The sequence below is a fragment of the Stenotrophomonas sp. STEN009 genome (assembly GCF_056760395.1).
In genome coordinates this window covers 1-55,826 of record NZ_JBRRES010000019.1, presented here as the reverse complement: position 1 = coordinate 55,826, position 55,826 = coordinate 1, and the positions used below count along the sequence as shown (strand labels likewise).

General features: G+C 66.0%; 52 protein-coding genes and 1 tRNA gene (1 of these 53 running past the window's edge). 28 read left to right on the top strand and 25 right to left on the bottom strand.

The features are described from left to right. The 6 genes from ACVOMM_RS10770 to ACVOMM_RS10745 form a co-directional block, all read left to right on the top strand. Nucleotides 1–828 carry the 3' portion of a retropepsin-like aspartic protease gene (locus ACVOMM_RS10770; RefSeq protein WP_081279812.1) on the top strand. It extends 492 nt beyond the left edge of the window, so only the last 828 of its 1,320 coding nucleotides appear in the window; its start codon lies beyond the left edge, outside the window; the stop codon is at nucleotides 826–828. Between the two features lie 638 nt (nucleotides 829–1,466). Next, nucleotides 1,467–2,021 carry a hypothetical protein gene (locus ACVOMM_RS10765; protein WP_164972387.1) on the top strand — a complete coding sequence of 185 codons (555 nt, stop codon included), beginning with the start codon at nucleotides 1,467–1,469 and terminating at the stop codon, nucleotides 2,019–2,021. Between the two features lie 68 nt (nucleotides 2,022–2,089). Further along, nucleotides 2,090–3,379 (top strand): retropepsin-like aspartic protease, encoded by a 1,290-nt coding sequence (locus ACVOMM_RS10760; RefSeq protein WP_481526223.1) that lies wholly within the window; start codon nucleotides 2,090–2,092, stop codon nucleotides 3,377–3,379. Between the two features lie 48 nt (nucleotides 3,380–3,427). Beyond that, the gene (locus ACVOMM_RS10755; protein ID WP_481526222.1) at nucleotides 3,428–4,705 is read left to right on the top strand and encodes an HlyD family secretion protein; all 1,278 of its coding nucleotides are present in this window, start codon (nucleotides 3,428–3,430) and stop codon (nucleotides 4,703–4,705) included. A 220-nt stretch (nucleotides 4,706–4,925) separates the two neighbouring features. After that, nucleotides 4,926–5,798: a hypothetical protein gene (locus ACVOMM_RS10750; RefSeq protein ID WP_481526221.1), complete on the top strand. Its 873-nt coding sequence runs from the start codon at nucleotides 4,926–4,928 to the stop codon at nucleotides 5,796–5,798. Continuing rightward, nucleotides 5,795–6,352, top strand: a complete 558-nt coding sequence (locus tag ACVOMM_RS10745) for a hypothetical protein (protein ID WP_445394334.1) — start codon at nucleotides 5,795–5,797, stop codon at nucleotides 6,350–6,352. Before ACVOMM_RS10750 ends, ACVOMM_RS10745 begins: the two co-directional genes overlap by 4 nt. Before the next feature lie 111 nt (nucleotides 6,353–6,463). On the opposite strand, the gene ACVOMM_RS10740 is transcribed toward ACVOMM_RS10745, so the two are convergent. Genes ACVOMM_RS10740 through ACVOMM_RS10730 form a run of 3 tightly spaced genes read right to left on the bottom strand, consistent with a single transcriptional unit; the run spans nucleotide 6,464 to nucleotide 10,544 of the window. Next, a complete protein-coding gene (locus ACVOMM_RS10740) occupies nucleotides 6,464–8,668 on the bottom strand; it encodes a peptidase domain-containing ABC transporter (protein ID WP_065176244.1) in 2,205 nt (734 codons plus the stop codon). Next, nucleotides 8,668–9,492: a Fic family protein gene (locus tag ACVOMM_RS10735; protein ID WP_481526220.1), complete on the bottom strand. Its 825-nt coding sequence runs from the start codon at nucleotides 9,490–9,492 to the stop codon at nucleotides 8,668–8,670. The genes ACVOMM_RS10740 and ACVOMM_RS10735 overlap by 1 nt, the downstream gene beginning before the upstream one ends. Next, on the bottom strand, nucleotides 9,492–10,544 hold the full coding sequence (locus ACVOMM_RS10730) for a DUF6932 family protein (protein ID WP_197601017.1): 1,053 nt from the start codon (nucleotides 10,542–10,544) through the stop codon (nucleotides 9,492–9,494). Before ACVOMM_RS10730 ends, ACVOMM_RS10735 begins: the two co-directional genes overlap by 1 nt. A 169-nt stretch (nucleotides 10,545–10,713) precedes the next feature. On the opposite strand from ACVOMM_RS10730, the gene ACVOMM_RS10725 reads away from it, so the two are divergent. Then, complete coding sequence (locus ACVOMM_RS10725; RefSeq protein WP_481526219.1) at nucleotides 10,714–11,358, top strand: hypothetical protein; 645 nt, start codon at nucleotides 10,714–10,716, stop codon at nucleotides 11,356–11,358. Here the strand turns inward: ACVOMM_RS10725 and ACVOMM_RS10720 are convergent. Next, entirely contained in the window at nucleotides 11,355–11,786 is a 432-nt protein-coding gene (locus tag ACVOMM_RS10720; protein WP_193396701.1) for a hypothetical protein, read from the bottom strand. The genes ACVOMM_RS10725 and ACVOMM_RS10720 overlap by 4 nt on opposite strands. A 109-nt stretch (nucleotides 11,787–11,895) precedes the next feature. Beyond that, nucleotides 11,896–12,303: a hypothetical protein gene (locus ACVOMM_RS10715; RefSeq protein WP_053517843.1), complete on the bottom strand. Its 408-nt coding sequence runs from the start codon at nucleotides 12,301–12,303 to the stop codon at nucleotides 11,896–11,898. 515 nt (nucleotides 12,304–12,818) lie between these two features. Between ACVOMM_RS10715 and ACVOMM_RS10710 the strand changes: the two genes are divergently transcribed. The 3 genes from ACVOMM_RS10710 to ACVOMM_RS10700 all read left to right on the top strand — a co-directional run bounded on the left by ACVOMM_RS10710 (nucleotide 12,819) and on the right by ACVOMM_RS10700 (nucleotide 15,999). Further along, nucleotides 12,819–14,009: a PAAR domain-containing protein gene (locus ACVOMM_RS10710; protein ID WP_481526218.1), complete on the top strand. Its 1,191-nt coding sequence runs from the start codon at nucleotides 12,819–12,821 to the stop codon at nucleotides 14,007–14,009. Continuing rightward, nucleotides 14,006–14,521, top strand: a complete 516-nt coding sequence (locus ACVOMM_RS10705) for a hypothetical protein (protein ID WP_180877061.1) — start codon at nucleotides 14,006–14,008, stop codon at nucleotides 14,519–14,521. The genes ACVOMM_RS10710 and ACVOMM_RS10705 overlap by 4 nt, the downstream gene beginning before the upstream one ends. A 617-nt stretch (nucleotides 14,522–15,138) precedes the next feature. Continuing rightward, on the top strand, nucleotides 15,139–15,999 hold the full coding sequence (locus ACVOMM_RS10700; RefSeq protein ID WP_263174944.1) for a DUF3800 domain-containing protein: 861 nt from the start codon (nucleotides 15,139–15,141) through the stop codon (nucleotides 15,997–15,999). A gap of 151 nt (nucleotides 16,000–16,150) precedes the next feature. Here the strand turns inward: ACVOMM_RS10700 and ACVOMM_RS10695 are convergent. After that, nucleotides 16,151–16,240: transfer RNA gene (locus tag ACVOMM_RS10695), tRNA-Ser, on the bottom strand. 158 nt (nucleotides 16,241–16,398) lie between these two features. On the opposite strand from ACVOMM_RS10695, the gene ACVOMM_RS10690 reads away from it, so the two are divergent. After that, nucleotides 16,399–17,745 (top strand): DUF7256 domain-containing protein, encoded by a 1,347-nt coding sequence (locus tag ACVOMM_RS10690; RefSeq protein WP_283219161.1) that lies wholly within the window; start codon nucleotides 16,399–16,401, stop codon nucleotides 17,743–17,745. A gap of 67 nt (nucleotides 17,746–17,812) precedes the next feature. On the opposite strand, the gene ACVOMM_RS10685 is transcribed toward ACVOMM_RS10690, so the two are convergent. Next, nucleotides 17,813–18,805: a LysR family transcriptional regulator gene (locus ACVOMM_RS10685; protein WP_053520355.1), complete on the bottom strand. Its 993-nt coding sequence runs from the start codon at nucleotides 18,803–18,805 to the stop codon at nucleotides 17,813–17,815. Between the two features lie 125 nt (nucleotides 18,806–18,930). Here ACVOMM_RS10685 and ACVOMM_RS10680 point away from each other — a divergent pair, with 125 nt between their 5' ends. Both ACVOMM_RS10680 and ACVOMM_RS10675 read left to right on the top strand, forming a co-directional pair. Further along, entirely contained in the window at nucleotides 18,931–19,518 is a 588-nt protein-coding gene (locus ACVOMM_RS10680; RefSeq protein WP_065176020.1) for an FMN-dependent NADH-azoreductase, read from the top strand. Between the two features lie 151 nt (nucleotides 19,519–19,669). Then, nucleotides 19,670–20,020, top strand: a complete 351-nt coding sequence (locus ACVOMM_RS10675; protein ID WP_481526217.1) for an SH3 domain-containing protein — start codon at nucleotides 19,670–19,672, stop codon at nucleotides 20,018–20,020. Between the two features lie 103 nt (nucleotides 20,021–20,123). On the opposite strand, the gene serS is transcribed toward ACVOMM_RS10675, so the two are convergent. After that, complete coding sequence (gene serS / locus ACVOMM_RS10670; protein ID WP_283219158.1) at nucleotides 20,124–21,404, bottom strand: serine--tRNA ligase; 1,281 nt, start codon at nucleotides 21,402–21,404, stop codon at nucleotides 20,124–20,126. A gap of 113 nt (nucleotides 21,405–21,517) precedes the next feature. On the opposite strand from serS, the gene ACVOMM_RS10665 reads away from it, so the two are divergent. Together ACVOMM_RS10665 and ACVOMM_RS10660 are read left to right on the top strand one after the other, a co-directional pair. Then, nucleotides 21,518–22,156 carry an energy transducer TonB gene (locus ACVOMM_RS10665; RefSeq protein WP_481526216.1) on the top strand — a complete coding sequence of 213 codons (639 nt, stop codon included), beginning with the start codon at nucleotides 21,518–21,520 and terminating at the stop codon, nucleotides 22,154–22,156. Between the two features lie 119 nt (nucleotides 22,157–22,275). Further along, entirely contained in the window at nucleotides 22,276–22,845 is a 570-nt protein-coding gene (locus tag ACVOMM_RS10660; protein WP_053515518.1) for an energy transducer TonB, read from the top strand. A gap of 173 nt (nucleotides 22,846–23,018) precedes the next feature. Here the strand turns inward: ACVOMM_RS10660 and aroA are convergent, their stop codons facing one another. From aroA to ACVOMM_RS10640, 4 genes are all read right to left on the bottom strand, one after another. Then, a complete protein-coding gene (gene aroA / locus ACVOMM_RS10655) occupies nucleotides 23,019–24,326 on the bottom strand; it encodes a 3-phosphoshikimate 1-carboxyvinyltransferase (protein WP_128987791.1) in 1,308 nt (435 codons plus the stop codon). 75 nt (nucleotides 24,327–24,401) lie between these two features. After that, on the bottom strand, nucleotides 24,402–25,598 hold the full coding sequence (gene pheA, locus ACVOMM_RS10650; RefSeq protein ID WP_180876859.1) for a prephenate dehydratase: 1,197 nt from the start codon (nucleotides 25,596–25,598) through the stop codon (nucleotides 24,402–24,404). A 52-nt stretch (nucleotides 25,599–25,650) separates the two neighbouring features. Next, nucleotides 25,651–26,736 carry a 3-phosphoserine/phosphohydroxythreonine transaminase gene (serC, locus tag ACVOMM_RS10645; protein ID WP_460255840.1) on the bottom strand — a complete coding sequence of 362 codons (1,086 nt, stop codon included), beginning with the start codon at nucleotides 26,734–26,736 and terminating at the stop codon, nucleotides 25,651–25,653. A 162-nt stretch (nucleotides 26,737–26,898) separates the two neighbouring features. Then, a complete protein-coding gene (locus tag ACVOMM_RS10640) occupies nucleotides 26,899–27,702 on the bottom strand; it encodes an FHA domain-containing protein (protein ID WP_065176024.1) in 804 nt (267 codons plus the stop codon). A 124-nt stretch (nucleotides 27,703–27,826) separates the two neighbouring features. On the opposite strand from ACVOMM_RS10640, the gene ACVOMM_RS10635 reads away from it, so the two are divergent. The 3 genes from ACVOMM_RS10635 to ACVOMM_RS10625 all read left to right on the top strand — a co-directional run bounded on the left by ACVOMM_RS10635 (nucleotide 27,827) and on the right by ACVOMM_RS10625 (nucleotide 29,916). Further along, the gene (locus tag ACVOMM_RS10635; RefSeq protein WP_053515509.1) at nucleotides 27,827–28,102 is read left to right on the top strand and encodes a polyhydroxyalkanoic acid system family protein; all 276 of its coding nucleotides are present in this window, start codon (nucleotides 27,827–27,829) and stop codon (nucleotides 28,100–28,102) included. Nucleotides 28,103–28,182: 80 nt separating this feature from the next. After that, the gene (locus tag ACVOMM_RS10630; protein WP_481526215.1) at nucleotides 28,183–28,674 is read left to right on the top strand and encodes a phasin family protein; all 492 of its coding nucleotides are present in this window, start codon (nucleotides 28,183–28,185) and stop codon (nucleotides 28,672–28,674) included. A 237-nt stretch (nucleotides 28,675–28,911) separates the two neighbouring features. After that, nucleotides 28,912–29,916, top strand: a complete 1,005-nt coding sequence (locus ACVOMM_RS10625) for a restriction endonuclease (RefSeq protein WP_053515506.1) — start codon at nucleotides 28,912–28,914, stop codon at nucleotides 29,914–29,916. Nucleotides 29,917–29,940: 24 nt separating this feature from the next. On the opposite strand, the gene hutC is transcribed toward ACVOMM_RS10625, so the two are convergent. Continuing rightward, a complete protein-coding gene (gene hutC, locus ACVOMM_RS10620; RefSeq protein WP_053515504.1) occupies nucleotides 29,941–30,669 on the bottom strand; it encodes a histidine utilization repressor in 729 nt (242 codons plus the stop codon). Nucleotides 30,670–30,696: 27 nt separating this feature from the next. Beyond that, complete coding sequence (locus ACVOMM_RS10615) at nucleotides 30,697–32,067, bottom strand: formimidoylglutamate deiminase (protein WP_481526214.1); 1,371 nt, start codon at nucleotides 32,065–32,067, stop codon at nucleotides 30,697–30,699. Between the two features lie 67 nt (nucleotides 32,068–32,134). On the opposite strand from ACVOMM_RS10615, the gene hutI reads away from it, so the two are divergent. The 6 genes from hutI to ACVOMM_RS10585 all read left to right on the top strand — a co-directional run bounded on the left by hutI (nucleotide 32,135) and on the right by ACVOMM_RS10585 (nucleotide 41,243). Beyond that, a complete protein-coding gene (gene hutI, locus ACVOMM_RS10610; protein ID WP_481526213.1) occupies nucleotides 32,135–33,358 on the top strand; it encodes an imidazolonepropionase in 1,224 nt (407 codons plus the stop codon). Then, nucleotides 33,355–34,896 (top strand): histidine ammonia-lyase, encoded by a 1,542-nt coding sequence (gene hutH, locus ACVOMM_RS10605; RefSeq protein ID WP_180876871.1) that lies wholly within the window; start codon nucleotides 33,355–33,357, stop codon nucleotides 34,894–34,896. The genes hutI and hutH overlap by 4 nt, the downstream gene beginning before the upstream one ends. Beyond that, a complete protein-coding gene (gene hutG / locus ACVOMM_RS10600) occupies nucleotides 34,893–35,747 on the top strand; it encodes an N-formylglutamate deformylase (protein WP_277380847.1) in 855 nt (284 codons plus the stop codon). The genes hutH and hutG overlap by 4 nt, the downstream gene beginning before the upstream one ends. Beyond that, a complete protein-coding gene (gene hutU / locus ACVOMM_RS10595) occupies nucleotides 35,744–37,411 on the top strand; it encodes a urocanate hydratase (protein ID WP_481526212.1) in 1,668 nt (555 codons plus the stop codon). Before hutG ends, hutU begins: the two co-directional genes overlap by 4 nt. 140 nt (nucleotides 37,412–37,551) lie before the next feature. Continuing rightward, the gene (locus ACVOMM_RS10590; RefSeq protein ID WP_481526211.1) at nucleotides 37,552–38,985 is read left to right on the top strand and encodes a serine hydrolase domain-containing protein; all 1,434 of its coding nucleotides are present in this window, start codon (nucleotides 37,552–37,554) and stop codon (nucleotides 38,983–38,985) included. 149 nt (nucleotides 38,986–39,134) lie between these two features. After that, nucleotides 39,135–41,243 carry a TonB-dependent receptor family protein gene (locus tag ACVOMM_RS10585; protein ID WP_481526210.1) on the top strand — a complete coding sequence of 703 codons (2,109 nt, stop codon included), beginning with the start codon at nucleotides 39,135–39,137 and terminating at the stop codon, nucleotides 41,241–41,243. 154 nt (nucleotides 41,244–41,397) lie between these two features. Here ACVOMM_RS10585 and ACVOMM_RS10580 read toward each other — a convergent pair whose 3' ends face one another. Beyond that, nucleotides 41,398–41,778, bottom strand: coding sequence for a VOC family protein (locus tag ACVOMM_RS10580; RefSeq protein ID WP_197601029.1), 381 nt, complete (start codon nucleotides 41,776–41,778; stop codon nucleotides 41,398–41,400). A gap of 44 nt (nucleotides 41,779–41,822) precedes the next feature. Beyond that, on the bottom strand, nucleotides 41,823–42,404 hold the full coding sequence (locus tag ACVOMM_RS10575; protein ID WP_481526209.1) for a TetR/AcrR family transcriptional regulator: 582 nt from the start codon (nucleotides 42,402–42,404) through the stop codon (nucleotides 41,823–41,825). 68 nt (nucleotides 42,405–42,472) lie between these two features. Here ACVOMM_RS10575 and ACVOMM_RS10570 point away from each other — a divergent pair, with 68 nt between their 5' ends. Next, nucleotides 42,473–43,018 (top strand): thioesterase family protein, encoded by a 546-nt coding sequence (locus ACVOMM_RS10570; RefSeq protein WP_065176034.1) that lies wholly within the window; start codon nucleotides 42,473–42,475, stop codon nucleotides 43,016–43,018. 45 nt (nucleotides 43,019–43,063) lie between these two features. Here ACVOMM_RS10570 and ACVOMM_RS10565 read toward each other — a convergent pair whose 3' ends face one another. The 4 genes from ACVOMM_RS10565 to ACVOMM_RS10550 form a co-directional block, all read right to left on the bottom strand. Next, the gene (locus ACVOMM_RS10565; protein WP_481526208.1) at nucleotides 43,064–43,855 is read right to left on the bottom strand and encodes an SGNH/GDSL hydrolase family protein; all 792 of its coding nucleotides are present in this window, start codon (nucleotides 43,853–43,855) and stop codon (nucleotides 43,064–43,066) included. A 98-nt stretch (nucleotides 43,856–43,953) separates the two neighbouring features. Next, nucleotides 43,954–44,538, bottom strand: a complete 585-nt coding sequence (locus ACVOMM_RS10560; protein ID WP_283219149.1) for a hypothetical protein — start codon at nucleotides 44,536–44,538, stop codon at nucleotides 43,954–43,956. Beyond that, entirely contained in the window at nucleotides 44,519–45,064 is a 546-nt protein-coding gene (locus ACVOMM_RS10555) for a hypothetical protein (RefSeq protein ID WP_277380853.1), read from the bottom strand. Before ACVOMM_RS10555 ends, ACVOMM_RS10560 begins: the two co-directional genes overlap by 20 nt. Before the next feature lie 90 nt (nucleotides 45,065–45,154). Further along, the gene (locus ACVOMM_RS10550; protein ID WP_481526207.1) at nucleotides 45,155–46,105 is read right to left on the bottom strand and encodes a DUF2268 domain-containing putative Zn-dependent protease; all 951 of its coding nucleotides are present in this window, start codon (nucleotides 46,103–46,105) and stop codon (nucleotides 45,155–45,157) included. A 138-nt stretch (nucleotides 46,106–46,243) separates the two neighbouring features. Here ACVOMM_RS10550 and ACVOMM_RS10545 point away from each other — a divergent pair, with 138 nt between their 5' ends. Then, entirely contained in the window at nucleotides 46,244–47,227 is a 984-nt protein-coding gene (locus tag ACVOMM_RS10545) for a hypothetical protein (protein ID WP_065182916.1), read from the top strand. Between the two features lie 122 nt (nucleotides 47,228–47,349). Here ACVOMM_RS10545 and ACVOMM_RS10540 read toward each other — a convergent pair whose 3' ends face one another. From ACVOMM_RS10540 to ACVOMM_RS10530, 3 genes are all read right to left on the bottom strand, one after another. Further along, entirely contained in the window at nucleotides 47,350–48,105 is a 756-nt protein-coding gene (locus ACVOMM_RS10540) for a hypothetical protein (protein ID WP_481526206.1), read from the bottom strand. Nucleotides 48,106–48,207: 102 nt separating this feature from the next. Next, the gene (locus ACVOMM_RS10535; RefSeq protein WP_180876884.1) at nucleotides 48,208–50,670 is read right to left on the bottom strand and encodes a S9 family peptidase; all 2,463 of its coding nucleotides are present in this window, start codon (nucleotides 50,668–50,670) and stop codon (nucleotides 48,208–48,210) included. A gap of 125 nt (nucleotides 50,671–50,795) precedes the next feature. Then, nucleotides 50,796–51,125: a hypothetical protein gene (locus ACVOMM_RS10530; protein ID WP_065176039.1), complete on the bottom strand. Its 330-nt coding sequence runs from the start codon at nucleotides 51,123–51,125 to the stop codon at nucleotides 50,796–50,798. A gap of 221 nt (nucleotides 51,126–51,346) precedes the next feature. Here ACVOMM_RS10530 and ACVOMM_RS10525 point away from each other — a divergent pair, with 221 nt between their 5' ends. After that, nucleotides 51,347–52,123 (top strand): HipA family kinase, encoded by a 777-nt coding sequence (locus ACVOMM_RS10525; RefSeq protein WP_180876885.1) that lies wholly within the window; start codon nucleotides 51,347–51,349, stop codon nucleotides 52,121–52,123. Further along, nucleotides 52,101–52,493, top strand: coding sequence for a DUF3037 domain-containing protein (locus tag ACVOMM_RS10520; RefSeq protein ID WP_053515475.1), 393 nt, complete (start codon nucleotides 52,101–52,103; stop codon nucleotides 52,491–52,493). Before ACVOMM_RS10525 ends, ACVOMM_RS10520 begins: the two co-directional genes overlap by 23 nt. A 15-nt stretch (nucleotides 52,494–52,508) precedes the next feature. Here the strand turns inward: ACVOMM_RS10520 and ACVOMM_RS10515 are convergent, their stop codons facing one another. Then, complete coding sequence (locus ACVOMM_RS10515) at nucleotides 52,509–52,979, bottom strand: REP-associated tyrosine transposase (protein ID WP_258012862.1); 471 nt, start codon at nucleotides 52,977–52,979, stop codon at nucleotides 52,509–52,511. 112 nt (nucleotides 52,980–53,091) lie between these two features. Then, the gene (locus tag ACVOMM_RS10510) at nucleotides 53,092–55,617 is read right to left on the bottom strand and encodes a membrane-bound PQQ-dependent dehydrogenase, glucose/quinate/shikimate family (protein ID WP_481526205.1); all 2,526 of its coding nucleotides are present in this window, start codon (nucleotides 55,615–55,617) and stop codon (nucleotides 53,092–53,094) included. Nucleotides 55,618–55,826 lie beyond the last annotated feature (209 nt).

Sequence of the window (55,826 nt, the reverse complement as noted above, 5' to 3'; positions counted from 1 at the left end):
CAAGGACGTATCGCCCTGCACACAGGAACGGTTACGGTAGCGTCCAGCCAGGATCACGACGGCGGCCGTGTCGCTTATCCCAACATGGCGCAACTGCAGATTGACGGAAAGACTGTTGAGGTTCTGGTCGACACCGGCTCGGCACTGACCATAGTGCATCCCGCGGCGATAACTGCGCCCCCGCTCATGGAGGGATTCACGCTGTCCGGCGTGCTGGGCGACTCACAACAGCGCAGCAGGATGGCCCAGCCGCAGACCCTCCAGTTTGGTCCCTTGATCATCTCGCAGCCATTGGTATCCGTCAGCGAACGCATTCCTGCGAACCTTCTTGGCCTCGATGTTCTATCTCGTCTCGGCCGAGTCCTGATCGGCAAGGATGGCCTGCAGGTGCTCGCGGAGGGATCTGCCGCTCCGGCCTGCGACGCCCCGATGTTCTCGGCGGCAGACCTGAGCGGTACGCAGACCGTCCCAAGGTTGTTCATTACTGTTGACGGCAAGCGCCAGGAAGCAATGCTGGATACTGGTAACAGTGGCGAGTTGATGGAAGCCCTGCCAATCGGTGTGGCTCTGCCACCAGGTTCAGTTCAACACAGTGTTGTTCAAGGCGTACAAGGACAGCAGCGAAGAGCATCGGTCGTGCGCGAGGCCGTTGTGCAGACCTTGGACGGCTCTGCAGAATTGCAGATGAGCACATCCACTGGAAACCATCCAAGCAAGACGCGCTATGTGCTGGGCGGCGGCAGCCTGCGCAAGGTCTCCATCTATCTGGATTTCATCACAAACAAGGCCTGCCTGATGTCTTTGGGGGCTACCCAGTCGGCACACTGATATCGCATCTTGATTGAAATCTCCGCATCAGCACAGCCACTCAGGCCAGAATGGAATCAGCCGGCTGATGATGAAGAGCCTGATACGATCAATTGAAAGGGTCTGCTGCAGTGCAGAGCAAACTACTCGTATTCGTGGCTGTCGTTGCGATGGCATCCTGCAGCAGCCATGGCGACCCCTATCTGGCGCAGGGCGTTCGTGAAACCACGGCTGCACGCCAATGCATGGACCAGTGTCGGGACCACTATGCCAGCTGTCATTCCGCCGGAAGCAGTAGCGGCTGCCTGGGATCGGCATCCCAATGGGGTGGCAACTGCGAAGAAATCCAGGACAGGGATCTTCGTCGATCATGCCAGGCGAGCGTGGATTTCTGCCGGAATCGCCTTCCGGACATCAAGTGCGGGGAAATACGCGACCGCTGCCTGAGTGCCTGCGGTGGGGGCTAGCGTGTCGCAGCAAGCGGCCGCTTAACGAAAGCAAGCGCAGGGCGCGTTCATTTTTGTCGTTTATCACCCTTCTGTCCGAATCAGATTTTTCTGACAGAGCACTGTCCACTTCGTGTGATAAATGTCGGAGCGCCGCATGAAGGCGGCAACGACGCATCCGTACTCAGCATCGGACAAACAAGGAGTTGTGAGATGTCTGCAAGTGGAATTCGTGATCTCTCCCCCGAAGAACGTGCACTGGTCTCCGGTGGCGCACAGGTGGACACCACCGATCTGCCGCCGGTCGATGTGACCCCGCCGGACGACTGGGGTCCCAACCCGGATCCGCCGGACTGGACCGATCCGTGGGATCCGGGCGATGGCGGCGGTGGCGGTGGTGGTGGCGGCGGTGGTGGTGGCGACGGCGGTGGCGAGACCACCTTCAGTTCCAACGCCAGCATTGATGGCAACGGTGTAGCCAGCGCGACCCAGACATGGGTCTTGCAGGACTACAACCTGACCTTCAACCTGACCGAGAACCTGAATCTGACCAATGGCAACTGGGGCCTGGCCGGTAACGGCAGCTTCCAGTATGCAGGCCAGACCTACACCCTGGGCCTGACCACCGATCACTTCAATGTGAGCAACTACAACGCCAGCTTCAACCAGGACTTCGGTAACGGTGTGTCGTTCAACATCGGCCTGACGTTCGATCCGAACACCAACTCGTTCACCGGCCAGTTCAACCTGGTCATCAGCGGGTTCTGACGCTGCACCGGAACATCGGCCACCCGGGAGACCGGGCGGCCGATACGTGTCACAGAGGAGCTGAGGCAATGAAATTCCTGATGTCCGCAGTGATCGCACTGGGCGTGGCCGCCCCCGCCGGGGCCCGCGATGTGGTCGCTGAAGACAGCCATGGCATCACCGTAGCGGTGATGCAGGGCAACAGCGCGGCCCTGGAGCGGATCGGCAAATCCAATACCACGGCACGGCTGGCCGCACGTGCCGGCTACCACCGCACGCGTGGCGAAATCGCCCAGTCCAATCGCTGGGCCGACACCTGTATCGCCGACGCTGCCGTGGTGGCCGAAAAGAGCCAGGGGGTCATGTACCTGTGCCGGAGCCTGCGTGCCGGCAACCGTCTGCTGGAAGGCGACATCGCCGGCTGGGCCGCCGACATGCAGAAGGTCCGCGCGCTCTATCAACAGCATGTCGCGCCGTCGCTGCGTGCAGGCGAGGAAGTAAGCGGCATCACCGCCCCCGCGTTCGAGTCCTTCAGCCAATGGCCGCGATCGGCCACGCTGGCCGCACCGCCGCCTGCCGGAACCCGCCTGCCGCTGTCGGCCAAGGCCGGTGTTCCTGTCATCCGCGGCAAGATCCGGGGCGGCCAGGATGGAAAGCAGCGCGACATCGACTCCGATTTCATCATCGACACCGGCGCCACCCGTTCGCATATCAGCCGCAAGGCCGCACAGGCGATGGGCCTGGCGGTGACCGACGACTTCTCCACCGACAATTCGCGGCCCGGGCAGACCGTGGCGATCGGCCTGGCCGCTCCGGTCGATGTGCAGCTGGGCGATCTGCACTTCAGCAACGTCGCCTTCACGGTCACCGACCAGATCGAGTTCAACATCATCGGCCTGGACCTGCTGTACCGGCTGGGTCCGCTGGTGCTGCGGCCCACCGAGCTGGAGCTGCTGAAGACACTGCCGGCCGATACCTGCCGGCAACCCCTGGCAACCACCTCTGCACTGTGGGGCGGCCAGTACTCGCTGCGCCTGCCGATGCGCATCGGCAAGCGCGACGAGCTCGTCCTGCTCGACACCGGCACCGATGTCGCACTGGAAGCCTCCGGCGTGGACCTGTCCACCTACCCACAGGCCAGCTTGGTGCAGCGACGCCGCTGGACGATGCACGGCCTGCAACCGGTCCGCTACGCCGAGGCCACCGCACCGGTCACGTTCAATGGCCGCACGGTCACCCTGCAGACCCAGGTCTCCGACCAGCCCGCCAACGTGTTCCCGATCTCCTGGCGGGTGGGCTTCGGCCTGCGCGACGATTACGACTACTACGTGGACGTGGCCGGTGGCCGTGGCTGCCTTGCGCCCCGAATCGCGCGATGATGTCCCTACCCATCCCACTCTCCGCAACGACGCGGCACCGCAGGCCACATGGAACCAGCCAGAAAGGATGAGACGGCGGATGTGATTCCGCTGTTCCGCAACGAAGCGATCGAGGCCGCCACGCAGCGCTTCGGCTCACCGGTGCAGGCACCGGGTGTCGGCATGTGGCTGGCCACCGGCTTCGTGGTTGCGCTGCTGGGCCTGGCGGTACTGTTCCTGGTGACCACCTCGTTCCCGCGCAAGGAAACCGTATCCGGTGCGCTGGTCCCCTCGCGCGGCCTGTTGCCGATCATCAGCCAGCGCTCGGGCATCGTCAGCAACGTGCATGTGGAGGAAGGCGCGAAGGTCCGCCAGGGCGACCCCATCGTCAGCGTCTCGGTGGATTCGGTGATCGACACCGGCGAAAGCACCGGTGCCACCCTGTCTGGCATGGCCGAGCGCCTCACCCAGGCGTCGGTCGATCGCGAACGCGCCACCGAAGCATCCCTGAAAAGCCAGGAGGCCGGCATCCGCGAGCGCATGCTGGGCACCACCCGCCAGCTTTCGGTACTGCGTGACAACGTCACGCTGTACCAGCAACAGCAGGCCATCGCCGAGAAGACCGTGCACGACCTGGGCCGCCTGCGCGCGGACAAGCTGGTATCCGAACTGCAGTACCGCGACGCGGAGGTGCGGGTACTGAACGTGCGCCAATCGGTGGCCGAAGTGCAGACGCGCATTGCCCAACTGGAACAGGAGCACGAGCAGATGCGGCACGAGCTGGGCCGCCTCAAGGCCGAGCGTGACGCCAACCGCGCCACCGCGCTGTCCGAACTGCTGGGCGCGCGCGAGAAGGCGATCAACTACAAGCTGGGCACGCAGTTCAATCTGGTGGCGCAGTCCGCCGGGCAGGTCACCTGGCTGCAGGCCAAGCCGGGCGCCACGGTCACCGCCGGGCGCACGCTCGGGGTGATGATGCCGGAAGGCTCGCAGCTGTTCGCCGAGCTGTGGGTGCCCTCCTCGGCCATCGCCTTCGTCAATGTCGGCACCGACGTGCGGCTGATGTACGACGCCTTCCCCTACCAGAAGTTCGGCGTCGGCCGCGCCCGGATCGTCAAGATCGCGCGCTCACCGACATCACCAGAGGAACTGCCCGCCGACCTGCAGGCCGTGGAAAGCCAGTACCGCCTGCTGGCCGCGCTGGACGACCAGCAGATGCAGGCCTATGGCAAGGCGCTGGCACTGACCCCGGGCATGCGCCTCAAAGCCGATCTGGTTCTGGAGAAGCGTTCGCTGCTGGACTGGCTGCTGGAGCCACTGCTGGCGGCGAAACGACGGCAGGAATGAGGTTGACGGTCGGCGCTGTCGCGGAACTGCAATGCCCACGCTTCGCGCAGAGCGGGCGATGAGTTCGCTCCCAGTGGGCGACTTCATCGCGTGGGAAAATTGCTATGCTCGCAGGCCCCTTGGTGGATGTTCATCCAAGGGTTACAAGCAGCGCGCTTACTCAGAATGATCTGATGCACCGTAGCTATCAACCATCCAACGTCTGGCAAGGGATTTGTTCATGTTGAAGACTGGTATCCGTCCACTTTCCGTTGAAGAGCTTGCGCTTATTTCTGGTGGTGCCCAGGTTGACACCAACGATCTTGGAACAATCGAGGTAAGACCGCCTGGAGGGGATGACGGATGGTTCGACATTGATCCCCCAAACTTCGATGATCCATATGACACTGGTCCGGGGGATCAAGGCGGCGGTGGCGGTGGCGGTGGTGGTGACGCCCCCAATCCTTTGGATCAGTACACGGTAACGTCACTCGGTGAAGCCGTGGACGCCATTGTCAACAAGTCCCCAACGCTTGAGGGATTGGTTCAACTGGCCAAGAACTACTATGGATTCTCCATTGCGTGGACCGACGGCCATTCCCGAACCGACTACTCTAGCAAGACCCTTTACATCAAGACTTATCCTGATGTCGCTGACTCTATCGCACAGCTGACACATGAGCTTGGCCACTCCACATTCGACGGGCAGTGGACTTCATCCATGTCAAGGGACGCAGCCATCCAGATGGGTCTGAGGACCGAGGGCGAAGCGACGATGTACAGCATGGCTGTTCAGCGCGAGTTGGCGGCGCAAGGCATATCGATGAACCTCCCGGCTGACATTGCAAATGCCGGAACCTATGGTTCGATTTATGACTCCTATGCGGCTGGCCATATAGGATGGGATGACGCCGCACGCCAGATCGGCGAGATCTACCGGAACGGTGAGCGCATCGATGTCAATGGAACCCCCGGTCGGGAAGATGACATTTCGTATGGGGACTACTACGGAAATTGGTGGGACAGTTCCCATCCTGCTCCCAGCCCCTCGCCCGGTGGTGGCGGTGGTGGCGGTGGTGGCGGTGGTGGCCATTTCCAGGAACAGGAACGATGAACCTCAATCTCTCCCGGAAGCATCTCCTGCTGCCTCTGTTGTCTTTGACCCTGTCACTCGCATTCCAGGCATCTGCTGAAGACGGCGCCCGAGGAAAGGACAGCAACGAGAATTCACTTGAAGACGTGATTCAGAAGCTTGCCGATGCCCCTTGGCCGCTGGGCTTCGATTTCTTCCGAAGCATGGGCGCACGTGAATTCATGCAGCAGGGCAACAGCAATACCGACCCCGTCGTTTTCAGGTCAAGCCCGATCGAGACCCGCGATGGTTACCGGATCGCCTATACCGAATTCAGGATCCATCCGCGCCTGGTGCAGGGAATCAGTTTCTTCTATGCCAAGCTGGAACAGGGTCATTGCTATCCCGCTGCGTCCTTGAAGGAAAAATACGCGCTTGAGCAGTTCATGTATCCGCCGAACCCGCACAATGCAGCCGCTGAACGAGTGAGCAGGGAATCTGCTTACGAGCTTCGTTCCAACGGGACTGTCCTGCACTTCACTACCGATGGATCCCGCGACGAGTGCCTGCTCAGCTTCTATCGCGCCGCACGCTAGGATATGCGCCCCACCGTGCAGTGAAGGATGGCGATTGTCGGGCGCTGGGCGCCCGGTAATTCTGGTTGGATGCCCGCATCGGCGTGGTTTCATTCCTGGCTGTAGCACGCCTCAAAGCCTGTCTGGTTCTGGAGAAGCGTTCGCTGCTGGACTGGCTGCTGGAGCCACTGCTGGCGGCGAAACGACGGCAGGAATGAGGTTGACGGTCGGCGCTGCTGTGGGCGCCGCTGCGGTGGGCTTGCGGGTATCGCCCACCACCCTGCCCTGATCGATGCGCACCAGACGGTCGGCCAGGCGCATGGTGTCGGGGCGGTGGGTGATCAGGATGCGGGTGATATCCAGCTGCGCCAGCGCCTGGTAGATGCGGCTCTCGCGCGCCACGTCCAGGTTCGCGGTGGCCTCATCCAGCACCAGGATGCTGGGCTTGCGGTACAGCGCGCGGGCCAGCAGCAGGCGCTGCTTCTGGCCACCGGAGAGGGTCGAGCCCATGTCGCCCACCAGCGTTTCCAGCTGCATCGGCATGCGCTGCACATCCTCCTTCACTGCCGCCATTTCCAGGCACTGCCAGACCAGCGCGATGTCCGGGCGCTCGGCGAAGAAAGTCACGTTCTCCACGATCGAACCGGTCAACAGCTCATCATCCTGCATCACCACGCCCATCCGCTGACGGACCACGCGCGGCCCCCAGCTGGCGATGTTCAGCCCGTCATAGAGCAGCTCGCCGGCGCTGGGCGGGTACAGCCCGGTCAGCACCTTCACCAGCGTGCTCTTGCCACAGCCGGACGGGCCGGTGATGGCCACGAACTCGCCCGGCGCAATGGCCAGGTTGATGTCCTTCAGCGCCGGCGCTTCCTGTGCCGAGTACTGGAAGTACACCGAACGCAGCTGGATGTGCCCCTCCATGCTGTCCGACGCCGAAGGATCCTTGCTGAAGCCCTCTTCGCTGGGACTGAGGGCAATATCGGCAATGCGGTCCGAATGCAGCTCGGTCAGGCGCCAGGCGATGCACTGGTCCACCAGCGTGGTCAGCCGGTTGCTCAGCTGCTGCCGGTAGGCCACGAAGGCATACAGCGCGCCTACTGTCAGCGTGTTGGCCAGTACCGCCTGGGCGCCGATGTAGACGATGGCCACCAGGCTGAGGCCATCAAGCAGGGTGCGCCCCGCGCCGATGCCAATCTGCAGGTTGGCGCTGTTCAACGAAGCACGCACCAGATCGGCGTACTTGTTGGCCCAGATCGATTCGCGCGAGAACTCGCCGCCCATGGTCTTGATCGACTGCATCGCGCGCAGCGTTTCGATGCGCGTCCCGCGCTCGGCGATGTTCGCCTGCAGACTGGCCATGCCCATCTTCATCGACATCGGGATGGCGGCCACCCGCATCAGTACGTACAGCCCCAACGCAGTCAGTGCGACCAGACTCATCAGCGGCGAGTAGACGAACATCAGCACGATGATGCCCAGCGCCAGCACACCGTCCAGCAGTGCGCCGATGAGTCCGTTGGCGATCAGCTGGCGGATCGGGTCGATCGACTCCATCCGCGACAGCGCATCGGCCAGACGACGCCGGTGGAACCAGGTCAGCGGCAGGCTGACCAGATGATGGAACAGGCGCCGGCTCATGTCCCAGCCCATCAACGCCGACGCCCGCTGCAGCGTGACCCCGCGCAGCGCCTCGGCCAGGCTGTTGAACACGGCCACTGCACCGAACCCCAGTGCGAGCGCCATCAGGAAGCCCCGGTCGCCGCGCAGCACACCCTCGTCCACAGCCAGCTGCATGAAGAACGGTGACAACAGCACGAAGCCCTGCAGCAGCAGCGTATAGACCAGCGTATGGAACAGCGCGGTGCCGACGCCGCCCTTGAAGCGGATCATCGACCAGATGTTGAGCGGCGAACGCTGCTTGCGCGGCCGGAAGCTGGGCGAGGAACTGACCTCCACCGCGATGCCGGTGAAGGCTTGGGAAAGCTCCGCTTCGCTGAAGGACAGCGAGCCATGGGCCGGGTCGATGATGTGGTAGCGGCCGCGTGAGACCTTCTCCAGCACCACGAAATGATTGAGCTTCCAGTGCAGGATGGCCGGCGTGCCCAGATGCTGCAGATCGCTGGGCTCGCAGCGCACCGGCCGGCACTGCATGTCCAGCGCGCTGGCCAGCGCGATCAGCTGGTTCAGGTCCACACCGCGCTGGGAGTTGTGGTACTTGCGCCGCAGCTCGCTCATTTCCAGATCCGCGCCCAGCATGGACGAGCAGATCGCCAGGCATGCCAGCCCGCATTCGCTCACTTCAGACTGCACCCGCCAATAGCGCTTGTTGAACATCAGACATCCTCGTTCCGGTCGGGCATGGCCGGCTGCTGTCCCAGCCATGCATACAACTCGATTGCCGTGCAGTGCCAGGCGTACAGCCCTTCCCAGCGACCGTACAGCTCCGCCTCGCGCAGGCGCACTTCGTAGCCGCCACGGGACAGCACCGTCAGCACCTTCAGCGGGATGAAGCAGGCCTGCGGAAGCCCGGCGCGGTGCAGGCAGAAATTGAACAGCGCGCGCCCCAGCCGGCCATTGCCGTCGGCAAAGGCATGCGCATTGTTGGCCAGCGCCAGCAGCTGCACCGCAGACCGCAGGCCCTCAGCCGGAGCGGGCGCGGCCCGCTGCCGCAGCAGCTCGTCCCAACGCGCGGCCCCCTGCAGGGCCGGCACCATCGGCAGCTGCGCGCGCCCATCACGGGCGCGGATCCATACCGGCCCGCTACGCAGCGCGCCGTCACCGCCGGTGCTGAGCGAGACGAAGCGCTGCACATCGGCCATCGACAGCGGCCCGTGCACGGTGCGGTGCCACTGCCGATAGACGTCGGCCTCGGCCGCCTCCGCCGCAGCCAGCGCGGCCAGATCGAACGCCGGCATCTGCATGTGCGCCGACAGCGGATGGCGCAGCTGCTGCACCGCCGCCCGCAGCCGCGGATGCCCGCGATGGGACCACAGCGTTTCGCAGGGCTGCGCGCAGGGCAGCAGCGCGGGCAGCATGAGGTTGCACGCCTGCAGCCGCTCTGCCAGCGCCGGGGACGGCGGCGGCGGCGGCAGCGGCATCAGCCCCCGTTCGGTGGCGACGGGGGCATCCGTGGGCGCGGTGGCGAGGCGTGCGGTCATCACTGCCCCGTCCCGGTACCCGGCAGCAACAGCACCAGGCCATGTTCGCGCGCGTCCGTGCCCGGCCGGCGCGATTGATACAACTGGGTGAAGTACGAGGTCAGCTTGACCATCAGCCACGGCTCGGCGTCGCACGGCACGAAGCGCATGTCGATGTGTTCAAGCAGGAATTTGCGGGTCAGCCGCTGCAGCGCACGCCCCGGCTCGAAGCGGACGTCTGCCCGCGCACTGTAGAACACCACGATGTCCAGATCGTTCGGCACGGCATTGGAGACGTCCACGAAGCTGCCGCCCACCAGACAGCAGTGCACCTGCACCACCTGCGCCAGGTCGGCGAGTGCGCGCCCCAGCGCCGCCAGCCGCACCCGACGCAGGCTGCTGCCGCCGAACGCGCGCTCGAAGGCCGCACGGTCGGCCAGCCAGGGGGAGGCATTGCCCGGTGTACTGGCAGCGATGGGCAGCAGGTACTGCGGCAGGCCCGCATCCACGATGTGCTGGAAGGGGGTTTCCACGGCGCCGGCGGGCGCGGCACCGGCCGGCCGGGCAGCGGGCGCCGGGCCCGCAACGCCCAGGTAGGCACGGATGCGCCCTGCCTGTGCGCGCACCAGCGCGGCCTGGTCCGGGAACACCGCGACCGAGACGTAGGCGAAGCGGTCGGCCACTGAAAGTGAAAGCGCATCGAATGCCTTGCGCACTGCGATGCGCTCGTCGGCGGGGAAATCACGCTCCGGGAAGCGGGCAGCATCGGCCGACGCCGCCGTCGGCGCCGAGCACCGCTGATACAACCCGGCGTTGACGATGGCCAGATCCAGATCGGAAAACGCGGGATCGAAAGCCGCGCCATCGCGCAGCGAAAAGCCGAAGCGGGCCGAGCCGACAATCTGCACATCGGCCACCGGCACCGCCAGCAGCTGGCTCACTCCCCGCAGCAGCGGCGCAAGGCTTTCGGTGTCGCCAGCACACAGTGCCGGCCCGTCCAGCGCGGCCTCAGCGATCTGCTCGGCCGCCACACTGCGAGCGTGCTGTTCGCGAATCCATTCAGCGTAGTTCATCAGGCATCCAGGCCAACGGTGGAACGTCTCAACGCTAGCATATCCACGCGTCGGGCTTGTGCACGCAGCCCCGCAAATACATGCCTGAACAGGCAGCCCAATGCGTCGGACCAGTACCGCTGCCGCAGAGCGTGGTCTACTGTCGTCCCCCAAGGATGAGGCACATCGCATGATCCACCCCCGTTCCGCGCTCGGACGCGCGTCGCCGCTGGCCCTGCTGGCCCTGCTCTCGGCCTGCCAGAGCGAGAAGGTCGGCGAGTTCTTCAACCCACCGCAGGAGGTGCAGGCGCACAGCGAGTTCCGTGTCAGCGGGCTGCCGGCGCTGGCCTACCCGAACCTGGTCTCGTCGGCTTCGGTGGAAGGCGGGCAGGCCCGCGTCGATGGCAACGGCCCCGGTTACATGGATCTCCAGTTCTTCCCCATCACCTCCGCCGATGCGCTGGACAGCACCGACGCTGCGTGGGCCCGGCAATCGCAGTACCGCGCGCCGGATCTTTCCGGTATCGACTTCAGCACGCAGTTCGCCTTCCTGGTGGCGCACCCGGAGCTGTCCGGCTATGCCGCGATGACCAGCGGCCAGTACGCCACGTTCTTCAGCACGGTGAAGGTGGCGTACCTGGACGACCGCGTCGTGGTGCATCTGGACGCCAGCCGGCTGGGCAACATCAATCCGATCACGGCCCTGGGCAGTCCCTGGGCCGGCAAGCTGTACACCCTCGAACGGCGCGGCCGGACGCAGCTGGAAGTAAAGCTTTACGAGAACCGCTACCGGTTCACGCTGGTGCCGGAGACCGCGCCTCCGATGGCGCCCTAGCGGACCTTGTACAGCACCGCGGCGCCAGGGCGCGGCTCGAAGGCCGGCACGGTCTGCTGGCTCAGCGCCCTGCCCTGGGCATCCCACACCAGGGTTTCCACCGGGTACTCGTCCTTGCGCGTCATCGCGTCGATCTGGCCGATGACCACGGTCGCTGCCGCTGGAACGTCCGGGTTCCAGCCGAACACACCTACCCGGCCGTAGAACACGGCCGGCGCGCTGGCGTCCAGGCGCCGGTCCGGGCACATCACCAGGCCACGATCCAGCATCACCCGCAGCGCGCCGACCGGGACCTTCTTCACCGTGGGCGTGGTGCGCTCGGCGCTGTGGCCGGGGCAGACATTGGCGGCGCGGGTGACCATGTGTTCGGCCACCTCGCGATCGGACTGGGCGAAGGCCAGCGTGGGGGCGAGGCAGAGTGCGAGCAGCGTGAGCGAGGACATCCGGGTCATTGCAGGTTCCTGTTCGGGGTGCGCAGCGACCTTAGCAATGGCGGACGGCGGAAATGCAAACGAGGCGTGAGGGACAACAGGCGGCTCAGGGAACGAGGCAGCGCTCGATCTGCATCGACAGCGCATGGCAGGCGTCGAACATGCCATGGACCAGCGCCGCCGAGGGATAACAGTCGGGATCGTCGTTTTCCCGGGCCACGTGGGATGCCTGCAGCACTGCCGTCAGCGCGGTGATACCGGATGCGCATCGGGTCGCCAGGGCCAGATCGAACGCACGCCCCGGGCTGAGGCGGGTTTCGGTCCAGGGCTGGCCATCCGCGCGCAGGTTCCTGCCATGGCCCAGCAGATGGGTGAAGAACGCGGACGGTGGCGAGGACGCGGCGGCATCGCTGAGGGCGTCTTCCATCTTTTCAGCAAGGGCGTCGGGAAGATCACGCAGCGCATCGCCGAGCAGGGCGTGCAGGCGGGGATAGTCGGGGCGCAGATCAGGCATGGCGGCAACCTCACAGGTGGGCCACCCGCAAAGGCAAGGTGGCGGACGGTGCGGGTTGGCGTGCCGGATACATTGTCCAATGCCGGCGGATCAAAAGATCCCCACACACCGTCCGCCATGAACTGGCAGACGGTGCATTGTCGTGATTGCAATGGGAGGTGCAACCGCGACTCGACGGACAACGTATGTTCGGGACGCCAATCCCGGCCAGGGCGGGTGCCTTGGCGCGGCCATCGTTTGCCCTGCGCGGCCTCTGGAAAAGAGGCAGATGCGGCATTTGGCGCAGCACGCGACAGAGCGCCGCGAGTGAAACATCAACTTGTGACCGTCTTCACTCGACGCCGCTGACCGAGGCACGCCTGCGTTGATCCAGAACCCGCAGCACCACGGCGGGTCGCGACACAGTGCGGCCTGCCATCCGCCTCGCCGCCTATTCAGCCAACCCGACCTGAACCGGCGCATCATGGAGCCCTGGTCTGCAATGGAAGCGAACCATGGGACGGAACTGGATTGTGATGGGGGACCCGACCTCCAGCGGCGGACGGGTCATCACGGCCTCAAGTGAAACCGACATCGACGGCATCGGCGTCGCGCGGGTCAGCGACAAGGCGACCTGCCCTACCCTGCATAAAGGCGTCTTTCCAATTGTTGAAGGCGATGCCACCTTGATGGTGGACGGCCAGCCGGTGGCGTTGCACGGCAGCGCGCTCGCCTGCGGCTGCCGGGTGTTGTCCAGCCAGCAGGCCGTGGTGCATGTCACGGGGGGCGGAGGGGGTGGTGGCGGCGGCGGGGCCGCAGGCGGTGCCGGCAAGGCGGCCGCGGTCGCCAGCACGGCCGCACAGCTGGCGCGCGCACTGCCCACCGCGTTCGATCAGGCCATCCGTTTTCTCGGCCTGCAGGGCGCACCGTTGGCCGAGGTGCCGTACACGCTGCATCTGGCCGATGGGCAGATCCTTTCCGGCACCACCAATGCGCAGGGCGAGACGGCGCGGGTATCGACCGCGCAGAGCCAGGCCATCGTGCGTGCCGAACTGCGCCCGCCGACACAGCCGACCGGCTGCTGTGCGCGTACGGCACCGGCCAGCACCGACGAGGCGGAAGTGTTCGATGTGGACGGTGTGGTGACCACCGCCGAGGGCATGGGCACCTCCGTGGTACAGGTCAGTGCGCCTGGTCACGAACGCGCCATGACCGCCGGCGAGATCGAAATGGCACGCCTGGTGTTCGGCGATGCAGTCGACTACAGCACCGTGAAAGTCCATAACCACGGCTACTGGATGTTCTTCGGCTTCCAGGACAAGGACACCGCCGTGACGCCCAACGGGCAGATGTACTTCCCGAAGGGTATCTATCGGGAGGATTACTCGCTGGATACCGTGAGATTCCAGGCGTTCTTCATCCATGAGATGGCCCACGTCTGGCAGTATCAGCTTGGCTACAACGTCAAGCTGGTGCGGGCACCCCGGCCGAACATGAGCTACGACTACGTGCTTGACGAGACGCGGCTGCTGCATGACTACAACATGGAGGCCCAGGGTGACATTCTGGCGGACTACTTCCTCGTCACGTTCCGTGGCTCACAGTCGAGCATGAACAACACGCGTTATCGCGCGACGGCTGGCATCGGCGCACAACTCGAGCGCGCGCTCTCCCAGTTCCTGGCCGACCGCAGCAGCAAGGACAACCTCCCGAGGACGACCCGATGATGCGACTACAACTGCCGGTGGCTCTGCTGGGGCTGCTCCTGCCGATGATGGCCAGCTGCTCCTCGCCAGCCGGTCGCTACCAGCAGGCGACGATACAGAGCCGTGAGGGTGTGCCCTGCTTCGGCGTGCCCGATACCCATGAAACGCGCGTCAACGCCCCCCTTGTCACTGGCGTGTCCGTGATGGAAGTGGGCACCGGCGGCACCCCGCTATGGGAACATGATTTTCTGCGCGAGGGCACAACCGAACCTGCGCTGCCCCCCAGCCAGTGCCTCACCTACGGCGAGGGCGCGGCATCCGCCCCCGCGCTGCGGCCGGGCAAGCGCTACCAGGTGGAGATATGGGGGCGCACACCTGGCACGCCGGGCAAGAAGAATGAAGCACAGGCGCGTGTGTTCAGTGCCTGCTTCCACATGGTGGACGTGGCCGGCAAAAGCATGAAACCCGTCATATCGGACTGCGCGACTGCACTCTCGTCCGGACCGCCACCCGTACGCGAAGACGGCACGTAGCAGATGCCACTTCGAGGTGACCCGTTGATGCGACAGACGGTGGCCTTGGTGTTCCTGCTGTTGCCAATGATGGCCGCGGGTTCACAGCCACAGGGAACCTATCAGCGCGCCACGATCCAGGCACACGATGGCGTACCGTGTTTTGGCGTGCCTGACACGCGTGAGACACGTGCGGCCCCGCCGATTATCGCGGGCGTGACAGTGACGGAAGTGGGCAAGGGACATCCGCCTGTCTGGCAGCGCATCTTTCTTCGCGAAGGGTCTACCGAGCCTGCGCTGGGTCCTGGTCAGTGTCTGCCGTACGGCCTGGATGGAGAGCCTGCACTCGGCACAGCTTTGCGCGCGGGAAAGCACTATAGGGTGGTTGTTTCCGGTTACACCCCGGGTACCTCCGGCACCACGAGTGGTGCGGAGAAGCGTGTGTTCAGCGCCTGCTTCCACATGGTGGAAGCGGCTGATGCTGTGAGACCTGTCGAATCGGACTGCTCAACTGCGGCTTCTGCCGGCATGCCCTTGGGAAGGCGCAGAGTTCAATCCGAAACCCACGACAAACACCCTCGTTGAACTAATCTTGATCAACCCAACCATGTAAATGCAATCGCGGGAAGGAGCAAGGGATGCACTTCTTCTACTTGGACGAGTCGGGCGATACCGGCGCGAACTTGGCGGACGCCCAGCAACCAGTATTTGTGCTTGGAGGGGTCAACCTGCGCGATGAAGGGTGGAACACAACCTACGCCGCTTTGTCCGACCTCCTCAACGACTATTTCGGCGGTGCACCTCCAGCTGCCTTTGAGCTACATGGGTGCGAGTTGCTTTCGCCCAATGGTGAAGGTCCCTTTGCGGGCCACCTGATTGAGCGGCGCTTGCAACTTGTACGAGATCTTCTCAGCGTAATCGAGTCGCGGAAGCATCACGTCCACTACATTGCCATAGACAAGTCGAAACTTGCAGCCGCCCTCGCGATCAATGTCGCCGCCCTTCCCACCCACGCAAGCACGCCCTATACCCTCGCGTACGACTACATGATTACCGAGATCGACCATAGGGTTTCAGAAGGTCTGGGCCGCACAGCGAGGGGGATGCTGATTATCGACAAGAAGGATGAGCACACTCATGCCATTGCGGAAATAACCCAACGACGCCGCTTCGGGAGTCCAGTGGCGTGCAGAACAAAGTGGATTGCCGAGTTCAGCTATCCCCTCGACTCGACACGCAATCTCCTCGTCCAGCTGTCGGACCTAGTCATCCTCTGCCTCCGGCGCTTCTTTGAGATTGAGGGCGGGTACAAGCCGGACACCCCGGCGGTCGTACGACAGTTCTATGCCGAGTGCTTTCGTCGGCTTTACCAAAGAACGCCAATTAAAAAGTTGGCTCTACATAAGGGCGCGGCGAATGCGACTCTCAACGCCCTGCTCGACGGCACGTGCTGCCGCCCAGCTCGCAACGTCGCCAAGAGGTACGGAATCCCCGCCTAACTCACGGTCGGCCTGGAGTGCCGGCTCCATGCCCCCAGCCGCCTAGCAGCGCGACCGAACCTATCCATCAGTCGATAGACGAAAACTCATTGAAGTCATCCAGCCAGCTTGGCGGGATGCTTGATGGCAAGCATGAACTTGCATAAATGATTGGCGGAGAGAGTGGGATTCGAACCCACGGAAGGTTTAACCCTTCGCCGGTTTTCAAGACCGGTGCCTTAAACCGCTCGGCCATCTCTCCGTATCGGCCCGGCACTGCTGGCCGGCCACGCATTCTCGCACGGCCGGAGGAAATGCCCAAGGCCCCCGCCACGGCTCGACCTCCAAGTCGCAACAATGTTCATGGCTAGCACCGTCCTAGACCACTAGCCTGCTCATTTCCGCTCGGCAATGGCCCACATGAACTCTCTCGACCTTCTCTCCATCCGGCCTGGCATGCCCGCCAGCGCGCTGGCCAAGCTACTGGGAAATCGCTGGCGCGAGCCGGATGAACAGGGCCGTCTGACCTGCCTGACAAAGGATGTGTTCGCCCGACTGGATGAGGAGCGTGCCGTTGGATATGTCCTGTTCTCCTGTTCGATGCCAAGGACGCTCCTGATTGAAGGATTGCGCACGGGCATGTTCATCAGCGATGCTCTGGCCGCCAACCCTCGCCTGACAGCACTTCCGGAAGATCCTGATACGACAGAGGCCGGGCGGACGCGCTATGGCTTCATCTCGGACGGTGGGATGAAGGTCACCGCGAACGTGAGCACACAGGACAACACGGTCAGGAGCGTGCGCCTCGACAATCCTGGTGCCGTCTACTGTGAGCCAGCCCTCCCCGTATTCGATCCGACGCTGACCAATGCCTTCGACCTGGAGCTGGGTCCGCAACGGATACTCCCCAGGGTCGACCGGGGCGACGAATGGAGCGGCGGTTGGACCCTCGGCCTGCCACCGGGCATCTCCTCCGCGCAATGGCCGCTCAGTGCAAGCAACGGGCAGCCACTGCGACACGCCTTCACCCTGCACCTGCCCCCGGAGTACCGAGTCAAGGGAGAGCAATGGATTGCCCTGTGCATGTTTGTCGACGATCAGCAGGAGGAGCTGTCGCACGTGGAGGAGATCGCTGCGTTCTTTGACAGTCCGCTTGCAATGACACCGCCCGATGACAGCAACCTGCTTCCTTTCTGGCATTACCGCCATGCCAAGCATCCCCACAGCCGCACCATGGAGGACATCCTCGGCACACAGTACTGTGCGATCTGGCTCACACAGCAGGAATTTGAAGGCGAACTGAGCTTGCCCCCCAAGTCGCTCTCGACCCTGCTGGAAGACCCGCCCGGTTGGATAGAGAAGGACTACGCCAGCTACTTCCACGACAGCTGGCTGTACACCAGAAACGGGGACGACCCTATTCCGGGCGCGGGAATTGGCGATGCTGCCAATCCGTCAGTCGCGTTGCCGATCAACGCGGTCATCCGCGCTGATGATCCCAATGTGGGCAGATCGCCCCGTGAATGGGAAAGCGAATGCGCCATCAGTGGATACATCGAGGCATTCAGCGATCTCGGACAAGAACTGAATCTGAGTCGCTGGGATTCCGTTGCCCACCTCGGTGGAACAATGCTGCCCCAGCAGGGCTACCCTGAGTTCGGCCCCTATTACCTCGAGTTCGAGGAAGGCTTCGGTGGCTTCAACTTTGGCTGCGGCAACGCCCAGCTCGATCTTGAACAGATGAAGATCGATTGGGCTTGCGGATGACAGCTACGCATTGAAACAAGAAGCCCCCGGACATGGCCGGGGCTTCTATTCTCTATTCGCGCGCGGCTCAGCCCGCATCCACCGCCAGCGCACCCAGCGCGCTGGCCTTGATGCGTTCCTTGGCCTTCTCGCAGGCGCCGTCGCAATGCAGGCGCGAGGCCTCCAGCTGCGGCGGCAGGTGCTCGGCCAGGAAATCGATGAACACGCGCACCGCCGGCAGCAGGCCGCGACGCGAGGCGAACACGGCGTGGCACACGCCCTGTGGCAGCGACCAGTCCGGCAGCACCACTTCCAGTTCGCCATTGCGCACGGCATCGGCGCACACGGTTTCCGGCAGCATGGTGATGCCGAAGCCGTCCTTCACCATGCTCTGCAGCAGCGGGAAGTCGAAGCCGGCCACGCGCGGCTGCAGGTCCACCCGGCGCACTTCGCCTTCCGGGCCATGCAGCTCCCAGCGCTGGCGCGCTTCGTCCTCGCTGATGCTGAGGGTGACGTGCTGGGTCAGCTCTTCCGGCTCCTTCGGGCGGCCGGCACGGTCCAGGTACTTCGGGCTGGCCACCAGCAGTTCCTGCACCTGGCCGAAGCTGCGCATCACCAGGCTGCCATCGTCGTCCAGGCGCGAGCGCACGCGCAGGGCCACGTCGTAGCCTTCGTTGATGATGTCCACGCGGCGGTTGCTGATGTTCAGCTGCAGCCGCACCTTCGGGTACTGCTCCAGGAACTTGGGCAGCAGCTTGGGCAGCTGCATCTGCGCCAACGACACCGGCACGCTGGCGCGGACCACGCCGCGCGGCTCCGCACTGAGGCGGTCCACCACTTCGCGTGCGGCCTGTGCTTCGGCCAGCATGGTCTGCGCGTGACGGTGCACGCTGGTGCCGACGTCGGTGACCGCGAAGCGGCGCGTGGAGCGCTGCAGCAGGCGCACGCCCAGGTCGGTCTCCAGCTGGCTGATACGGCGGCTCAGGCGCGACTTGGGGATGCCCAGCGCACGCTCGGCGGCGGCAAATCCGCCGTGGTCGACCACCATCGCGAAGTAGTACAGATCATTCAGGTCATGCATACCCGAGTTCCATATCTAGAACAATACGTGGCATTCAACCACCTTTATTCCGCCTTTGCAACAACCTATCGTTCTCTCCGTCGGCGGCAAACCCGCCCCCTCCTTCCAGAACATAGGTGACTGCCATGAAGCTTCTGCATCTCGACGCCAGCGTGCTTGGCGACAATTCCGTCTCCCGCCAGCTGTCGGCGGCGGTGGTGGCCCGGTTCAAGGACCAGATCGACGGCCTGCAGGTCGATTATCGCGATCTTGACGCCAATCCGGTACCGCATCTGCGCAGCAGCTCGCTGGCCAAGACCGATGCGGCCGAGGCGACCGATGCTGAACAGGTGATGCAGCAGTTCCTCGATGCCGATGTCGTGGTGATCGGCGCGCCGATGTACAACTTCAGCATCCCCTCCACCCTGAAGGCCTGGATCGACCGCGTGGCCGTGGCCGGCCGCACCTTCAAGTACACCGAGAATGGCCCGGTGGGTCTGGCCGGTGGCAAGCGGGTGATCATCGCCAGCAGCCGTGGCGGCATCTACACCGATTCGCCGGCCGACTTCCAGGAGCCGTTCCTGCGCCAGGTGTTCGCCTTCATGGGCATCAATGAGGTCGAGTTCGTGCGTGCCGAGGGCATCGCCTACTCGCCGCAGCACCGCGAAGACGCCATTGCCGGTGCACTGGCTGCACTGCCCTCGCATGAGGCGGCGGAAGCGGCAACGGCGTAACGCGTTCCAGCGTTCAGCGCCCCTCTCTCCTCGTCTGGGCGTTGAACGCGGGCCGGGATTCCCCTCCCCCCCCCCCCCCCCCCCCCCCCCGCGCCCCCCCTCGGGGGGTGGGGGGGGGGCCTGCCCCGCGGCGGAGACGGTACAGTGGGCCATGAACTACATCGTGACGACCACGCACCGCAGCGAATTCCCACACCCGATCACCCTGCTCCGCGGCCAGGCGCTGGTGGTGGGCGAGCGTTATGAAGGACCGGAGGGCTGGGAGGACTGGTTCCTGTGCCAGGCCGAGGGGCAGCAGTCTGGCTTCGTGCCAGCACCGGTGATCGGTCGCGATGCGCAGGGTGAAGCGTTTGCCACGGAGGATTACTGCGCGCGGGAACTGGATGTGAATCCGGGGCAGAGGCTGCGCGGGCTGCGCACACTGAATGGTTGGGCGTGGTGCATGCCCGAGGCGGGCGAAGCGGGATGGGTGCCGTTGGAGAAGGTGCGGGTTGTGGAGTGATCGCGGGGCTCATCCACGCAGGGCGTGGATGTAGCCGCATTGCAGATCCACGCCATGCGTGGATTCGGTGCCATGCAAGCATGGCACCCACCTGAGCCGGTTGTCAGGCGATGGTGTCCAGCCCACCCATGTACGGGCGCAGCGCTTCCGGCACGGTGATGCTGCCGTCGGCGTTCTGGTAGTTCTCCATCACCGCGATCATCGCGCGGCCGACCGCCACGCCCGAGCCGTTCAGGGTGTGCACCAGCTCGGGCTTGCCGGTGGCCGGGTTGCGCCAGCGCGCCTGCATGCGGCGGGCCTGGAAGTCACCACAGTTCGAGCACGAGGAGATCTCGCGGTAGGTTTCCTGCGACGGCAGCCAGACTTCCAGATCGTAGGTTTTCACCGCCGCGAAGCCCATGTCGCCGGTGCACAGCAGCACCTTGCGGTACGGCAGGCCCAGCTTTTCCAGCACGACTTCCGCACAGCGGGTCATGCGCTGGTGCTCGGCCTCGCTGTCTTCCGGCTGGCAGATCGAGACCAGCTCGACCTTCTCGAACTGATGCTGGCGGATCATGCCGCGCACGTCGCGGCCGCCGCTGCCCGCCTCGGCACGGAAGCACATCGAATGCGCGGTCATGCGCAGCGGCAGGCGCTCGGCATCGACGATCTCGTCGCGCACGATGTTGGTCAGCGGCACTTCCGAGGTGGGGATCAGGTAGCGCGTGGACTCGCCAACGGCCGTCTTGAACAGGTCATCCTCGAACTTCGGCAGCTGGCTGGTGCCGCGCAGCGATTCGGCGTTGACCAGCAGCGGTACGTTGGTTTCCTCGTAGCCGTGTTCGCCCGTGTGCAGATCGACCATGAACTGGGCCAGCGCACGGTGCAGGCGCGCGATCGGGCCGCGCAGCACGGTGAAGCGCGAACCGGACAGCTTGGCGGCGGTTTCGCCATCCAGCCAGCCGTTGCGGGCGCCCAGTTCGACGTGGTCCAGCACCTTGAAATCGAACTGGCGCGGGGTACCCCAGCGCGCCTGCTCGACGTTGTCGTTCTCGTCGGCACCGGCCGGTACGTCGTCGGCCGGAATGTTCGGAATACCCAGCGAGATTGCTTCGATCTTCTCGCGCAGCTCGTCCAGCGCCACTTCCGACGCCTTCAGTTCGTCGGCGAAGGCGGCGACCTCGGCCATGATGGCCGAGACGTCCTCGCCCTTGGCCTTGGCCTGGCCGATGGCCTTGGAGCGGCTGTTGCGCAGGCTCTGCAGCTCCTGGGTCCGCACCTGGATGCGCTTGCGATCGGCCTCCAGGGACTCCAGGGCAGACACGTCGAGCTCGAAGCCGCGGCTGGTGCGCAGGCGTTCGGCGAGGTCGGCGGGCTGGTGGCGGAGCAGGGCTGGATCAAGCATGGCAGGTGTCGTGGTGGGTGTCAGGACCGGGATTATCGCCTGTTATGCGGATTTCTGCCGCCCGGTTCATTCGGGCCGTGGCAGAATCGGGCTATTCCGTACTGGTCCGGTCCATGTCTGCACCCCGCTCGTCGTCCGCCAAGTCGTTCACTGTGCATATTCCGCGCAACGCCCTGAAGATCGCCGGCATCGCTTTCGGCGTGGGGGTGCTGCTGTTCGTGGTGGTCTGGCTGACCGGCCGCGACAAGGAATTCTTCCGCGCCGACCCTGCGGCACAGACGCCGCAGGAAACCGCCCAGGTGGAGCCTCTGCCGGAACCCCTGCCGGCGGCAGCCGGGTCCAGCGACATGCCCGACGCCAAGCCGGCGCCGGCACCGGAAGACGCCCCGAAGCTGGTGGAAACCGCTCCGCCCCCGCCGCCTGCAATGGCTGAACCGGTACCCGCTGCGCCCGGCACCGTGCCGGTCGCCGGTGGCGGCAGCCAGCCCATGCCGATCGCGGGCCAATCGCCGCCGCCGGCCTATCCAGCCGCCGCACTGCGTGCGGGCGAAACCGGCAGTGTGGTGGTGCGGGTAGAGGTGGACGCTACGGGCTATCCGAACAACGTCACCGTCATCCAGCGCAGCGGCTCGCGTGACCTGGACCGCGCAGCGACCGACGCGGTGCGCCGCTGGCGCTTCACCCCGGCGCAGAGCAACGGGCAGGCGGTGCCGGGCACCATTGAAGTGCCGTTCGACTTCAAGACGCAGTAACTGAACGCATACCGGAAGGCAAACTGAACCCTCCCGGTTGCGTTGACGCAACACTGACACTTTTCTTCGTGGCCTCGGGCAACACTCGGCACGTCGTCAACCGACGTAAGGAGTTTGCGATGACTGTCACCACCCATGAAGACCTTCATTCGCCGCAGATGCAGCAGGACGGTACGCCGCGCCGGGCCACATCGCCTTGGCTGTGGGTCGCGCTGATCGTGGCGATGTTCGCGGCCGCGCTGCTCTGGCTGCGCTATTCCGGACCGGATGAGGTGGCGCCTGCACCGGTCGGCGAGCGCATGCTGCCAGCCACTGAACAGACGCCTGTTGCCGAAACGGCACCACCTGCCGCACGACAGGCCACGCCGGCCACGAGCGAGCGCAAGGCAGTGCCGGCGGTACGCAACCGCGAGGCGCGCCCGCTCGCCAGCAACAGCAAGCCGGACTATCCGGCAGCTGCGCTTCGTAACGGTGTGCAGGGCAGCGTGATCGCCAGCCTTGATGTGGATACCCGCGGCAACGTCACCAATGCCGCGATCGTGTCGCGCAGTGGCGAACGCAGCCGTGACCTGGATCGTGCGGTCCTGCGCACGGTGCAGAACTGGAAGTTCCAGCCGGCCATGCAGGATGGCCGTGCTGTGGCCAGTGTGGTGCGGGTCCCGGTGGATTTCCGTACCGAGCAGCGTTGATCGCGGACGAGGGGTTCGTGATGTTCGACGGAGGCTTCGGCCTCCGTCATTTTATGCGGAAAAGCGTGCCAACCAAGGTTGGCACCTACCGGGCGATATGAGCGTGCCAACCAAGGTTGGCACCTACCGCGCAATGCGATCCGCCGGGCGTGGCCCGGCGGTTGCGGTGCAGGTCAGGCCAGGTTGAATCCGGCGCTACGTGCCAGGCCGTCGAAGTCTGGGAACGAGGTGGCCACGTTGGCGATGTCGTTGATCCGCACTTCGCCGTCGCTGATCTGGCCGGCAATGGCAAAGGCCATGGCGATGCGATGGTCGCCGTGGCTTTCGATGGTGCCGCTGCCCAGACGCGTGCCGCCATGCAGGGTCGCGCCGTCTTCGGTTTCATCCACCTGCATGCCCAGCGCGCGCAGGCCGGTGGCCATCGCTGCCAGGCGATCCGATTCCTTCACCCGCAACTCTGCTGCGCCGCTCACCACGGTCTTGCCTTCGGCGGCGGCGGCGGCGACGAACAGTGCCGGGAATTCATCGATCATGTCCGGCACCAGCGCTTCGGGAATGCGCGCGCCCTTCAGCGGCGCGTAGCGCACCACCAGGTCAGCGACCGGCTCGCCGCCCTGCTCGGCTGGATTTTCTTCGGTGATGTCCGCCCCCATCAGCCGCAGTGCATGCAGCAGGCCGGTGCGACGCGGGTTCAGGCCCACCTGCTTCAGGCGCAGCTCGGAGCCGGGAATGATGCTGGCGGCCACCAGGAAGAACGCTGCCGAGGAAAAATCGGCAGGCACCGCGATGTTGGTGGCACGCAGGCGCTGGCCACCGTGCAGGCGCGCCTTGCCCGGCGAGAACTCGATCTGCACGCCGAACGCGGACAGCATGCGCTCGGTGTAGTCGCGGGTGGGATGCGGTTCGACGACGCTGGTTTCGCCCTGTGCGTACAGGCCCGCCAGCAGCACCGCCGACTTGATCTGCGCGCTGGCCACCGGCGAGGTGAACGCGATGCCGTGCAGTGCCTGGCCACCATGCACGTGCAGCGGCGGCGTGCCATCGTCCTGGGTATCGATCTTCGCCCCCATCTGCGACAGCGGGCCGGTGACACGGCGCATCGGCCGGCCGGACAGCGATTCGTCGCCGATCAGGGTGCAGTCGAACGACTGCCCGGCCAGCAGGCCCGCCAGCAGGCGCATGCCGGTGCCGGCGTTGCCGCAGTCCAGCGCTGCGCTGGGCGCCTGCAGGCCATCGATGCCGACGCCGTGGACGATGCGCTGCGACGGGCTGGGGGTTTCGATGCGCACGCCCAGCTGGCTGAAGATGCGCGCGGTGGCGCGGGTGTCTTCGCCTTCCAGGAAACCCTCGATGTGAGAGGTGCCGTCAGCCAGCGCGGCAAACATCACCGAACGGTGCGAAACCGACTTGTCGCCGGGAATGGTGAGGCTGCCCTGCAGCGGCTGGCCCTTGCGGGCGATCCAGTGTTGCGCGTTGCTCATCGTTCGATCATTCCGTAGACGCCGGCGGGCCGGCGGTGCATCAAGGGGCGGTGGCCGCGGCCCCCGCGGCAGGCATCAGGGCACGGCCACCGGATAGGAGCCGAGGACCTTGATCTGCGCCGAGTGTGCTTCCAGTTCGGCCAGCGCGGCCTGCATCGGCGCGTCGTCGATGTGGCCGGCCAGGTCGATGAAGAAGCCGTACTCCCACTTGCCGTGGTGCGAAGGCCGCGACTCGATGCGGTTCATGCTGATGCCGTGCCGCGCGAACGGACTGAGCACGTCGAACAGCGCACCCGGCTTGTCATGGATGAAGACCAGCACCGAGGTACGGTCATGGCCGGAGGTCGGGAAGATGTTGCGGCCCACCACCAGGAAACGGGTGGTGTTGTCGGCATCGTTCTGGATCGGCTTGGTCACCACCTTCTTCAGGCCGTACACGTGGCCGGCACTTTCGCCACCGATGGCCGCCGCATCGTCGGCGTTGCGCGCGCGGCGTGCACCTTCGGCGTTGCTGGAGACCGGAATCTTCTCGGCCTTGGGCAGGTTGGCGCGCATCCACGCCGAGGTCTGCATGAACGACTGCGGGTGGCCGTAGACGCGTTCGATGTCCTCGATGCGGCCGCTGCGCGACATCAGGTACTGCTGCACGCGCAGTTCCACTTCGCCGCAGATCTTCAGGTTGGAGGTCAGGAACATGTCCAGGGTGATCTGGATGGTGCCCTGCCCCGAGTTCTCCACCGGCACCACGCCGAAATCGGCGTTGCCCGCTTCCACTTCCTGGAAGACTTCTTCGATGCTGGCCAACGGCAGGCCCAGCGCCGAGCGACCGAAATGCTTGAGCACGGCCTGCTGGCTGAAGGTGCCTTCCGGGCCGAGGTAGCCGATCTTCAATGGCTCCTGCTGGGCCAGGCAGGCCGACATGATCTCGCGATAGACGTGCACCAGCACTTCATCGCTGAGCGGGCCTTCATTGCGGTCCACCACCATGCGCAGCACCTGTGCTTCGCGCTCGGGGCGGTAGTAATCGACGGCGGCGGCAAGCTTGCCCTTGGCCTTGCCGACCTGGTGGGCGAACTGCGCGCGCTCGGCGATCAGGCGCTGGATGTCGCGGTCGATCTGGTCGATCTTCGAACGCACGTCGGCCAGTGCCAGCGGCGCCTGGGTGGGGGCCGGCGTCGATGCAGCCCTGGCCTTGGACGTGCCCTTGGACGCAGCGCTGTCCTTGGTCGGTGCGGCCTGCTTCGGCGCCTTCTTGCTGGATTTGCTTGCCATCGGAATTCCCTGTTGCGTGGGCACGCACCCGACGGTGCGCGCCGTTCATTGCTCAGCCGTAGCGCTGCTGGAACGCGGCCATGAAGGCGACCAGCGCCTCCGCACCCGCCAGCGGCATGGCGTTGTACAGCGAAGCACGGATGCCGCCGACCACCTTGTGACCCTTCAGCGCCAGCAGCCCGGCGGCCTTGGCCTCGGCGACGAAACGCGCATCGAGGTCGGCGTTGGGCAGGAAGAACGGGATGTTCATCCGCGAACGCGCCGCGTGCGCGACTTCATTGCGATAGAAGCCGCCGGACGCATCGATGGCGCCGTACACCAGCGCGGCCTTGGCCGCATTGCGCCGGGCGAACTCGGCCACGCCGCCTTCAGCCAGCATCCACTTGAACACCAGCCCCGCCAGGTACCAGTTCCAGGTGGGCGGGGTGTTGAGCATCGAGTCGCGCGCCACGTGCGAGCGGTAGTCGAAGATGTCCGCGCGCGGCTGGCCACTGCGCTCCAGCAGGTCGCGACGGATGATCATCACCGCGATGCCGACCGGGCCCAGGTTCTTCTGCGCGCCCGCGTAGATGACGCCGTAGCGGCGCACATCCAGCGGTTCGCTGGCGATGGACGAACTGAAATCGGCCACCAGCGGCACATCGCCGGTATCGGGCACGTCACGGAACTCGACGCCGTGGATGGTCTCGTTGGCGGTGATGTGCACATAGGCCGCATCGGGCGAAAGCTGCCAGGTGCTGCGCGCGGGCAGCTCGCGGTAGCCCCCGTCCTCGCTGCTGCCAGCGATGTTGACGTCCACATAGGGGCCGGCCTGCTTGACCGCCGTCCTGCCCCAGTGGCCGCTGACCACGTAGTCGGCACGCTGGCCGGGGCTTGCGAAATTCAGCGGGATCAACGCCTGCTGGGTGGTGGCGCCGCCGGACAGGAACAGCACGGCGTAGTCCTCGGGAATGTCGAGCAGGCGGCGCAGGTCCGCCTCGGCCTCGGCGGCGACGGACATGAATTCCGCACCGCGATGGCTCATTTCCACGATCGAGGCGCCGGTACCGTGCCAGTCCAGCATTTCCGCCTGCGCCTGGCGCAGGACCGATTCCGGCAAGGTTGCAGGGCCGGCACTGAAGTTGAACGCGCGCGTCATGTCACACCTGTGGGGCAAGATCCCTAGTATGCCGCAGTGCACCAGCCTTGCGGCCTTGCGCGGCAAGGGAAATTTGGTTTCATCGGAATCCATCGCCCGCGGCACTGCGCCGGCAGTCGCCGACCTGGGCCGGCGCCTGCCCGAAGCACGGAGACGACAGGCTCAGCGCGCGCCGAACCAGAGCAGCAGGCTGAGCAGCGCAGCCAGCAGCAGTGCGCTGACCAGCAGCCACGGCCAGCGGCGGACCCGGCGCGGAGGAAGGGGCTCGGCAGGCGCCCGTTCGGCCTCGTGGCTGGACTCATCCTCGGCCGCCAGCGGCCGCCGGCGCGGATCACGCGGCACTTCCAGCACGAAACGGTGCTGGCCATCGAATACCACCTGGTCGCCCGGCTGCAGCCAGCAGTGGCGCACGGCCACGCCGTTGACGCAGGTGCCATCGGCGCTGCCCAGGTCACGCAGCAGGACGCGATCGCCGTGCACTTCCACGCGCGCGTGCTGTTCGGCGAACGCCGGATCGTCGATGGCGATGTCGGCCTCGGTGCCGCGGCCGATCACGCGGGCGCGCGACAAGGTGAAACTGCGGCCATGGTGCAGGCCACCGACGCCCCGCAACAGGCGCTGCTCGTCGCCGGCATCCTCGCCGTCCGGTGACGGCGCCTGCAGCAGGCTCTCGGCTTCGCCCCGCAGGACCATTTCCACGCCATCGACATACACCGCATCGCCGGCGCGCAGCAGCGCCATGCGCCGTACCGGACGGCCGTTGACATGGATGCCGCGGATGCCGTTGCCGACCTGGAGCCAGAGGCCGCGATCATCCATGCAGAACTGCGCCAGCAGCAACGCGCCGTTGCCTGCTTCGCCCAGCCGCACGCTGCCGTTGGCATGGCGCACGATGCGTTGCACCCCGGGCCGCAGCGGCTGGTCGGGCTGTTGTTGTTGACTGAAGTGAACAAGCAGGTTCTGCACGCGGCGCAGCCTAGCAGGTTGGCCGGCATCGAAGAAGAACCCCGGATGAGCGCTTGGCGCGGACGCGATCGATGCGCACAATGCTCGCCCTCTCTGATCACCCCGCCCTGCGCCAGGAGCCTGCATGTCCACCATCGATGTCCGCCACGCCCACGCCCTGCCCGACGCACAGGCGCGCGAGGCGATCGAACAGGTTGCCGCCAAGCTGGCCGAGCGCTTTGGCCTGAAGTCCTCGTGGAGCGCCGATGTGCTGAATTTCTCCGGCAGCGGCGTGGACGGCGCGATCGAGCTGCAGCCGGGCGCCGTGCGGGTGACCGCCAAGCTCGGCTTCCTGCTGTCGGCAATGAAAGGCATGGTCGAAAGCGAAATCCAGCGCGTGCTGAAGGAAAAGCTGGGCTGAACCACGACAGCGGCCGTCACGGCCCTGCAACGGCGGCGCGCGCTACTCTCGGGGCAGGTCCAACTCCCACGGGAAGTGCGATGAACCGCTACGAAAACGACGACCGCCGCGACGACGACGCCACCTTTGGTGAACAGGCCGGACGCTTCTCACGCAAGCTGAGCCATTCGGCCCAGCAGGTCTGGCTGGCCGGACTGGGTGCGCTGGGCCGGGCACAGGCCGAAGGCAGCCGTTTCTTCGATGGGCTGGTGAAGGAAGGCGAGGCCTGGGAGGCCCGCCGCCGTGAGCGCGCCAGCGAGCAGGGCCCGGGATGGCGCGACAACGTCGAGTCCTCGCTGGATGAGGCGCGCGAGAAGGCCTCGGGCACCTGGAACAAGGTCGAAAAGGCCTTCGACGACCAGGTGCAGGGCGTGCTCAAGCGCCTGCATGTGCCCACCGCCGACGAGCTCACCGCGCTGGAGGCACGCCTGGACGCCCTGCATGCGCGCCTGGCCAAGCTGGAGACGCGGGCGGCCTCGGGCAGCGATGCGCCGGCGCCGGGCAGCCACCAGTCGCCGGGCAGCGTGCCCTGACGATGGATTGTTGCAATGCAATAAAATTTGCCTGACAATCGCGAGCAACCCGCCAATCGCTTCGCCTGCCGTTTGTTCCCTCCCCTCACGGCTTCAGGATTGGCGGGTTTTTCGTGCCTGCGGAACGCCGATCTGAGCGTTCCATCACGCTTGCTGTGGGGAACGTCCTGACCCTGCCAGGCAGTGCGCGCTTTACACTGTCTGCTTCCGTTTTCGCCCCTTCCGCGCTCTCCCTGCATGCTTCCCTGGATTCTGGCCCTGCTGTCGGCCCTGCTTATCTGCTCCCTGGCCGTCGTTCACCTGTGGTGGATCAAGCGGCGGCAGAAGGAGATGCAACTGGGCCTGCAGGCCTTGGCCGGCATGCACTGGCGGGAGTTCTCCGCGCTGGTCAAGCGGATGCTGCGCGAGCAGCGCGGCCTGCGCGAACTGGAGGTTCCTGCCGAGGATGCCCGCGAGCCCAGCAGCGATTTCCTGCTCAGCGATGGCCCCAATACCTGGCGGGTGTCCTGCAAGCATGGCCTGGCCTATCGCATCGGTACCGCTGCGGTGAACGAACTGGGCGCGGCAGCGCGGCTGGCCGGGGCCAAGGGCGGCGTGCTGATCACCGAAGGCCGGATCCAGCGCGATGGCCGTAGTGCCGCCGAGCTGCAGGCCGTGGAGGTGCTGGACGGCCCGCGCCTGTGGCCATTGCTGCAGCCCTATCTGCCGGCCGACATCGATGCGCGCGTGCGCGCCACTGCACGCCACGAGGCCCTGCGTCGCATCGCCATTGCCGCGTTGGCCTCGGTAACCGTCGGCCTGCTGGTCGGCCTCGGCCTGCAGGGCCTGCACCTGGCGTCACCGGCGCCGCAGGCGGTGACCGCCCCTGCCTCCGCCGACATCGCCGCCGCGGCGCCTGCCGCTGTCTCCCAGGCGCCCGCACCGGCAGCGGCAGCGCCTGCTGCTGCCGTTTCCACGCCGGCAGACGATGGCCACAGCGACCCCAACCCGGATATGGCGACCCTTGACCGCTACCAGGCGGATCTGGCCCGGGCGCTGGCTGGCCAGCCCGGCATTGCCAGCGGCGTCTGGCTGACCCGGCAGACCCTGGCGATCAACCGCACCGGCGAACTTGACGATGTGTGGCCGCGCGTCTGCACACAGGTCCTGCGCTACCCCGCGCTGCGCACGGTGCGCGTGCAGCTCAATGCCCGCCCCGGCGTGGATGAGCCGGTGCGCTGGCGGCAGTGCGCGACGTATTGATCTGAACGCGCGGAAGCGTGCGCGCTAGCGCGCGCCGGGCGCGAAGCGGGCCACCAGATCCCAGGCGTCGCCGAGGAACACCTGGCGCACGCGGGTGATGGGCTGTTCGCCCCGCCAGGTCAGGCGTTCGATCACCAGGCAGGCGGTGCCCGGCTTCACGTCCAGCAGGCGGGCAGACGCCGTGTCCGCACCCCACGCGCTGATGCGGTGCTGCGCCCGGGTCCAGGACACGTTCTGCAGCAGCCAGCTGCCCGGCGCGGTGGTGCTGAAGTCCACCTCCAGCACCTCCGGTACACCCACCGGGCTGATCAACCGGTGCTCCAACGCCAGCGGGCGGCCGTCGGCCAGATGCAGACAGCGCATCGCCAGCAGCATTTCACTGCCGGCCAGCTCCACTTCACCGGCATTGCCGGCGTCGGCCAGGCGCAGCTCGCGCTGCAGCAGCCGGTACCCGTACTGGTGGCCACGCGAGCCGACCTCCATCGCGATGTCCGGAATCTCCAGCGCCACCTGTTCCAGATGCGGTGGCTGCCGGGCGACGAACGAACCGGCCCGGCGGCGACGCTCGATCATGCCGCTCTCGGCCAGCGCGGTCAGCACCTTGTTGACGGTCATCCGCGAGCAGCCGTACTGCTCCATCAGTTCGTGCTCATAGGGGATGCGGAAACCCGGCGCCCACTCTCCGCTGAGAATGCGGCTTTCCAGGTCGCTGCGGATGCGCTGGTTGAGCGTGGCGGACTTGCTGGCCTTCACGTGACAGGTCTCGATGGCGGGAAGCGATCAGCCCAGCACGCCGCGCAGGGCGGTAGCGAAGGCGGTGGTGATCGCCTCGCGCTGGAGGTGGCGGCCTTCGGCCACGCATTGGCGGCCATTGCGCCAGACCGATCGCAGCGCGCCATTACGTGCGGCGAACACCCAGCTGTCAAGCCATGCGTCATCCCGTCGCGCCTGCAGCGCGGGGTGTGCGGCGTCCAGTTCGAGCAGGTCGGCACTGGCCCCGACCTGCAGACCTGCGGCCACACCCAACGCCTGTGCGCCGCCGTGCAGCGCGCCCTCGAACAGGAATCTGCTGCTGCTGCGGCTGGCATCGGCAGCCAGCACGTTGCGCCCGCGCAGCGCCAGGCGTTGGCCGTATTCGAGCAGGCGCAGTTCCTCGGCCGCATCGATCAGCACGTTGGAATCGGACCCCACGCCAAAGCGCCCGCCTTCGCGTGCGAACGCCTGCATCGGGAACAGGCCATCCCCCAGATTGGCTTCGGTGATCGGGCACAGGCCGGCGACGGCCCGGCTGGCGACGATGGAGGCGCGCTCGTCATCGGATATGTGGGTGGCGTGCACCAGGCACCAGCGAGCGTCCACCTCGGTGTGCGCGTACAGCCACTGCACGGGACGCTGTCCACTCCACGCCAGGCAGGCGTCGACTTCGCGCACCTGCTCGGCGATGTGGATGTGCACCGGGCCCTCGTTCAACGGCAGCAGTGCTGCCAGTTCATCGCCGGTGACGGCCCGCAGACTGTGCGGGGCGATGCCCAGCACCGCATCGGGCAACGCGGCCAGCGCAGCACGGGCACCCTCCAGCAGCCGCGCAAAACCGTCCACGTCGTGAATCAGCCGACGCTGGGCCGGGTTCGGCGCTGCACCACCGAAATCGGCGTGGGCATAGAACACCGGCAGCAGGGTCAGGCCGATGCCGGTCTGTGCCGCGGCTGCGGCAATACGTGCACTCATCTCGGCCCGGTCGGCGTAGGGCCGCCCCTCCGTATCGTGGTGCAGGTAATGGAACTCGCCGACACGGGTGAAGCCGCTTTCCAGCATCTCCATGTATGCCTGGGCAGCGATGGCCTGCACTGCGTCCGGGCGCAGGCGGGCAAGGAAGCGGTACATCAGTTCGCGCCAGCTCCAGAAACTGTCGCCGTCGCCGCCCCCGATCTCGGTCAGGCCGGCCATGCCGCGCTGGAACGCATGGCTGTGCAGGTTCGGCAGGCCCGGCACCAGGATGCCGACCCGGGCATCCCCATCCTGCGCGGGCTGCCCCACGTCGATCGCGGCGATGCGCCCCGCCTGCACCTGCAGGCGGACATCGCGGGCCCAGCCATCGGCGAGCAGCGCGTGGGCGGCATGGAAACAGGACGGGGAACGCGAATCGGACATGGCTGGACAACCCGAAATGGACACCTATATTGTATAGACATATAAGCACAGCCGCAGTGTGGATGCCATGCATGTCGATATCCTCTGGTCCAACGTCCATCTGATCACCCTCGACGGTGAGGGCCTGGGTGTCCTCCGTGACGGCGTGCTGGCCTGCGCGGGCGGCCGCATCGTCCACGTCGGCCCGGTCGGCAGCGATGCCCATCTGCAGCCGACCACCCGCATCGACGGCGAAGGCCGCTGGGTCTCGCCCGGCCTGATCGACTGCCACACCCACCTGGTCTACGCCGGCAACCGCGCCAACGAATTCGAGCAGCGCCTGCAAGGTGTGAGCTATGCCGACATCGCCCGCGCGGGCGGCGGCATTGTCTCCACCGTGCGCGCCACCCGCGCCGCAACGCCAGCCCAGCTTGCCGCCGAGAGCCGTCCTCGCCTGCTGGCGATGCGCGCCGAGGGCGTGACCACGATCGAGATCAAGTCCGGCTACGGCCTGACCCTGGACGACGAGCGCAAGCAGCTGCAGGTCGCACGCGCGCTGGGCGAGGAATGCCGGGTGAATGTGGTGCCGACCTTCCTGGGCGCCCATGCGGTTCCCCCGGGCCGCCAGGCGCAGGAGTACATCGACGAGGTCTGCGACGTGATGATTCCGGCCATCGCGGCCGAGAGCCTGGCCGAAGCCGTGGACGTGTTCTGCGAGAACATCGCCTTCTCCCCTGCGCAGGCGCGGCAGGTGTTCGACGCCGCACGCGCGAACGGACTGGCGGTGAAGATCCATGCCGAGCAGTTGAGCAACCAGCACGGCGCAGAGCTTGCCGCCGGCTTCGGCGCGCTGTCGGCCGATCACATCGAACATCTGGATGACGCCGGCATCGCCGCGATGGCGGCGGCCGGCACCGTTGCCGTGCTGCTGCCGGGCGCGTTCTATTTCACCCGCGATACCACCCCGCCGCCGATTGCCACGCTGCGTGCAGCGGGTGTGCCGCTGGCACTGGCCACCGACAGCAACCCGGGCACCTCGCCGCTGACCAGCCCGCTGCTGGCGATGAACATGGGCGCGACCCTGTTCCGCCTGACGGTGGACGAGTGCATCGCCGGCTTCACCCGCGAAGCAGCGCGTGCGCTGGGCCATGGCGACCGCATCGGGCGCCTGGCCGTGGGCATGGACTGCGACCTGGCGATCTGGGACATCGACGCGCCGGCCGACCTGGTCTACCGCATTGGATTCAACCCGCTGCACGCGCGCGTGGTGCGCGGTCAGCCCGACCTGCCTGCCTCCTGGAGCAACACATGAGCAACACCCTGGTTCTTCGCCCCGGCCATGTCACCCTCGCCCAGTGGCGACAGGTCTATCGCGGTGCGCCGCTTGCGCTGGATCCGGCGGCGCTGCCGGTGGTACGCGCCAGTGCCGCCGCCGTGGCGGCCATCGTCGCCAAGGGTGCGCCGGTGTACGGCATCAATACCGGCTTCGGCAAGCTGGCCAGCGTGCGCATCGAGCGCGAAGACCTGGCCACGCTGCAGCGGAACATCGTTCTTTCGCACGCCGCAGGCGTGGGTGAGCCGATGCCCGCCAGCGTGGTGCGGCTGATGATGGCGCTGAAGCTGGTCAGCCTGGCCCAGGGGGCTTCCGGTGTGCGCGAGGAGACGCTGCTGCTGCTGGAGGCGATGCTGGTCAAGGGCGTGTTGCCGGTGGTGCCGGCGCAGGGCTCGGTCGGCGCATCGGGTGACCTCGCACCGCTTTCGCACCTGGCCAGCGTGATGCTGGGCGTGGGCGAAGCCTTCATCGGCGATGAGCGGCTGCCGGCCCGGGACGCACTGGCGCGGGCCGGCCTGCAGCCGGTTGAACTGGGCGCAAAGGAAGGCCTGGCCCTGCTCAATGGCACCCAGTTCTCCACCGCCTATGCGCTGGCCGGCCTGTTCGAGATCGAGACCGTGTTCCAGGCCGCGCTGGTCACCGGCGCACTGTCGGTGGAAGCGGCGAAGGGATCGGATACACCGTTCGATCCGCGCATCCATGCCATTCGTGGCCAGCGCGGACAGATCGCCACGGCCGCCACGCTGCGCACGCTGATGCAGGACTCGGGCATCCGTGAATCGCATCGCGACAACGACATGCGGGTGCAGGATCCGTATTGCCTGCGCTGCCAGCCGCAGGTGATGGGTGCGGCACTGGACATCCTGCGCCAGGCCGCCACCACGCTGGAAATCGAAGCCAACGGCGTGTCCGACAATCCGCTGGTGTTCACCGACACCGGCGAGGCGCTGTCCGGCGGCAACTTCCACGCCGAGCCGGTGGCCTTCGCGGCCGACATGCTGGCGATGGCGGTGTGCGAGATCGGTTCGATCAGCGAACGCCGCCTGGCCATGCTGGTGGATCCGGCACTGTCCGGCCTGCCGGCTTTCCTGACCCCGCGCCCCGGCCTGAATTCCGGCTTCATGATTCCGCAGGTGACCGCCGCCGCGCTGGTGTCCGAGAACAAGCAGCGGGCCTATCCGGCCAGTGTGGATTCGATCCCGACCTCGGCCAACCAGGAAGACCACGTGTCCATGGCCGCGCACGGTGCGCGCCGGCTGATGCAGATGGCCGAGAACGCGGCCAATGTGATCGGCATCGAACTGCTGGCCGCCGCACAGGGCTGTGACTTCCATGCGCCGCTGCGCTCCAGCGCTGCACTGGAGAACGTGCGCGCCACCCTGCGCGCGCAGGTGCCGACCCTGCAGGACGACCGCTACTTCCACCCGGACATGGTGGTTGCCACCTCGCTCGTGCGCAGCGGCGCGCTGGCACGGGGCCTGGAGGCTGTCCTGCCGACCGTGGAGCCGCAGGCATGAATGCCCAGCCCGACTGGCTGACGGTGCACGAGGGCGATGCCCCGCTGATCGTCAGCTTCCCGCATACCGGCAGCGAGCTGCCGCACGATCTGATCGGCGACTATCACTCGCCATGGCTGGCGCGTCGCGACGCCGACTGGTGGGTGCACGAACTGTACGACTTCGCACGCGGCATGGGCGCGACCACCGTGCGGTCGGCGATCTCGCGTTCGGTGATCGATCTCAACCGCGATCCCAGCGGGGTATCGCTGTACCCGGGCCAGAACACCACCGGCCTGTGCCCGCTGACCACCTTCGACAACCAGCCGCTGTACCACGCCGGGCGCGAGCCGGACGAAGCGGAGATCGCGCGCCGTCGGGACACCTATTTCGCGCCTTACCATGACGCGCTGGCCGCGCAGATCGCGCGGCTGCGCGCACGTCACGGCACGGTGGTGGTGTATGACGCGCACTCGATCCGCTCGCACATTCCACACCTGTTCGACGGTGAACTGCCGCAGTTCAATCTCGGCACCGCCGGTCCGTCCGGCGCACCGGATACCTCCTGCGACAACGCACTGAGCGACGTGGTGGAGAACCTGCTGAAGATCAGCGGCATGAGCCAGGTGCGCAACGGCCGCTTCAAGGGCGGCTGGATCACCCGCCACTACAGCAACGTGGCCGGCGGCGTGCACAGCCTGCAGATGGAGCTGGCCTGTCGCGGCTACATGCACGAACCCCTGCCGGACCAGGTGGACGAGCACAGCTGGCCCACCCCGCTCGACCCCGACCACGCCGCACCGCTGCGCCACACCCTGGCGCAGGTGCTCAATGCCTGCCTTGAATTTGCTACGAACCGGAGCGCCGCATGACCCGCAACGACCCGTCCCGCACCCTTGCCGCACCGACCGGCACCACGCTCAACGCCAAGAGCTGGCTGACCGAAGCACCGCTGCGCATGCTGATGAACAACCTGCATCCGGACGTGGCCGAACGGCCGCAGGAACTGGTGGTGTACGGCGGCATCGGCCGCGCCGCGCGCGACTGGGAGAGCTTCGATGCCATCGTCGAAACGCTCAAGCGCCTGGACGATGACCAGACCCTGCTGGTGCAGTCGGGCAAGCCGGTGGGCGTGTTCCGCACGCATGCTGATGCGCCCCGCGTGCTGATCGCCAACTCCAACCTGGTGCCGCGCTGGGCCAACTGGGACCACTTCAACGAGCTGGATAAGAAGGGCCTGGCCATGTACGGCCAGATGACCGCCGGCAGCTGGATCTACATCGGCGCCCAGGGCATCGTGCAGGGCACCTACGAGACGTTCGTGGAAATGGGCCGCCAGCACTTCGGCGGCGATCTCACCGGCAAGTGGTTGTTCACCGGCGGCCTGGGCGGCATGGGCGGCGCGCAGCCGCTGGCGGCAGTGATGGCGGGTGCCTCCTGCCTGGCGGTCGAGTGCCGCAGGAGCAGCATCGACATGCGCCTGCGCACCGGCTACCTGGACACCTGGACCGACAACCTGGACGAAGCCCTGCGCCTGATCGATGAAGCCTGCAAGGCGGGCACGCCGAAATCGGTGGGCCTGCTCGGCAACGTTGCCGATGTGCTGGCCGAACTGCTCAAGCGCGGCGTGAAGCCGGACCTGCTGACCGACCAGACCTCCGCGCACGACCCGGTGAACGGCTACCTGCCGCAGGGCTGGACCGTCGAACAATGGGACGAGAAGCGGGTTTCCGCGCCGAAGGAAGTGGAAAAGGCCGCGCGTGCCTCGATGGCCAACCACATCCGCGCCATGCTCGGCTTCCACGCACTGGGCGTGCCGACCGTCGATTACGGCAATAACCTGCGGCAGATGGCGCTGGAAGAAGGCGTGGCCAATGCCTTCGATTTCCCCGGCTTCGTTCCGGCCTACATCCGTCCGCTGTTCTGCCGCGGCATCGGCCCGTTCCGCTGGGCCGCGCTGAGTGGCGATCCGGAAGACATCGCCAAGACCGATGCCAAGGTGAAGGAGCTGATTCCGGACAACCCGCACCTGCACCGCTGGCTGGACATGGCCGCCGAGAAGATCAAGTTCCAGGGTCTGCCGGCGCGCATCTGCTGGGTGGGCCTGGGTGACCGCGATCGGCTGGGGCTGGCCTTCAACGAAATGGTCGCCAACGGTGAGCTGAAGGCGCCGGTGGTGATCGGCCGCGACCACCTGGACAGCGGCAGCGTCGCTTCGCCGAACCGCGAAACCGAAGCCATGGCCGACGGTTCCGACGCAGTCTCCGACTGGCCGCTGCTGAACGCGCTGCTCAACACCGCCAGCGGTGCGACCTGGGTATCGCTGCACCACGGCGGCGGCGTGGGCATGGGCTTCTCGCAGCACGCCGGCATGGTCATCGTCTGCGATGGCACCGAGGCGGCCGCCAAGCGCATCGGTCGTGTGCTGTGGAACGACCCGGCCACCGGTGTGATGCGCCACGCCGATGCCGGCTATGAGATTGCGATCGAGTGCGCGAAGCAGAAGGGACTGGATCTGCCGGGAATTCTGGGCTGATCGTGACCCGGGTGTCGCCTGGCATGGCCCGGCGCTCCCGGTGGCGGTTCCTGCGATGCCGGGCATGGCCCGGCGCCATGCGCTTGACCCCGCCCCCGCCGCTGACCAAGATGCGCCATCGCCACTGACGGATCATCGCGATGTACCGCGCCCTTGCCGCGCTCTTCTGTGCCTTGACCGTTGCCCTGCCTGCTCTGGCGGGGGATGTTCGCAACGATCTTCCGACCCGGATGGATGCGCAGTTGCAGGCCAACCGCGAACGCTATGGCATCGCCGGCCAGGCGGTACTGGTCGCACACAACGGCCAGGTGCTGTACCAAGGCGCCAGCGGTGAACGTGATCCCGCTACCCATTCACCGGCCACCGTCGATACCATCTTCGCCGCGCAGTCGATGGCCAAGCTGCTGACCAGCACGCTGGTGATGCAGCTGGTCGATGAGGGCAAGGTGGATCTGGATGCACCCGCCAGCCGCTACGTGCCGGGCTTGCCCGCAGCATGGCAGGCGATCCGTGTGCGTGATTTCCTCAACCACAGCTCCGGTATCGGCGAGTACTACGAGCGGGTGGACAACCGCTGGCTGAGCAAGGGCTACACGGGTGTGGCGCCAGATCTTGCCGCTGCACTGAAGGTGGCCGGCGCGGCACCGATGCAGTTCGCCACCGGAAGCCGCGTGCAGTACACGCAGGCCAACTATCTGGTGCTGACCGCATTGCTGCAAACGCATTACGGCAGGCCCTACCCGGCGATCGCCCGCGAACGCATCCTGCAGCCGTTGAAGATGGCCAGCACCTCGTGGGGTGTCGCCAGCGTGCCAGCCCTGCGCGCGGCCGTGCCGTACATCGGCAAGGATGGGCAGCTGCAGCCGGCCAACGAAGACCCGTGGCCGGACTACGGCTGGGGCCATGCGGATCTGCAGACCAGCGTGGGCGACATGAACCGTTTCCTGCAGGCGCTGGCCACCGGCAAGCTGCTGCGTACGGCAACACTGGAAAAGCTCTGGCAGCCGCAGAGGCTGACCGATGGCCGGAGCAATTTCTTCTCCACCGGCTGGGATACCACGCGCAGCGATGGCTACACCCAGGTCGGTCATGATGGTGGCACCCGCGTGCGCGCGCGGCTGGCGTACAAGGACACCCTGGCCAGCGGCTACTGGCTGTTCGTGTACCTCACCAACGGCAGCGCCCGCAACGTCTGGTCGAGCACCCTGGTGGAGAGCACGATGGCCGTCGCCGCACCCAAGGTGTTTCCGCACGCTGCGCTGTCCGAACGCCTGATTGCCTATGCGTTGGACGATGACGCAGGGGCTGCACAGGCAATGCGGGCCTGGCTGCGCGACGACCACGGCGTCACCGGCAGCGAGCTGGAACGTGCGATCAACAGCGATGGCTACGCCATCTTCGCGAACCTCGGTGCGCGCAGCGCGTTGAAGGTATTCGCCCTCAACACCGAGCTGTATCCGGATTCGGCCAATGTGTGGGACAGCCTGGCCGAGTGTCATGCGGCATTGGGTGAGAAGGATGTCGCAGAGCGGCTGTATGCGAAGTCGAAGGCGCTGGCGAAACCGTCTTTGTAGAGCCGAGCCGATGCTCGGCTCCGTAAAAAAAGCAGCCGAGCATGGGCTCGGCTCTACAGGTGCACCAGCCCCATACGCCGGTGATGGGTGACGTGGCGCCGTCGACCTGTTAACTTTCGCGCCACTTTCGTGGTTTACAGCATTTCCGCATGTCGCTCGCGCCTTACTGCCCTACCCCGTCGCTGCTGTTCCTGGCCGTCTCGTTTGGCCTGGCCCCAACCGCCCAGGCCGCTCCGCAGGCCACCACCCTTGATGCCGTGCAGGTCACTGCGGCCGATGCCAGCGCACAGGCACGCGAAGCGCTGAAGCGCGTACCCGGCGCCAGCAACGTCATCGACGTGGCCAAGGCCGACAGCCGACTGGCCGGCAGTGCCGATGTACTCGCCTTCCAGCCGGGCATCAGTGCGCAATCGCCCGGCAACGAAGGCACCAAGGTCTCGATCCGTGGCTCGGGCATCAATCGCGGCCCGGGCGCACATGCCTCGGGCATCGCCGTATCGATCGACGGCCTGCCGTTGACCGGCCCCGGCGGCACGCCCTACGAACTGCTGGAACCGCTGTGGCTGTCGCGGGTAGAGGTGCTGCGCGGCGCCAACGGCTTCGAGCGCGGCGCGCTGGCGCTGGGCGGTGCCATCGACTATGTAAGCCGCAGCGGCCGTGATTCGGCCGGCGTGCAGCTGCACTACGAAGCGGGCAGCCGTGGCTACCAGAAACGCGGCATCAGCTGGGGCGGTGTCAACGGCGATCTCGATTACTTCCTGGCCTACACCGATACCGAGTTCGATGGTTATCAGCGCCATGCGCGCGGCGACGGCAAGGGCGCGATGGCCAACATCGGCTGGCAGATCACGCCCGACCTGCAGACGCGTTTCTTCGTTCGCTACCGCGAAACCAATCACGAAACGCCCGGTCGCTTGACCCGCGATCAGATCCGCAACGATCCGCATGCGGCGAACGCGGCCAACCTGGCCATCGATGCGCGCCGCCCGCAGCCGGGCAGTACCTGGGTCGGTAATGTCACCACGCTGCAGATCGACGAGGATTCTTCGCTGCAGGCCGGGCTGGTCTATCACACGTATCCGATGGACTTGAACGAGAGCCTGTACCGCCAGCAGCTGGACTACGCCAACCTCAACGCCACGCTGGACTACCACCACCGCCACCGGCTGTTCGGCCTGGACAGCCAAACCACGATCGGTCTGCGCGTCACCCACGATCTGGACGCCGATGTGCGCGAGTCGCTGCGCTTTGCCAGCAACGGCTATGCCGCCGGTACGCGCACGCGTGACTTCCGCCACCACGGCACCGACAGCACACTGCACGTCAGCAATACCCTCGCCTTCAATGACCGCCTGCGCATGCAGACCGGGCTGGCGTTGATCAACACCCGCCGCGATGTGCAGGTGACCTGGCCGAGCAGTGGCGGCCGCCTGCGCGACCACGACTGGGACTACGCACCGCGACTGGGCTTCACCTGGCAGCACAGCGCGCAGACCCAGTGGTTCGGCAACCTCAGCCGCTCGGTGGAAGCGCCGCATCCTTGGTCGATGATCTGGGGCTCGAACCAATACTTCGGGCCGGGCAACGGACCGTCCAGCGGCCGCCAGCGCGCGCCGGTGCCGATGCAGAACCAGACCGCCACCACGCTGGAACTGGGCGCGCGCGGTAACGCGGCGCTGGGTCGCTGGGAACTGACCGGCTACTACGCGCACGTGAACCACGAGCTGCTGAGCGTGGAGTTGCAACCGGTGCCGAACCTGTTCATCGCAGAAAACAACGCCAGCCCCACCGTGCACTGCGGCATCGAAGCCGGTTTGGACAGCACGCTGTGGCAGGCCGCGCCGGGGCGCCTGTCGTTGCGCCAAGCGTACACCTTCAGTGATTTCCGTTACCGCCACGACGCGCGCTTCGGCAGCAACCGCCTGCCGGGCCTGCCGCGCCACAGCTACCAGGCCGAGCTGCGCTTCGATCATGCCTCCGGCCTGTACGCCGCGCTGAACACCGAATACGCCTCGCGCATCGCGGTGGACTACGCCAACAGCTACTGGGCCGACAGCCACGTGATCTTCGGCAGCCGCATCGGCTACGACGCACCCGGTGGCCGCTGGCAGGCGTGGGCGGAAATGCGCAACCTCGGCAACCGCCACTACGCGGCCACGGTCACGCCGGGCTACGACGACGCCGGCAGGGATGTCGCCCGCTCCACGCCTGGCGAAGGCCGGGGCATCTATGCAGGCGTGCGCTGGCGTTTCGATTGATCGCCTCGGGCGGCGCCGGGTGTGATCCGGCGTCGTCGTTTCAGCCAGTTCGACGACGTACCCGGCAGCGTCCCACCGCGCGAACCATCGCTGGCGTGAGCTGCTGCGTGCGCTTGTGCTTGTCAGCGTGCGGGCGCCGAAACACCTGGCTGCGTCACTCCGGCCGCGTCTTGGTCACCGCTTCGATGCGATGGCCATCGGGGTCGACCACGAACGCCGCGTAGTAGAAGTCACCGTAATCGGGGCGCAGGCCGGGCGCACCGTTGTCAGCGCCCCCGTTGGCCACGGCGGCTGCGTGGAAGGCATCCACGGCCGCTGCCGAGTCCGCGGCAAACGCTACGTGGAAACCGGGACCCGGCGCTGCGGCGTCATCACGCAGCTTCAGGCACAGCGCATCCTCATCATCGACCACCCCATAACCGATCGCGGTCTCGTCCTCGAAGACCCGGCGAAACCCAAGCGTGGCGAGTGCGGCATCGTAAAAGCGGCCTGCGGCATCGAGGTCACGGACGCCGAGGGAGAGGTGGTGCAACATGGGGACGTCCTTGCCGGGCACGCAGCAGCGCGTTCGCGTTGATTCTAGCGCGCAGGTGGCGCGACAGCCCTGAGCAGCTGCGCGGCGACCTGGTCAAACGGAGCGATATCCTGCAGCGCGCGGCACATCGCCACCGCGCCTTCCACGCTGGCAATCACCAGGCTGGCCAGCTCACCCGCAGCGGCTGGCGCATGTCCTTCGGCGACGAGCGCCCTGGCGAGATGATCGTGCCAGCGCGCGAACACCTCGGCAGCTGCTGCGCGGGGTTGGCTCGGCACCGCGTCCATCGGCTCCTCAACGGCAGCGGCCAGCACCGGGCAACCCGCGCGGAACCCGGAGCGCAGCAGGCGCTCGCGCCACATCGCCAGAAACTGCTGCAGGCCCTGCACTGCGCCGCCGTTCGGCAGCGCCACCAGCAGCGCTTCCACCTTGTCGCCGGCCATAAGCGTGGCTCGCGCCAGCAGCTCCTGCTTGCCGCCGGGAAAGTGATGGTAGGTGGAACCCAGCGGCGCGTCGGCCAGCTTGGTCACTTCACGGATGCTGGTTGCATTCAGCCCGACCCGAGCCAGCATCTGCGCGGCGGCATCGATCACGCGCTGGGGAGCGTCGGACGTTCGCGGACTCATGGCTGCGCCTTGCTAAGACAGTCGCCATAGACTAGCGTACCGTCGATTCTATAACACTCGTAATAATCATGAATCTCTGGTTCCGCCTGCTCCATCTGCTGCTGTGCAGTCTGTTCCGGCCCAGGCTGGAGGCGCCTTTCGGCGTGTCGCGGCTGCAGTTCCGGGTGCTGCCCAACGATCTGGACAGCAACCTGCACATGACCAACGGCCGCTACTGGAACATCTTCGATCTGGGCCGGTTGGACCTGATCCTGCGCATGGGCCTGGGCAAGGTGGCGCTGCGCGAGAAATGGGCGCCGATCGTCGGCGCCGGCACCATCCAGTTCCGCCGCGAGCTCCGGCCATTCCAGCGCTTCACCCTGGAAACACGCCTGGCCGGCTGGGTCGGCACGCGCGTGATCATGGAGCAGCGCGTGCTGGTCGGCGACGGCCAGAAGATCGCCACGCGCGCCCTGCTGGTCACCGGTATCTATGATCGCCGCGCGCGTGCATTCGTGGGCATGCAGCAGATGATGGACGCCATCGGTTCGCCGCTGCCGCCCTCCCCCGCACTCAGCGCCGCCGCCGAAGCTCTGCTGGCTGCCGACGCTGCGCTGAAGCGCGACGACGACTGAGTTCCCACCAGCACAGCCCGACCTGCGGCATGGTCCTGCCGACCATCACCGGGCGGCGCGCCTCGCCAGTGCCTGGTTGATCGCAGCCTCGGCCAGCGGTGCCATCACCGCGTAGCCTTTCGTGGTGGGATGCACGCCGTCGCCGGCCAGGTCGGCATCCAGACCGCCCTGCGCGTTGGCCAACGGCGTGTGGTAGTCCAGGTAGACCAGCTGTTGTTCGTCGGCATGGCGTTTCAGTGCACGGTTCAATGCACGCACCTTCGCGGCGGGCTCGATACCAGGCATCCAGGGGTACTCGCTGACCGGCAGCACCGAGGCCAGCACCACGCTGATGCCCTGCGCTTTCGCCAGCGCCACCATCGCCTGCACGTTGTCCTCAATCATCGCCTGCGTGGCCTGGCCGGTATTGCCGGCGATATCGTTGGTGCCGGCCAGGATCACCACCACCTGGGGATGCAGCGCAAGCACATCCTGCGGGAAGCGAACCAGCATCTGCGCCGTGGTCTGGCCCCCGATGCCACGATTGAGATACCCCTTGCCGGGGAAGAAGGCGGCACTGCCCTCAGCCCCCCAGCCCTCGGTGATCGAGTCGCCGTAGAACACCACGCGTGGCTTTCCGGGCCGGGCAGCAGGCAGTGCTGCGTTGGCGTCACGATAGCGCTGCAGCTGTGGCCAATCCGCCAGACGCTGCTGCATGAAACGGACTTCGTCCGGCCGCAGCTGCTCCACTGGCCGTGTCAGCAGCGGGTTGATGGCGGGTGCCTCGGCCGCGTTCACGCCGCCGGTCATCGCCAATGCCAGCGAGATGGCGCCGGCCGTCAAAGCAGGAATGTGCATGCCGATAGCATCCGTTGTACGAGCATGGATCTACTATTCAATCTGAAGCTAAATATTCATCTGCAATGAAGGCCAATCTCAGCACGAGACTCAGCGAATCAACTCGACGTATCGATTTCTACTGGCTCTCGCTTCTGCCTTGCATCGACTGAGAAGCGATACCAGAGCTCTCGCATTCGGGCTTTGTAATTGACGATCTCGCTAGAGATCTGCGACCGGGGAACACCCGCATTTCGGAACTTCTTCCGCAATGCCTTCTCATAAATCCCATTCCAAGAAGGAAAGGTGGCGGTGTGTGGAACTTCGACCAGGATGGCGGGAGCTCCCATTCCCTCTGAAAGACGGGAACCGTACTTGAGCGATTGCAGATATGCGCCATAAACAGACCTAATCCATTCCACGGCAAAACCGTGAGCCTGCAGATCGAACTCCAAGAATCCAACCGCGATTCCCGGCCGTTGGAACTCGAGCTTAAGGAAGACACTCTTCTTAGAAAATCTCTGAAGGGCCCAGGTAGCTGTCACGTCCCCCGGCTCATCCGCGCTCGAATGCGCTTCAATCGCAAATTCCAAGTCACGATTCCCGCTGCAATCAATCGTCAAATATGGAATAAGCTTGCGATCACTCACAACAGGGTTGGCAATGGCTCCAACTTCCACAACCCTACTGACCACCACCTTCATCACCAGCCTCCCGGACGAATTGATAGACGTTGACGGAGAACCTCTTCCCAGACCAGGTCGTACCCACCATCTCATGACGCTCCACTTTGCTACCCTCGGGCAACTGTGAGATATCGAACGATACCCAACCAGATACTGCAGACCTGGGCTGAATGTTCAGAGGCTGTTCCAGTCTGGAGAAGTCAGAACCGCTCGGTGATGAGGCACAGGAAGGGAGTAGCATTTTATTTCCTATACCGGATGGATCAAAGAAGTGAATCATCAACTCCATTCTATTGACGACTGTTGGCGATTTCGATGAGTTATTGACAGAGCAGGAGATCGACATGAAGGAAGAACCGTTTCGCTGCCATTTCAGAGCTCTTATCAGCTCAGCGGTTATTCCCTCCTGGTTCTGGTCAGCCTCAGCCTGCGCCAATGCAAGCGCGCGTTTCGCAATCCGAGCGCTGCTCCATGCCCAAAGGGCCGAGACTGCTGAAACAAGCACCGAGGCAACTGCTGCGTAATCATTCACCGTCAGCTTCATCACGCGATCTCCTTATCGCTAAACGTTAATACAGAATGCTCAACGGTGCGATCATTCCTCAAGCATGAATGGCTGCGCCAGCAATCAACATCAACGCGCGGCCACGCCAGTCACCTTCGCCGGCATCCACATGCCCGGCGTCCAGCCACTGGCCGCCAGGATCGCCTTCGGATCGTCCTGTTCGATCAGGGCGCGTACCGCTTCGCGCTTGTCCCTGGCCTGCAGGTAGTACGCCTTGGCGATGCGGTAGCCCACCCAGTAGCCCAGATCGTAGGGCGCGTCGGAACCGGGCGTGTAGTTGTACAGCCAGGGCGACAGATCGGTACTGTCCAGGTCCAGCGCGAATGCACTTTCGATGTGCACTTCCCTGCCCCGCGTCCATGCCGCGTGGCGTCCGTTGCCGACGTTGCCGGAAACCAGTTCGGTGATGAACTCGGCAACGCCTTCGGCCAGTGACAGGCGCAGCACCGTCGCACGCGGATCACCCTGCTCGAAATCGATCGCACCGGTCTGCTGGATGTGCACGTACTCGTGCGCGATCACATGCACGAAGCGGTCCTGCACATTGGGGTTCATGAAGTCAGCCGCGCAAAGGGCTTCTAGCCCGATCAGCACGCCTCCCGGATGGGTCAGCCCGACCGGGCGGCCGCGCCCGACCATGATCGCGACCGGTGGAAACCTCGCCTGCGGATAGATCGCCTGCAGATTGGCGAACACCTGCACCAGCCGCTGGCGTACCGCAGGCAGTTCATCCAGGCAGGTCCGGCCGTTGGCGTACATCGCCGGGTCACGACGCATGGCGTCGGCGATGCGCTCGGCGGTGACCCGTCGCCGGCTCGCGAACTCGCCCAGGCTGGGCGTCCCTTCGGCCAGGTACTGCGCCAACTGGGCGACGCTGGGCTGGCCATCGGTTGTGTCGTAAAGGGCATAGAAGCGGCTGGCGTCGGAAATCAGGATCTCGGGCCCGGGCGCTGCACCATGGGCCACGCCGGCCGTCCCGGCCAGCGCCAGGGCAAGCAGGCCACGCAGGGAAACGAACATCGATCCGTCCTTGGTGGAGACAATGCCAGGCAGGCAATCTATCACTGCGCCCCCTTCGCCGCAGCAGGCGGGTGCGGCCGTTACGCCCCTGTGCCAGACTCACCTCGGCATCTGCCATGGATGATGGCGCACCGCACGATGATGATCGTTCCCGCGTACTGGGCCGAAGCCCGCCTGCAGGCCCGTTTCCGCGGCCGGCCGGTGGTCGTGCGTCGCTTCGGATGGTCCGACACAAGCCCTGCCGACGCTCAGGCACACGCCGAGCGCCGGGCCAACGAAGCGCTCAATGCCATCCTCGCCGGGCAGGCACTGCCGCGCCGCGAGGTCCGCAGCAACTACGGCGTGGAAGGCGTGCCGATCCGCGAGCAGATCGTGCAGCGCGATGGCGGCGTGGTGATCACCCGCAACAGCTACGGTGCGCTGTGCCTGAACACTCCGGACGTCCTGTTCGCCGACATTGACCACCCGCAACCACCGGCAGGATGTGTGATGCCCGTCGTCATCACGGCAACCCTGCTGCCTGCCGTTGCCCTCATCGGCACCCTGCTCTGGCACTGGCTGGTGGGGCTGGTACTGGGCGTGGCAGCCGTGGCTCTGGTGAATACCGCGATGCTGATGCAACGCAGGCGTCGCCTGGCCGCTGCCGGTGGCGCCGAGGGCGTGGCCCTGCAGCGGGTTGCGGACTTCAGCAGGCAGCACCCGGACTGGCATCTGCGCGCGTACCGGACGCCGGCCGGGCTGCGGATACTGGCCATGCATGCCACGTTCTCCCCCGGCGACGAGGCGCTGCAGGCGTTCTTCAACGCACTGGGCACCGACACGCTGTACGCGCGCATGTGCCGGCTGCAGCACTGCTTCCGGGCCCGGCTGACACCGAAACCATGGCGTGTCGGCCTGAAGTACCGCATCCGCCCGCCCGCCGCCGCGTGGTCGGCCGAGCAGGCCGACAATCCGGACCGACTGGCCTGGATTACGGAGTATGAAAGCAAGAGTGACGGCTTCGCTGCCTGCGCCTATCTGCGCAGCTTCGGCGACACCACCCGGGTACATGCCAGGGCCGAGCATGTGCGCGACCTGCATGATCGCCTTTCGCACGCGCAGGACCGCCTGCCACTGGCGTGAGCGCGGATGCCCAGGCAGCGCTCTCCACGGACAACTTCCCTGCCGGGGGGCTGTCCGGCCACACCGCGATTGACCTGTCGCTATCGAGTCTGCACCGCTGATCGCAGAGCATCCGTGGATGATCAATCTGCAGTTTCCTTGCGCAGCGCCCCACAACGCAGCGCCTCCTGGGCAATGTCGTCTCGTAATCTGTTCTGCAACCAGCTGATCCTGAAACGTTCGCGGCTGGGTTCCCCCGCAGGCAGCAGCGCCATCAGTGCATCGCTCAACGCCGGACGCCACTGCTCCTGCGCGCCTGCCAGAACGTGCTGGTCGAAGTTCGTCGATGACACGCGCTTCCATGGCAGCATCATCGCGTACTGGGATGTGGACACCAGCACGGTTTCCGGGCGGCCCGGACGGCTTACGACCACGGTCATGCTGGGATGGTCGTCAGTCCAGAGGCCGCGGAAATGCGCTGCAACGCGCTCCCGCAGACCTTGCCCGGCCACCGCCCGGCGTGCCCAGGCCTGCTGCTGGGCGAACGAGCATCTGGCCGGCGGCGTGCTGCGCAACTGTGGATCCAGCTTCAGCATGGTGGACCGGTCCATACGCGAAGCAATCAGATCCACCGTGGCATCCCGGGTCAACGGCGCTGCCTGCAGCGCAGCCTCGAACGCTGACATCGCGCCGAACGGCAGCAGCTCCGGCACCCGCGGTTGCACGTCGGGCGGGTCAACCACCTGTACACGGGTGGTCACGCCGTAGGCATCGCGCCGGATGACCCAGCGCTCAGATACGGAACCCCAGCCAGACCAGTCGTACGTGACGTGCACGCTCATCGGCCGCTCGACCGCCATGGCCACAGGAGAAACCAACAGCGGAGCGAGCGCCAACATCCATGCCTTCATGTGACTTCCCCGGCTCTGTACTACAGCAGCCGACCATGGCTCGGCTCCACAGGATGCAGGAAGGCCGCCCGAGGGCGGCCTTTCCATTCCTCACTTGGCGTTCTTCACGTAGGTGTCGAACCAGTTGAGCATCTCCGCCACCAGCTGCTCGTTCGACTCCAGCGCCGTATACCAGTGCGGCTCGTTCGGCAGCATCACCAGGCGGGTGGTGCCGCCGTTGCCACGGATCGCCTGGTACAGCTTGCGCGACTGGAACGGCTCGGTACCCGGATTGGCATCGTCCTCGCCATGCACCAGCAGCAACGGCAGCTTGATCTTGTCGGCGTAGAAGAACGGCGATGCCTTCAGGTAGACATCCTGTGCCTGCCAGACCGAACGCCGCTCGTTCTGGAACCCGAACGGAGTGAAGGTCTTGTTGTAGGAGCCGCTGGTCGCCACGCCCGCCTTGAACAGGGTGGTATGCGCGATCAGGTTCGCGGTCATCAGGCCGCCGTGGCTGTGGCCGGTCACGCCGATCCGGTTGCGATCCACCACGCCCATGTCGACGGCCTTGTCCACGGCCGCCTTGGCATCGGCTTCCAACTGCTCCAGGTAGGTGTCGTAGGCGTTCCTGGGATCACCGACAATCGGGAACGAGGCATTGTCGATGATCGCGTAGCCGGCCAGCAGCATCAGGCGGTACGGCTGCAGGCGGGTGAACGTCTGCTGCGAACCGGAGACCTGCCCGGCCTGCGCGGCATTGGCGAAGTCTGCCGGATAGGCGTAGAGGATGGCCGGCACGCGCTGGCCTTCCCGGTAGCCGGGCGGCGTGTACAGGGTGAACGACAGGTCCACGCCGTCGGCGCGCTTGTAGGTCACCAGCTGCTTCTTGATCTGCCGCACTTCAGGCGTGGGGTCGACCAGCTTCGTCAGGGCCGTCGCGGTGGAGGTGTACTGCGCCTCGCCCTGCTTGGCGTCCGCCACAGCATCGCCCTGCTGGCGCAGGAAGGCGTTCGGCGGGTCCATCACCGACTGGTGCCACGTCAGGTAGCGGCCGGGCGTATTGCTGAAGCCCAGGAACTGCTCGTAGGCATCGGCATCGCTGCGGAACAGGCGCTCACTCTTCAGTGTGGCCAGGTCCAGACGGTCCAGGAACGGGCGATCCCCCTGCGGCGAAGCGCCCTGCCCGCGCAGGAACACGTACGTCCCTTCCTGCCGCACCACCGGTGCGCCATTGGGCAGGCGCTTGAACACCAGGTTGCCCGGATCGCCGTACAGCTCGTCGCTGGACATGTCCCACAACAGGCGGCCCTCCTGCCGGGGCTTGTCCACATCGACGATGCGGGTCTGCACCCAGTGCCGGTTCTCGTCATTCTCGAACTGGAACGACACGGCCGGGTCCGCCGACCAGGCAATGCCTTCGAAGCGCTGCGCGGTACGCGCGATCTCCACCGGCTTGCCGGTGAACGGCGCCTTGAGCATGAGCACGCGGTCACGGTGCGGCACACTCACTTTCCAGTCGCCCTTGTCCAGTGCTTCGGCATACACCAGCGTCGCCGGATCGGTGGAGCGCCAGTCGAAACCGCGCGGCCCCTCCGGCACGCCGTGCACCGGCACGCGGTCGGCCAACGGCAGGCGGGCGATGGTGGTCGTGCGCCCACTGCTGACATCCAGTACCGCAACGTCGTTGGCGAAACGCTGGTAGGTAACCGCATGCGAGAACGGTGGCTTGATCGACTCGGTCAGCACATGCACGCCGTCTGGCGCCGCACTGACATCGTTGTAGATGGCCGGCTGGCCGACCGTTCGCACGGTGCCCGCCGCGGTATCCACCACCGCCAGCTGCGAGGCCCCGTAGTAGGCGAACAACGCTTCATCATGCACGCTGGTCAGCGTGTCGCGTGCCTCGTAGGTGCTGCTCTCGCCACTGCTGCCGAGCGACTCCTGTGCATCGGGTCCGGTCGGCACGCCGCCATTGGACGGCGCCGGCCCCTGGTTGGCCGGTACCAGCTTCACCAGCAGTGCCTGGCTGCCACCCAGCCACTGCACGGTGCTGCCGAAAATCGGGTTCAGCTGGACGTTCGGTACCTGCTTGACCTGACCGGTGGCGGCATCGCCCACCCACAGCTGCACGCTGGTCTCGACTGCATTCTGGAACGCGAAGTGGCTGCCGTCGGCCGACCACAGCGCGCCACCGGCGCAGCCCTGCGGCAGGTTGACCTTGGTCTCCTTGCCGCTGCCGATCTCGACCAGGGTGAAGTCGGCCACGCAGGCCGGTATGCCATAGCCTCCGGGCGTGTCATGACGGCTGCGGTTCTTCGGCTCCAGGCGCACGCCGGCCAGTTTCAGGTAGGGCTGCGCCACCCGGCTGATCGACGGATAGGTCTGCGCGGTGGTCAGCAACAGACGCTGGCCACTGGGGTCCACGTTCGGCATTGGCGGCGGCGGTGCCTTCAGCACCTTCAGCAGATGCTCCGGCGGCTTGGCATAGTCGGCCCATGCCGGGCCTGCAGACAACAGCGTGACGGCAACGACGGCAATGGCAGCCGCCAGAGAGGTACGACGGATGAGCATCCTTATCCCCTGGTAGTGTCGGGCTGCCCGCGAAGCGGGCATGCGCCGAATCTAGCACCGCCCGGCCCGCGTTCAATGGGCCGGATGGGCTAGTCACCGGATAAGGCAAAGCGCAGGCCGGGTCACTACTGCCGGGCGTGCAGGTCCCAGGTGGCCAGATAGTCCGGGTCCACCACGATCATCCCGTTGGAGCGCATGCAGTATTCGCCCGGCTGGGCTGGCAGGTACTGGTCGAGCATGGGCGGCAGGTAGCGCTCGTGGCCATCGTTCTCGTCGGCAAGCACCACGCCTTCGAACGCGCTGATGCGCAGCACCGTGCCGGCATACTGCTCCAGCCCTTGAACCTGCCCGTCACCGCCATAACGGGTCACACCCACCAGCACTACCTTGCCGATCATTTCTTCGGCCTTGGCATCATCCAGAGGCGGCAGTGCCGCATTCAGTTGGTCGCTCATCCCTGTACCTCCGCATCTGGTGGAGACATCGTGGAGCAGGATCCGCGCGGCGTTTCCGCGAACGCCATGGACAGCATGTTGCCCGCGCCGCCCGGAGGATCGTGTGAAGCGTGGCACGTTGCGCAGCGTGCATTCAGCATTGCCTCCGTTGCGTCGGCATGCGCAGCGTGTGCTCTGCGGCGCATGCGATGCAGCACCGTGTGCCACGCTAGAATGCGTGCATGCGCACCGTGAATGCTCTTCGTTACATTACGCCCCTGCGGGAGGGCGGCTCCCTGCCGGCCGTGGTCGAGACCGACGACGACGGCATGGCCGTACTCAAGTTCCGGGGTGCGGGCCAGGGGCCCAAGGCCCTGATCGCCGAACTGATCGCAGGTGAAATGGCCCGTACCCTGGGCCTGCCGATTCCCGAACTGCTGTTCGTCGAACTGGACAGCGAGTTCGCGCGTACCGAACCGGATCCTGAGATCCAGGAACTGATCCGCGCCAGTGAGGGCCTGAACCTGGGCCTGGATTACCTGCCCGGCGCGATCAACTACGACCCGGCGGCCATGCCGGTGGACGCCGACCTGGCGTCGCGCATCGTCTGGTTCGATGCGTTCACCAGCAATGTCGATCGCACCACGCGCAACCCGAACCTGATGGTGTGGCACCGCCAGCTGTACCTGATCGACCACGGTGCAGCGATGTATTTCCACCACGACTGGGCCAACGCCGGCGATGCCTGCGAAAGGCCGTTCGTGCTGATCCGCGACCACGTGCTGCTGTCGTTCGCCAGCCGCATCGCCGAGGTGGATGCCGAGCTGGCGGCTCGCCTGACCGATGCCGAGATCGAGCGGATCGTCGGCCTCGTGCCAGACAGCTGGCTGGTCAACGAGCCGGCGTTCGACAGCGCTCAGGCCTACCGCCAGGGCTACATCGACTATCTCAAGCATCGCCTGAAGGTGCGTGCGGTGTTCGTGCAGGAGGCCATCCGTGCCCACGCTGCACACGTATGACTATGCGGTCATCCGCGTTGTACCGCGGGTGGAGCGCGAGGAATTCATCAACGTCGGGGTGATCGTGTCCTGTCCCGGTGCGCGTCATCTGGAAGCAGCCATCGAGATCGACCCGGCACGCCTGCAGGCGTTCGCACCGGCGCTGGACCAGCAGGCGCTGCAACCGTGGCTGGATGCCATCGTGGCCATCTGCCGCGGCGATGCCACCGCCGGCCCCATCGCGCAGCTTCCGGCACGCGCACGCTTCCATTTCCTCACCGCCAAACGCAGCTCGATCGTGCAGATGTCCAGCACGCATGTGGGCCGCACAGCCAACCCGGCGGGTGTGGTCGAACATTTGATGACGAAGATGGTACGGGTGCCGCAGTAACACGGCAGGACGCCACTACCGCGCAATCGTGGCGTCCTGCAGCGGCCAGCGACACCAGCCATGGGGATACTCGCCCACCTGCCTGGCCAGCCCCGCACTGACCGGGTAAGCCAGCACCTGCCGGGCCCGCACAGGCAACGAAGCATCATTGTCGATCACCTGATCGAAATAGCCGGCCTGCCAGACCGCTCCGTTGCGGCCGCGATGGCGGTTGATCAGGAAGCTGCTGCGCGCCTTGAAGCGCTGTACGCAGTATCCGGGTGGATAGCCACGCAGCTGCGCCAGCCATCGCACGTGGTCGGGCATGACAAGCCAGGCCAGCGAGGTGGTCAGCCCCTCGCGGTCCATCGCAGCCAACAGCTGCATCGCGACATCCGCATGCGCCGCGTTCTCGAACAGGCGCTGCCGATTGCAGCAGGTCAACGTGAGCAGATGGACATTGCCCATGATGGGCTCGCGGCTGACAGGGTTCGACAGGCTGGGCATGCGCAACAGCGTGCCCGCCGGCACACCGCTACTGCATCGGTGGACACCACGTCATCGGGTGGGAAATGGCCGCTTCCGGGAATCGGCGGACAGGCCCCGCCGCGAACGATGCTCAATGTTCGGGCAGGGCAAACGCCATCACGTAATCGCCGGGACGGGTCTCCATGAAGTGATGGCCTGCCGCGACGATCACCACGTACTGGCGTCCCCCCTGCTCGTAGATCATCGGGGTGGCCTGGCCCCCGGCAGGCAGCCTGGCATGCCACAGTTCCCGGCCCGTCTTCAGATCGATGGCGCGCAGCAGATCGTCGGTCGCGGCGGCGATGAACACCAGGCCGCTGGCAGTGATCACCGCACCGCCATTGTTGGGCGTTCCGATCTCGATCGGCAGGCCGGAGCGGATGCCGAATGGGCCGTTGCCGCGCGCGCTTCCGAACGGCCGGTCCCACAGCAGCGTGCCCGTGCGCAGATCGATCGCGCGGATGCCGCCATACGGCGGCTGTTTGCACGACAGGCCGGTCAATGGCAGCCGCCATCCTGCATTGACGTCGATGGCATACGGCGTACCCACCTGCGGGTCGCCTGCCCCTTCGCCAGCGCCGCGGTCGGCGCGGATCTGCTCACGCGGCAGCCATCCCCGCCGGTCGGCCTCGGCACGCGGTACCAGCCGATTGTAGTTGGGCATGTCGTTGTAGTTGGCCACGATCACGCCCCGGCGGGTATCGATGGCCACGCCCCCCCAGTCCGAGCCACCGTTGTAACCGGGATACTCGATGGAATGGCGATCACTGGTGGGCGGCGTGTAGAAGCCCTGGTAGTGCGCCCTGCGGAACTGGATGCGGCAGACCAGCTGATCGATCGGCGTGATGCCCCACATGTCACGCTCGGTCAGCGGCTGCTCGCGCCGCAGGGTGTGATAGAGCGAGAACAGCTGCGTTGGCGAGCGCTGCTCCGGTTCCACGCCGCCCTGCGGAACCCTGCGCTCTTCGGCAGGTGTCAGCAGCCGGCCGTTGCGCCGGTCGAGGATGTACAGGTCACCCTGCTTGGTCGGCAGCAGGATCGCGGGCACCTTGCCTGCCGCGGTCGGAAAATCGATCAGGCTGGCCTGCGAACCGAGGTCGTAGTCCCAGACATCCTTGCGTACGGCCTGGAAATGCCAGACCGGCTTGCCGGTGGCCACGTCGAGTGCCACCAGCGAGGTGGCATAGCGGTTCTGTTGCTCGCTGCGCGAGCCGCTCCAGTAGTCGCCGGCGGCATTGCCCAACGGCAGGTAGACCAGGCCCAGTTGTTCATCGCCGGTGGCGGTGGTCCACATGTTCGGCGTACCCCGGGTATAGACCTGCTCGCGGGGTGGCGGACCGGTGCGCTCGGGCCGCTCCATGTCCCACGCCCAGCGCAGCTTGCCGGTGATCGCGTCATAGGCCTGGATCACGCCGGAAGGCGCGTCACGGCGCTGCCCGTCCAGCACCTGGTGACCGGTGACGATCACGCCGCGCACGATGGCCGGCGGCGAGGTGATCGAGACATAGCCCGGCGGCACCTCGCCCATGTCGAGGGTGATGTCGATCTGGCCGTTGTTGCCGAAATTGACGCACGGCCGACCGCTGTCGGCATCCACTGCGATGATGCGTCCGTCCAGCGTGCCTTCGATGACGCGCGCCCAGCAGGCAGGCCGCGCGCCCGCCGCCGCGCCCGGTCGAACGCTGGGAGGTGGCAGGGGCAAGGCGAGATCGGCAGCCACATCCGCCAATGCCGCATCGGCGAATACCGGCACGGCGGGCTGCTCGTAGTAGGACACCCCACGGCAGGCGGCGGTGTACGGAATGGAGGCGTCCTTCACCTTTGGATCGAACTGCCACAGCGCCTTGCCGGTGCTGGCCTCGAGGGCGATCAGGCGGTTGCGTGCCGTGCACAGGTACAGCCGGTCGCCGATCTTCAACGGCGTGGTCTCGGCACCCCAGCGCTTCTTCGGCAGGTCGCCGGTGCGGAACTGCCAGGCCAGTTGCAGGGTAGCCACGTTGGCGGGCGTGATCTGCTGCAGCGGCGAGAAGCGGGTGGCGGCGTTGCTGCGGCCCCAGGCGGGCCAGTCACCCTCGGCGGGCTGGTCGGCCGGCTGCAGGCCGGTGGTGTCGCGGGTCGGCTCCAGGCCTGCGCTGAAGGCTGCTTCCGGGAACGGCGCATGGCCGTCCACGCTGCCGTGCGGACTGAACGCCAGGGCAAACGCGCCGACGAACACCAGCAGCAACACGGCGGCGATGCTGCACGACAGCCGTTTGGACAGCGGCGCGCGCAACGTCGGCGTCAGCAGCGCCAGAACGATGCCCAGCGCGGTGACCAGCCCCAGCCGTGGCACCCAGCGCCAGTAATCGCTGCCCGATTCCCACCCCGTCCACAGCAGCGTGCCGACGAACACCAGCGCGTACAGCAGCGCACCGCTGCGACGGTTGAGCCACAGCAGAATGCCGCTGGCGAGCAGGCCACAGCCGGCGATGAGGTAATAGGCCGAGCCACCGAGCTGGAGCAGCCATGCACCCAGCCCGCCGATCACCAGGCCCAGGATGACCAGCAGCAGCGACAGGACCGTGACCAGAGGGTGGCGGCGCACAGGCGCCGGCGCGGACTGCGGCGTGGCGGACATCGGCGATCTCCGGGAGCAGCATGCTGCCCTTATCCCACCGCCGCCGTGAAGCGCGTGCGTATTCCATGCTCCCGCATACGACGACGCCGGCACGGGGCCGGCGGCGGCGGGTACCACGTCAGCCCGACCCGGTAACTACTGCGCGGCATACACGCTGCCGGTGGCAGCCGGGGCGCCCTAGGGCGCCGCCCGGGGGCCCCCCGCCCCCC

Excerpts from the sequence above, each read along its gene's own strand:
- ACVOMM_RS10765 (WP_164972387.1), top strand. The coding sequence starts at position 1,467 with ATGTCTGCAAGTGGAATTCGTGATCTCTCCCCCGAAGAACGTGCACTG.
- ACVOMM_RS10760 (WP_481526223.1), top strand. The coding sequence starts at position 2,090 with ATGAAATTCCTGATGTCCGCAGTGATCGCACTGGGCGTGGCCGCCCCC.
- ACVOMM_RS10755 (WP_481526222.1), top strand. The coding sequence starts at position 3,428 with ATGGAACCAGCCAGAAAGGATGAGACGGCGGATGTGATTCCGCTGTTC.
- ACVOMM_RS10750 (WP_481526221.1), top strand. The coding sequence starts at position 4,926 with ATGTTGAAGACTGGTATCCGTCCACTTTCCGTTGAAGAGCTTGCGCTT.
- ACVOMM_RS10745 (WP_445394334.1), top strand. The coding sequence starts at position 5,795 with ATGAACCTCAATCTCTCCCGGAAGCATCTCCTGCTGCCTCTGTTGTCT.
- ACVOMM_RS10740 (WP_065176244.1), bottom strand. The coding sequence starts at position 8,668 with ATGTTCAACAAGCGCTATTGGCGGGTGCAGTCTGAAGTGAGCGAATGC.
- ACVOMM_RS10735 (WP_481526220.1), bottom strand. The coding sequence starts at position 9,492 with ATGACCGCACGCCTCGCCACCGCGCCCACGGATGCCCCCGTCGCCACC.
- ACVOMM_RS10730 (WP_197601017.1), bottom strand. The coding sequence starts at position 10,544 with ATGAACTACGCTGAATGGATTCGCGAACAGCACGCTCGCAGTGTGGCG.
- ACVOMM_RS10725 (WP_481526219.1), top strand. The coding sequence starts at position 10,714 with ATGATCCACCCCCGTTCCGCGCTCGGACGCGCGTCGCCGCTGGCCCTG.
- ACVOMM_RS10715 (WP_053517843.1), bottom strand. The coding sequence starts at position 12,303 with ATGCCTGATCTGCGCCCCGACTATCCCCGCCTGCACGCCCTGCTCGGC.
- ACVOMM_RS10710 (WP_481526218.1), top strand. The coding sequence starts at position 12,819 with ATGGGGGACCCGACCTCCAGCGGCGGACGGGTCATCACGGCCTCAAGT.
- ACVOMM_RS10705 (WP_180877061.1), top strand. The coding sequence starts at position 14,006 with ATGATGCGACTACAACTGCCGGTGGCTCTGCTGGGGCTGCTCCTGCCG.
- ACVOMM_RS10700 (WP_263174944.1), top strand. The coding sequence starts at position 15,139 with ATGCACTTCTTCTACTTGGACGAGTCGGGCGATACCGGCGCGAACTTG.
- ACVOMM_RS10690 (WP_283219161.1), top strand. The coding sequence starts at position 16,399 with ATGAACTCTCTCGACCTTCTCTCCATCCGGCCTGGCATGCCCGCCAGC.
- ACVOMM_RS10685 (WP_053520355.1), bottom strand. The coding sequence starts at position 18,805 with ATGCATGACCTGAATGATCTGTACTACTTCGCGATGGTGGTCGACCAC.
- ACVOMM_RS10680 (WP_065176020.1), top strand. The coding sequence starts at position 18,931 with ATGAAGCTTCTGCATCTCGACGCCAGCGTGCTTGGCGACAATTCCGTC.
- ACVOMM_RS10675 (WP_481526217.1), top strand. The coding sequence starts at position 19,670 with ATGAACTACATCGTGACGACCACGCACCGCAGCGAATTCCCACACCCG.
- serS (WP_283219158.1), bottom strand. The coding sequence starts at position 21,404 with ATGCTTGATCCAGCCCTGCTCCGCCACCAGCCCGCCGACCTCGCCGAA.
- ACVOMM_RS10665 (WP_481526216.1), top strand. The coding sequence starts at position 21,518 with ATGTCTGCACCCCGCTCGTCGTCCGCCAAGTCGTTCACTGTGCATATT.
- ACVOMM_RS10660 (WP_053515518.1), top strand. The coding sequence starts at position 22,276 with ATGACTGTCACCACCCATGAAGACCTTCATTCGCCGCAGATGCAGCAG.
- aroA (WP_128987791.1), bottom strand. The coding sequence starts at position 24,326 with ATGAGCAACGCGCAACACTGGATCGCCCGCAAGGGCCAGCCGCTGCAG.
- pheA (WP_180876859.1), bottom strand. The coding sequence starts at position 25,598 with ATGGCAAGCAAATCCAGCAAGAAGGCGCCGAAGCAGGCCGCACCGACC.
- serC (WP_460255840.1), bottom strand. The coding sequence starts at position 26,736 with ATGACGCGCGCGTTCAACTTCAGTGCCGGCCCTGCAACCTTGCCGGAA.
- ACVOMM_RS10635 (WP_053515509.1), top strand. The coding sequence starts at position 27,827 with ATGTCCACCATCGATGTCCGCCACGCCCACGCCCTGCCCGACGCACAG.
- ACVOMM_RS10630 (WP_481526215.1), top strand. The coding sequence starts at position 28,183 with ATGAACCGCTACGAAAACGACGACCGCCGCGACGACGACGCCACCTTT.
- ACVOMM_RS10625 (WP_053515506.1), top strand. The coding sequence starts at position 28,912 with ATGCTTCCCTGGATTCTGGCCCTGCTGTCGGCCCTGCTTATCTGCTCC.
- ACVOMM_RS10615 (WP_481526214.1), bottom strand. The coding sequence starts at position 32,067 with ATGTCCGATTCGCGTTCCCCGTCCTGTTTCCATGCCGCCCACGCGCTG.
- hutI (WP_481526213.1), top strand. The coding sequence starts at position 32,135 with ATGCATGTCGATATCCTCTGGTCCAACGTCCATCTGATCACCCTCGAC.
- hutH (WP_180876871.1), top strand. The coding sequence starts at position 33,355 with ATGAGCAACACCCTGGTTCTTCGCCCCGGCCATGTCACCCTCGCCCAG.
- hutG (WP_277380847.1), top strand. The coding sequence starts at position 34,893 with ATGAATGCCCAGCCCGACTGGCTGACGGTGCACGAGGGCGATGCCCCG.
- hutU (WP_481526212.1), top strand. The coding sequence starts at position 35,744 with ATGACCCGCAACGACCCGTCCCGCACCCTTGCCGCACCGACCGGCACC.
- ACVOMM_RS10590 (WP_481526211.1), top strand. The coding sequence starts at position 37,552 with ATGTACCGCGCCCTTGCCGCGCTCTTCTGTGCCTTGACCGTTGCCCTG.
- ACVOMM_RS10585 (WP_481526210.1), top strand. The coding sequence starts at position 39,135 with ATGTCGCTCGCGCCTTACTGCCCTACCCCGTCGCTGCTGTTCCTGGCC.
- ACVOMM_RS10580 (WP_197601029.1), bottom strand. The coding sequence starts at position 41,778 with ATGTTGCACCACCTCTCCCTCGGCGTCCGTGACCTCGATGCCGCAGGC.
- ACVOMM_RS10575 (WP_481526209.1), bottom strand. The coding sequence starts at position 42,404 with ATGAGTCCGCGAACGTCCGACGCTCCCCAGCGCGTGATCGATGCCGCC.
- ACVOMM_RS10570 (WP_065176034.1), top strand. The coding sequence starts at position 42,473 with ATGAATCTCTGGTTCCGCCTGCTCCATCTGCTGCTGTGCAGTCTGTTC.
- ACVOMM_RS10565 (WP_481526208.1), bottom strand. The coding sequence starts at position 43,855 with ATGCACATTCCTGCTTTGACGGCCGGCGCCATCTCGCTGGCATTGGCG.
- ACVOMM_RS10560 (WP_283219149.1), bottom strand. The coding sequence starts at position 44,538 with ATGAAGGTGGTGGTCAGTAGGGTTGTGGAAGTTGGAGCCATTGCCAAC.
- ACVOMM_RS10555 (WP_277380853.1), bottom strand. The coding sequence starts at position 45,064 with ATGAAGCTGACGGTGAATGATTACGCAGCAGTTGCCTCGGTGCTTGTT.
- ACVOMM_RS10550 (WP_481526207.1), bottom strand. The coding sequence starts at position 46,105 with ATGTTCGTTTCCCTGCGTGGCCTGCTTGCCCTGGCGCTGGCCGGGACG.
- ACVOMM_RS10545 (WP_065182916.1), top strand. The coding sequence starts at position 46,244 with ATGATGATCGTTCCCGCGTACTGGGCCGAAGCCCGCCTGCAGGCCCGT.
- ACVOMM_RS10540 (WP_481526206.1), bottom strand. The coding sequence starts at position 48,105 with ATGTTGGCGCTCGCTCCGCTGTTGGTTTCTCCTGTGGCCATGGCGGTC.
- ACVOMM_RS10535 (WP_180876884.1), bottom strand. The coding sequence starts at position 50,670 with ATGCTCATCCGTCGTACCTCTCTGGCGGCTGCCATTGCCGTCGTTGCC.
- ACVOMM_RS10530 (WP_065176039.1), bottom strand. The coding sequence starts at position 51,125 with ATGAGCGACCAACTGAATGCGGCACTGCCGCCTCTGGATGATGCCAAG.
- ACVOMM_RS10525 (WP_180876885.1), top strand. The coding sequence starts at position 51,347 with ATGCGCACCGTGAATGCTCTTCGTTACATTACGCCCCTGCGGGAGGGC.
- ACVOMM_RS10515 (WP_258012862.1), bottom strand. The coding sequence starts at position 52,979 with ATGCCCAGCCTGTCGAACCCTGTCAGCCGCGAGCCCATCATGGGCAAT.
- ACVOMM_RS10510 (WP_481526205.1), bottom strand. The coding sequence starts at position 55,617 with ATGTCCGCCACGCCGCAGTCCGCGCCGGCGCCTGTGCGCCGCCACCCT.